Below are 57,060 nucleotides of genomic sequence, written 5' to 3' on the forward strand. Positions count from 1 at the left end.
TTCGATGATGAGCCGCATCGAGGAGCGCTGGCAGCGCCGCCGCGACGAGCGCGGCGACTAGCGCCTGGGCCTGCCGCGCGCCGGTTGCCTCTCCCACCCACCCGCCCTTTCCCCCTCGGCACGGCCGCGCGTCCCCGCAGGGCCTGCGCGCGGCACCTTCGGACTTCCCTTGAGACCCTCGGCACGAGCCGGGGGTCTCGCCGCGCCGCGCGCCCGGCGTCGGCCGCCCCCGGACGGCTACGCGCTCTGCCGGCCCCGGCGGCGGAGGAGGCGGGCGAGGGCGACGGTCAGGCGCTGGGTCAGGCGGACGCGGCGTTCGGTGAGGGTGTGCATCACCCGCATGCCGGAACGGGGCAGCAGCAGCGCGCGCAGGCGGGCGGCGCGGCCCGCGGTGGCGTGGAGGCCGGCGCTGGCGAGGCGTACATCCGCGACGATCCGGTCGCCGCCGCCGCGCCGCAGCGCCTGCGGGGCGTACAGCTCCTGCTCGACCGCCTCCGCGACCCGGTGGACGGCCGCGCTCGCCTCCGCGTCCAGCTCGGCGACCCGCACGATGCGGCTCGCCGCCTGCCGCGGCGTCTCGGTCGCCAGCGGCGCGACGCCGTAGTCCCAGGCGGTGTCGTTCAGCTCACGCCACGCCCGCAGCGCCCGCGAGTCGGCCGGGGCCCCGGCCGGGGCGGGCAGACCCGGCGGCGCCACGGGTCCCGGCGAGAGCCTGCGGACGCGGACCCGGCGGCGCCACAGCAGCGGGCTCGCCAGCAGACCGGCCAGCAGCAGGCCGCCGCCGCCGAAGGCCACCGGCCAGACGGGCAGCGCGAACGAGTCGTCCCCGTCGCTCTCCGGCGTCTGCTGCTCCGGGCCGTCGCAGGCGCCCGGCTGCCGCCCCGCGTCGCACTCCTCGGGCCCGGTCGGCGTCTGCGTCGGCGCCGGCGTGGGCGAGGGGCTCGCGTCCGGCGAGCCGGTCTCCTCGGGCGCCGGCTGCGCCGGCTCGGTCTCGTCATCCTCGGGCAGGGTGTAGGCGGGCGGCGTCCCCTGCCCCGGGGTGGGCTCGAAGCGGACCCAGCCCGCGCCCTCGAAGTACAGCTCGGGCCAGGCGTGCGCGTTGTGGATGCCCACGTCGTGAACGCCGTCGAGGCCCGCGTCGCCGGGGGTGAAGCCGACCGCGACCTGGGCCGGGATGTCGAGGGTGCGGGCCATGGCCGCCATGGTGAAGGCGAAGTGGACGCAGAAGCCCTCGCGCTGCTCGAGGAAGCGGACGATCGCGTCGCTGCCGCTGCCGGAGGCCACCGACGTGTCGTAGCGGAAGCCGCCGCTCTGGGTGAACCACTCCTGCAACGCCAGCGCGCGCTCGTAGTCGTTGGCGGCCGACTGGGTGACCGCGAGGGCGGTCGAGCGCACCTCGGGCGCCAGGTCGTCCGGCACTCGGGTGTAGTACTCCCGCAACTCCGGGTCGGGGTCGGGGGCGGCGGCGAGCTGGTCGGCCGTGGGCCGCACCAGCAGGTGCCGCACCTCGTAGCTCAGGCCCTCGGTGACCGACTCGCCGTCCTCCGAGACGAGCGTCTGGGAGCCGCGGTCGTAGCGGTAGTCGCCGGGGGCCTCGATGTCGATCGCCGGGTACGGCACGGGCAGCGAGGTCTGGGCGTAGGCCTCCGACGCGATGATGGCGGTCGTGACCTCGGTCGCGGCCACCTCGGACGACAGGCCGGGCACGGGCCAGGGCGGGTTGGGCGGGTCGGACTCGTGCCAGCGCGAGGAGCGCCACTCCTCGCCGTCGAACTCGTCCAGCGCGACCAGCCGCAGGTACATGTCGGAGTCCGCCGGGGAGTCGCTCTGGTAGGACAGCACCGTGCGGTCGGCGGGCTGGTTGAGCTGGTCCTGCAGGTCGACGACCGGGTTCACGGACACGATGTCGCCGGGGCCGCCGCCGGCGCCGCCGCCCTCCTTGTCCAGGCCCAGCAGGCCGTCGCCCAGGGAGGGCATGGCCAGCGGCACCAGCGCGGCCACGCCGAGCGTGAGCGCCCCGATGCGCCGCCCCGTGCGCAGCCGGGGCGCGGCGGGCGCGGGCGGCCGCGGTGGCGCGGGCGGCGGCGGCGCGCCGGGGGCGTAGGCGTACGCCGGGGGCGCCATGGCCGGCGGCGCCAGCGCGGGCCCGGCGAAGAAGCGGCCCCACCTGCCGAGCCGTTCCCGCCCCTCGGCCAGCAGCAGCACCAGGTACCCGGCGGCGGCGCTCAGGAAGTAGGGCCAGCTCGACTGGTCCTGGCTGACGCCCGCCGCCACCGAGTACAGGGCCAGCAGCGGCAGCCCGGAGGCGGCGGCGCTGCGCAGCGTGACGGCCAGCAGGTCGACCAGCAGGCCGACGAGCAGCACGCCGCCGAGCAGCATCAGGCGTATGCCGTCGGTGACCGGGGCGGGCGCCACGTACCGGCTGACGTCGTCCGCGCCCGTGGACAGCAGGTCGCCGAACCGCTCGAACGCCGCGGGGCCGGGGAGCAGCCCGGCCGTGGCGTAGTCGGGGGCGGTCACCACGGTCAGCAGCACGAGGGAGACCAGCGCCTGGGCGGCGACGGTGAGGACGACGTGCACCCCGCGCCAGCGGATCAGCGCGCCCGTCGCGGTCTGGGCGGCGAGCAGCAGGCCCGCCTGCGCCACCCACTCGGCGCCGTCGACCAGCGGCATCAGCGCGGCGGCCGCCGCCATCGTGGCGCACCAGGCGGCCAGCGCCACCCGGATCCTGCCGTCCACCACGGGGGCCACGCCCCCGCCCCCGCCGGCGCCCGGCTCCGCGCCCATGCCCATGCCCGCGCCCGGGCCGAAGCCGCCCGCGCCCCCGTACGCCCCGTACGTCCCGTACGCCCCTGCGCTCACCGCACGTCCCCCGGGACCGTCTGCGCAGCCGCGGCCTGCTGCCACAGCCGCGCCAGCGGAACGCCGGGCTGGTGCGCGAGCGCGGTCCACCCCACCGCCCGCAGCCGCCCCAGACGCGCCGACTCCAGCGCGGGGTCCACCTGCCCGCTCGCCACGAAGCCGACCCCGCCCGAGGCACGCTGCCGCAGCCGCCCCAGCAGCGCGACCTGCTCGCGGTCGATCGCGCCGAGGAAGGCGATCAGCAGCCCGCACTCGGCCCCGCGCACCGCCGTCAGGGCGTCCTCCAGGTTGGTGTTGGCGGAGTGGTCGACCACCGCCAGGGTGTCCATGATCAGCCCGGTGATCTCGGCCGGGTCGCCGGTGCCGGTGCCGGTGCCGGTGTCGGTGTGGGTGTCGGGGCCGGGCAGCAGCATGCCGGTGTCGGTCACCAGCCGCACCGTGTACCCCCGCTCCACCAGGTGCGAGACGGCGGAGGCGGCACCGGAGACGGCCCGCTCGAACGGCGCCTCGGGCCCGGACCCGGCGTACCCGACGCGCCGGGTGTCCAGCAGCACGGTGCAGCGGGCCCGCAGCGGCTGCTCCTCGCGGCGCACCATGAGCGAGCCCCGGTGCGCGGTGGAGCGCCAGTGCACCCGGCGCAGGTCGTCGCCGTGCCGGTAGTCGCGGGGGATGATGTCGTCCTCCCCGGCCAGCGCTATGGTGCGGTGCCGGCCGTCGCCGTGGCCGCTGGTGTCGCCGCCGAGCGGCACCGCCGGCAGCGCCTCGATCCTCGGCAGGACCGTCATCGTGTCGTAGGCGTTGAAGGAGCGGCTGAGCTCGACCATGCCGAAGGGGTCGGCCAGCCTCAGCTGCAGCGGGCCCAGCGGGTAGCGGCCCCGCAGGTCCGAGCGCACCCGGTAGGACACCTCGCGCCGCCCGCCCGGCTCGATGCGGTCCAGCACGAACCGCGGCCGGGGCCCGAGCACGTACGGCACCCGGTCCTGGAGCATCAGCAGCCCGCTGGGGATGCGGGAGATGTTCTCCACCCGCAGGTGCACCCGCGACTCCGAGCCCGCCGAGACGCGCGCGGGCGCGAGCCGCCGCGCGGCGGCCACGTGGCTGCGGGTGAAGTACAGCACCAGCACGCACAGCACGGGCAGCGCCACCAGCAGCGCGCCCACGCGCAGCAGGTCCGGCTGGCCGAGCAGGTACGCGCAGGTGGCGGCGGCGCATCCGGCGGCCACGAACGAACGCCCGCGCGTGGTCAGCCCGCTGAACGCCGCGCGCAGCGGCCCCCGGTCGTCCGCGCCGTCGCTGCTCAGGCCGGGTCCGCCCATCAGTACCCCCGCATGCGTTGCGCGGCGTAGGGGTCGGGCACCGAGGTGCGGCGCACGATGTCGGCGACGAAGTGCTCGGTGGTGTGCCGGTTGAGCTGGGCCTGCGCGGTCGGCAGCAGCCGGTGGGCGAGCACCGGCACCGCGAGCTGCTGGAGGTCGTCGGGCAGCACGAAGCCGCGCCCGGCCAGCGCCGCCCAGGCCTTGGCGGCGCGCAGCAGCTGGAGCGAGGCGCGCGGCGAGGCCCCGAGCCGCAGCTCCGGGTGGCTGCGGGTGGCGTTGGTCAGGTCCACGGCGTAACGCCGCACCGCGTCGGAGACGTGGACCTCGCGCACCGCCTCGATCAGCTTCACGATCTCCTGCGCGTCGGCCGCCGGCCGCAGCACGTCCAGCGGCGAGAACTCGCCGTGGGACTCCAGCATCCGCAGCTCGGCCTCGGGGCTGGGGTACCCGATGGAGATGCGGGCCATGAAGCGGTCGCGCTGCGCCTCGGGCAGCGGGTAGGTGCCCTCCATCTCGATGGGGTTCTGCGTGGCGATCACCATGAACGGGCTCGGCAGCGGGTAGGTGCGGCCGTCCGCGGTGACCTGGCGTTCCTCCATCGACTCCAGCAGCGCCGACTGCGTCTTGGGCGAGGCGCGGTTGATCTCGTCCCCGATCACGATCTGTGCGAAGACCGCGCCCGGCTTGAACTCGAACTCGCCGCGCTGCTGGTCGTAGACGCTCACGCCGGTGATGTCCGAGGGCAGCAGGTCGGGCGTGAACTGGATGCGCTGCACCGTGCCGTCGATCGACTTCGCCAGCGCCTTGGCCAGCATGGTCTTGCCCACACCGGGCACGTCCTCGAGCAGCAGGTGCCCTCCGGCGAGCAGCACCGTCAGGGAGAGCCGCACAACCTCTGGCTTGCCCTCGATCACGCTCTCCACCGCGCGGCGCACCTGATCCGCGGTGGCGGTCAGATCGGTGAGGTTGGTGTGATCCTCATAGGTCGTCACCCGGCCCTCCTCGGCCCTTCTCCCGCGCCCGGCCGCGCCCTACGCGGCCGGGGTCCCGATAGTCCCGACATCTCATGCCTGCCGGGTGGTTGCTGCACCTCAAGCATTCTTCACACAACCGGCCTCGCCCGTCATGGCGAGGGCGTGCCGGCCGGGTCGACCTCGCGGAGCAGACCGGTCGTCACGTCGAAAACGAATCCGCGGACATCATCAGTGTGCGGGAGAAACGGGGAAGTGCGCACGCGCGCCATGGACTGGCGTACGTCCTGGTCCAGGTCGGTGAAGGACTCCACCGCCCAGCTCGGCTTCTGGCCGACCTCGCGCTCCAGCTCGGTGCGGAAGTCCTCGGTGAGGTGGAGGAGGCCGCAGCCGGTGTGATGGATCAGGACGACGGACCGGGTGCCGAGCGCGCGCTGACTTATGGTCAGCGAGCGGATGATGTCGTCGGTGACGACACCCCCGGCGTTGCGGATCGTGTGGCAGTCGCCCAGCTCAAGGCCGAGCGCGGCGTGCAGGTCGAGGCGGGCGTCCATGCAGGCGACGATGGCGACGCGGCGCACCGGCCGCGCGTCCATGCCGGGATCGGTGAAGGAGGAGGCGTACCGCTCATTGGCGCTGACCAGCTCATCGATGACCGTTTGAGGCATATCGGTGACCGTAGTACGAACGCCTTGCGCCCGGCTGGCGTGGCCACGCTGAGAGATCCGGCATACCCCGGCAAGCCTCCGCCCGGCGCAGCCAGAAGTGACGCGAATCACATCCTCGCGCGGACGCGCCGCCACACGACCGGGCTCAGTCGTTGACCCCAAGAGCGCGTGGGCTAGGGTCTTGTCGCAAGTGAGAGGCGGGGGGCTGCCATCGACGCTCCACGTCACCTGTCTCACACCTCCCTCGGATGACCCATGACCACCAGCGACGACCGGCCCCCGGGCACCCGGCACCGCCCCGTCATGCTCCGGCGCTGCCTGGAGCTGCTGGGGCCGGCGCTGCGCGGGCGCGGCGAAGTCGACGGCGACGGGGGCGGGGGCGCGCGCGGCGAACCGGGGGAGACGACCGTCGTCGACTGCACGCTGGGCCTCGGCGGCCACGCCGAGGCGCTGCTCGACGCCTTCCCCGCGACCCGGCTGATCGGCCTGGACCGCGACCGCGAGGCGCTGAGGCTCGCCGGCGAACGGCTGGCCCGCCACGGCCGGCGCGCCACCCTCGTCCACGCCGTCTACGACGAACTGCCCGACGTGCTGGCCCGGCTCGGCACCCCCCGCGTCGCCGGGATCCTCTTCGACCTCGGCGTCTCCTCCCTCCAGCTCGACGAGGCCGCACGCGGCTTCGCCTACGCCCAGGACGCGCCGCTCGACATGCGGATGGACCCCACCACCGGGCCGAGCGCCGCCGACGTCCTCAACACCTACGCCCCCGGCGAGCTGGTCCGCGTGCTGCGCGCCTACGGCGAGGAACGATTCGCCACCCGCATCGTCGAGGCCGTCGTCGCCGAGCGCGCCAGGCGGCCCATCACCAGCAGCGCCCGCCTCGTCGAGCTGATCCGCGAGGCCCTGCCGCAGGCGGCGATGCGCACCGGCGGCAACCCCGCCAAGCGCACCTTCCAGGCGTTGCGCATCGAGGTCAACACCGAACTCGCCGCGCTCGAACGCGCCCTGCCCGCCGCCGTCGCCGCGCTCGCCCTCGGCGGCCGGATCGCCGTGCTCGCCTACCACTCCCTGGAGGACCGCATGGTCAAGCGGGTGCTGGCCGAGGGGGCCACGAGCACCGCGCCGCCCGGCCTGCCGGTCGTGCCCGAGCGCTACCAGCCCCGGCTGCGGCTGCTGACCCGCGGCGCCGAACGCCCCACCGAGGCCGAGATCGCCGACAACAGCCGCGCCGCCCCCGCCCGGCTCCGCGCCGCCGAACGCATCCGGGAGGACGACGCCCGATGACCCCCCCGCCCGAACGCCGCGCGCCCGACCCCCGCCGCCTCGACCGGCTGGCCCGCCTCGCCTCGCCGCACCGCCCCAACGCCGCCGCCCGCACGCCGTTCGTGCTGCTCGTCGTCGCGCTGCTCGCCAGCGGCATGCTCGGGCTGCTCTTCCTCAACGCCTCCCTCAACGAGGGCTCCTTCGAGCTGAGCGAGCTGCGGCGCGAGACCCAGGAGCTCACGGACGAGGAGCAGGAGCTGCAGGCCGAGGTGGACGCCTACTCCGCCCCCGACGCCCTGGCCGAACGCGCCCGCGAGCTCGGCATGGTCCCCGGCGGCCCGCCCGCCTTCCTCCGCCCGGACGGCTCCGTCCTGGGCGAGCCGACCCCCGCGGAGCCGCCTCCGGCGGAGGAGAGCCAGGAGCAGGAGGGGGACCGGTGAGGGCGGCACGACGAGCGGGACAGGCCGGGCGGAGCTCGGCGGCGGCCGTGAGCGCCGGACAGGCCGGAGTGGCCTGGGAGCCACGGCGAACCGGCGAACCGGCGAGCCTGCGCGCGGACCGTGCGGACCGCCCCGGCGGGGCCCGCCGCGCCGGAGGCGCCGGGAGGCGGACAGGCCGCCGCGCAGCGGGACCGGACGCGCGCCGCCTCGACGGCATCGGGTGCCGGCGGCCGGGAGGTCACCGCACCGGAGGCGGCCGAGCCGCCCCACGCCGCGGCGGCGTTGGCTACGCGCTCGCGGCGGCCGGGCCGCGGGCGACCAGGCGGCTCGCCGGTGGCCACGCGGGCGGCGGCGGTATCGATCGCCGCTGCCACGGCGCGGCGGACGGGGAGACACGGTGAGCGACGCACGCGCCCCCGGGCGCTCCCACCGTGAGCCGCGCGCCGGCGCGGCGCGCGGCGGGCTGCGGCTGGCCAGCCCCCGGCCCCGGCTGCGGCTGGTCGGGCTCGGCCTGACCCTGGTGATGATCGCCTTCACCGCCCGCCTCGTCCAGGTCCAGGCCGTGGACGCCGCCTCCTACGCCGAGCGCGCCGCCGTCAACCGCCTCGTCGAGGTGCCGCTCGCCGCCGACCGCGGCGACATCACCGACCGCAACGGCACGGCGATGGCCACCTCCGTCGACGCCTACGACATCACCGCCGATCCCTACCTCTTCACCCGGAAGCAGACCGGCGTCCGCGACGCCCCCGCCCAGGCCGCCGCGCTGCTCGCGCCCGTCCTCGGCGCGGAGGAGACCGAGCTGGCCCAGCTCCTGCGCACCCCCGAATCCCGCTACGTCGTGCTGGCCCGCAAGCAGACCCCCCAGACGTGGCGGCAGATCCAGGACCTGAAGACCAACCTCGCCGAGCAGGCGGCGGCGGGCACCGGAGACAACGTGCTCGCCGGCGTCTTCGCCGAGGAGACCAGCCAGCGCGTCTACCCGGGCGGCGACCTCGCCGCCGGCGTGCTCGGCTTCGTCAACGGCGAGGGCGAGGGCGGCGGCGGCCTGGAGGCCCAGCTCGACGCCGAGCTGACCGGCGAGGACGGCACCATCACCTACGCCCAGTCCGGTGGCCGCCGCGTCCCCACCGCGGGCGAGCGCGAGGACCCGCCCGTGCCCGGCACCGACATAGAGCTCACCATCGACCGCGACATCCAGTGGGCGGCGCAGGACGCCATCACCGAACAGGTCGAGGCCTCCGGTGCCGACGGCGGCTACGTCGTGGTCCAGGACACCGCCACCGGCGAGCTGCTGGCCGTCGCCAACGCCCCCGGCTACGACCCCAGCGACATCGGCGCCACCGACCCCGGGCAGCTCGGCAACCCGGCGCTGGAGGACGCCTTCGAGCCCGGCTCCACCAGCAAGGTCATCACCATGGCCGCCGTCCTGGAGGAGCGGGCCGCCACCACCGGGACCCACGTCACCGTGCCCAACCGGCTGCCGCGCGCCGACCGCAACTTCGCCGACGACCACAACCACGGGACGTACTACCTCACGCTCGCCGGCGTCCTCGCCAAGTCCAGCAACATCGGCACCATCCTGGCCGCCGAGGAGCTGGGCGACACCCAGGCGGAGGCCAACGAGGTGCTGCACTCCTACCTCGGCGACTTCGGCCTCGGCCACCCCACCGGCCTCGGCTTCCCCGGCGAGACCTCCGGCATCCTCGCCGACCCCGAGGACTGGAACGCCTCCCAGCAGTACACGATCCCCTTCGGCCAGGGCCTGTCCATCAACGCCGTCCAGGCCGCCTCGGTCTACTCGGCCATCGCCAACGGCGGCGTGCGCGTCGAGCCCAGCCTGGTGCGCGGCACCACGGGCCCCGACGGCCGCTACCAGCCCGCCCCCGGGCCCGAAAGGGACCGGGTGGTGAGCGAGGCCACCGCCACCGAGCTCACCCGGATGCTGGAGACCGCCGTCACCAACCCGGAGGGCACCGCGAACGTCGGCCAGATCCCCGGCTACCGAGTGGCGGCCAAGACCGGCACCGCCAACCGGGTGGATCCCGAGTCCGGCGGCTACCAGGGCTACACCTCCTCCTTCGCCGGCTTCGCCCCCGCCGACAACCCCCGGATCACGGTCTACTGCGCCGTGCAGAACCCCACCGTGGGCAGCTACTACGGCAGCGACGTCTGCGGCCCGGTCTTCAACGAGGTCATGGAGTTCTCCCTGAAGGCCCTCCACGTGCCCCCCACCGGCGAGGAGTTCGAGGGCCTGCCGGTCACCTTCGACCCGGAGAGGTGACGAGGCACGACCCGGCACCGCCACCCCATCCCCCGTACCAGACACAGACGAGTGGAGCGACACAGCACGTGACACGGCCCGTGAGAACCATCACCGACGCGGAGCACGCCCGCCCGGCCGCCGTCGACCGGCCGGACACCTCGTTTCGCCCCACCCCCGGCACGCCCGGTACGCTCACCGCCGTGCGCCCCCTTGATCAAGGAGTCGATCAGCCCGCAGCGGCACCGCCCCGCCCCCAGCGGGTGCGGCCCGTGCCGCTCGCGGAGCTGGCCCGGCTGCTGGGCGTACCCGAGCCGAAGCCGAACGCCGACACCGATCCCGCCGCCGATGCCGCCGACGGTGCCCCCGCCGACGGCCCCCCGGCCGCCCCCGCCCCCCGGCCCGTGACCGGTATCACCCACGACTCGCGCGCCGTGAGGCCCGGCGACCTCTACGCCGCGCTGCCCGGCGCCCGCTTCCACGGCGCCGACTTCGCCGCCCAGGCCGCGAGCCTGGGAGCCGTCGCCGTCCTCACCGACCCCGCCGGCGCCGAGCGCGCCGCAGCCACCGGCCTGCCCGTGCTCTCCGTGCCCGACCCGCGCCGCCGCATCGGCGCCCTGGCCGCCGCCGTCTACGGCGACCCCGGCAGCGAGCTGCTCCAGATCGGCGTCACCGGCACCTCCGGCAAGACCACCAGCGCCTACCTCATCGAAGGCGGCCTGCGCGCCGCCCGGGGCGAGGGCGCGACCGGCCTCATCGGCACCGTCGAGACCCGCATCGGCGCCGAGCGCGTCGGCTCCGAGCGCACCACCCCGGAGGCCACCGAGCTCCAGGCGCTCTTCGCCGTGATGCGCGAGCGCGGCGTGCGCGCCGTCGCCATGGAGGTCTCCAGCCACGCCCTGGTGCTGGGCCGCGTCGACGGCTGCGTCTTCGACGTCGCCGTCTTCACCAACCTCAGCCCGGAGCACCTGGACTTCCACCCGGACATGGACGACTACTACCGGGCCAAGGCACAGCTGTTCACCCCGGCCCGCTCCCGCTCCGGCGTCGTCAACCTCGACGACGAGTACGGCCGGCGGCTCGCCGCCGAGGCCGCCGTGGCCGGGATCCCGGTCACCACCTACTCCGCCGAGGGCCACCCCGACGCCGACTGGCGCGCCGACGGCGTCGAGGTCGGCCCGCTCGGCTCCACCTTCACCGCGCTCGGCCCCGAGGGCCTCAGGATCCCCGCCACCGCCCCGCTGCCCGGCCCCTTCAACGTCGCCAACGCCCTGGCCGCCATCGCCGCCCTCGCCGTGGCCGGCATCGACCCGGCCACCGCCGCCCGCGGCGTCGCCGCCGTCCCCGGCGTACCCGGCCGCCTGGAGCGCGTCGACGCCGGGCAGCCCTACCTCGCCGTCGTCGACTACGCCCACAAGCCCGACGCCGTCGAGTCCGTGCTGCACGCGCTGCGCAAGGTCACCGAGGGCCGCCTCCACGCCGTCCTCGGCTGCGGCGGCGACCGCGACCCGAACAAGCGGCCCGCCATGGGCGCCGCGCTCGCCCGCCTCGCCGACACCGCCGTCCTCACCTCCGACAACCCGCGCTCCGAGGACCCCCTCGCCATCCTCGCCGCCATGCTCGCCGGCGCCGCCGAGGTGCCCGCCCACGAGCGCGGCACCGTCCTCGTCGAGGAGGACCGGCACGCGGCCATCGCCGCCGCCGTGGCCCGCGCCGAGCCCGGCGACACCGTGCTGGTGGCGGGCAAGGGCCACGAGCGCGGCCAGGACATCGCCGGCGTGATCCGGCCCTTCGACGACCGCGAGGAGCTGCGCGCCGCCATCGAACGCGCCGGCTCCCCCTGCCACACGCACCCACGAACGCCCCCCGCACCCCCCACGTCCCCCCTCTCAACCGAGCAAGCATCCGACGCCAGGCGAGGCCCGCTGCAGTGATCCCCCTTCCCCTAGCTGAGCTCGTCACGGTCGTGCGGGGAGAGCCGCACGACATACCTCAGCCGCCACCCCGCATCACCGGGCCCGTCGTCATCGACTCACGCCAGGCCCGCCCCGGCGCGCTCTTCGCGGCGCTGCCGGGCGAGCGCGTGGACGGCCACGACTACGCCGCCGCCGCGGTCGCGGCCGGCGCCGTCGCCGTGCTCGCCGCCCGCCCGGTCGGCGTACCCGCCGTCGTCGTCGAGGACGTCACGGCCGCGCTCGGCGCGCTCGCCCGGCACACCGTGGGCCTCCTGAAGGACACCACCGTCGTCGGGCTCACCGGCTCGGCGGGCAAGACCAGCACCAAGGACCTGATCGCCCAGCTCCTCACGCGCACCGCGCCCACGGTCTTCACCCCCGACTCGCTCAACAACGAGATCGGCCTGCCGCTGACCGCGCTGCGCGCCGAGGAGTCCACCCGGTACCTGGTGCTGGAGATGGGCGCCCGCGGCGTGGGCCACATCCGGTACCTCACCACGCTCACGCCCCCCCGCATCGGCCTGGTGCTCAACGTCGGCACCGCCCACATCGGGGAGTTCGGCAGCCGCGAGGCCATCGCCGCCGCCAAGGGCGAGCTGGTCGAGGCGCTGCCCCCCGCCGACGAGGGCGGCGTGGCCGTGCTCAACGCCGACGACCCGCTGGTGCGCGCCATGTCCGCCCGCACCCGGGCCCGCACCCTGCTCTTCGGCGAGGCCCCCGACGCGGCGATCCGCGCCGACGCCGTCCGCCTGACCGAGGATGGTCACCCAGCGTTCCGCCTCCACACCCCCACCGGTTCCGCCGAGGCGACGATGCGACTGTACGGTGAACACCATGTGCCCAACGCGCTTGCCGCGGCCGCTGTTGCGCATGAGGCGGGCATGGCGGCCGCCGAGATCGCCGACGGCCTCGCCTCGGCCGGCCCGCTCTCCAAGTGGCGCATGGAGGTCACCAGGCGGCCGGACGGCGTGACGATCGTCAACGACGCCTACAACGCCAACCCCGAGTCCATGCGGGCGGCGCTCCGCGCGCTGGCCGCCATGGGCGGGGCCGCCCACGGCGAACGGCCCGGCCGCACCTGGGCGGTGCTCGGCGAGATGGCCGAGCTCGGCGACCAGGCGCGCGCCGAGCACGACGCCATCGGACGGCTGGCCGTCCGGCTGAACGTCAGCAGGCTCGTGTCGGTCGGCGGCCAGGAGGCCGCCTGGCTCGACGCGGGCGCCAAGAACGAGGGTTCGTGGGGTGAGGAGTCGGTGCACGTGTCCGACGCGTCCGCGGCGGTGACGCTGCTGCGCGAAGAGCTGCGGCCGGGAGACGTGGTGCTGGTCAAGGCGTCCCGGGCGGTCGGCCTGGAACAGGTCGCCCTCCAGCTCGCCGAGCACGGCGCGGACGGCGCGCACGGCGCGGCGGCCGGTGCCCACGGCGTTGATGGTGAGGTCGCCGCCCCATGAGGCAGATCCTGTTCTCCGGTGCCATCGGGCTCTTCCTCACACTCATCGGCACCCCGCTGCTGATCAAGCTGCTCGCCCGCCGCGGGTACGGCCAGTACATCCGCGACGACGGCCCCCGCGACCACCACAGCAAGCGCGGCACGCCCACCATGGGCGGCATCGCTTTCATCCTGGCCACGTTCGTCGCGTACGCCGTGACCAAGGTCATCACCAGCGAGCAGCCCACCATCTCCGGGGTGCTGGTGCTCTTCCTCATGGGCGGCATGGGCCTGGTCGGCTTCCTCGACGACTACATCAAGATCGTCCGGCGCCGCAGCCTGGGCCTGAGGGCGGGCGCGAAGATGCTCGGCCAGTTCACCGTCGGCATCACCTTCGCGATCCTCTCCCTCAACTTCGCCGACAAGCGGGACCTCACCCCCGCCTCCACCCACCTGTCCTTCACCACGGACTTCTCCTGGACCATCGGCCCCGTGCTCTTCGTGCTCTGGGCGCTGTTCATGATCCTGGCGATGTCCAACGGCGTGAACCTCACCGACGGCCTCGACGGCCTGGCCACCGGTGCCTCCGTCATGGTCTTCGGCGCGTACGTCTTCATCGGCGTGTGGCAGTACGGCCAGACCTGCGCCGAGGAGTTCACCGGCGGCCCCGCCTGCTACGAGGTGCGGGATCCGCTCGACGGCGCCGTCGTCGCCGCCGCGCTGATGGGCGCGCTCTTCGGCTTCCTGTGGTGGAACACCTCGCCCGCGAAGATCTTCATGGGCGACACCGGCTCCCTCGCCCTCGGCGGCGCGCTGGCGGGCCTGGCCATCATCTCCCGCACCGAACTGCTGCTCGCCCTCCTCGGCGGCCTGTTCGTGCTGATCACCATGTCCGTGGTGATCCAGGTCGGCTCCTTCCGGCTCACCGGCAGGCGCGTGTTCAAGATGGCGCCGCTCCAGCACCACTTCGAACTCAAGGGCTGGAGCGAGGTCCTGGTCGTGGTCCGCTTCTGGATCATCCAGGGCATGTGCACGATCATCGGCATCGGCCTCTTCTACGCCGCCTGGCTGGCAGAATCGTGAGCATGCGGGAGCTCAAGGGGCGGCGGGTCGCCGTCGCCGGGATCGGCGTCAGCGGCGTCAGCGCGGCCCGCGCCCTCGCCAGCCTCGGCGCCCGCGTCACCGTCGTGGACGGCGCCGACGGCGAGCCGCAGCGTGCCCGCGCCGCCGAGCTGGCCGCCGACGGCGTCGCCGCCCGCCTCGGCGACGCCACGGCCGCCGCCCTGCCCGAGGGCACCGAGCTGGTCGTCACCTCGCCCGGCTGGCGGCCGGACAGTCCGCTCTTCGCCGCCGCCGGGGCGGCGGGCGCCGAGGTCATCGGCGACGTCGAGCTCGCCTGGCGGCTGCGCGGCCCCGGCGCCGCGCCCTGGCTCGCGGTGACCGGCACCAACGGCAAGACCACCACCGTGCGGATGCTCGCCGCCATCCTCGCCGCCGCCGGCCTGCGCACGGCGGCGGTCGGCAACATCGGCACGCCGCTGATCGACGTGGTCCTCGGCGAGCCGCTCGACGTGCTCGCCGTCGAACTCTCCAGCTACCAGCTCCACTACGCCCCCTCCCTCCGCGCCCACTCCGCCGCCGTCCTCAACCTCGCCCCCGACCACCTCGACTGGCACGGCTCCATGGAGGCGTACGCCGCCGACAAGGGCCGCATCTACGAGGGCAACCGGGCCGCCTGCGTCTACAACGCCGCCGACCCCGCCACCGAGACGCTGGTCCGCAAGGCCGACGTGGCCGAGGGATGCCGCGCCGTCGGCTTCACCCTCGCCGCCCCCCGCCCCGGCGAACTCGGCGTCGTCGAGGGCCTCCTGGTCGACCGCGCCTTCACCGCCGACCCCCACCGGGAGGCAGCGGAACTGGCGGCGGTCGCCGACATCGCCCCCCCGGCCCCCCACATCATCGCCAACGCCCTGGCCGCCGCCGCCCTGGCCCGCGCGTACGGCGTGGAGCCCGCCGCCGTCCGCGACGGCCTGCGCGCCTTCCGCCCCGACCCCCACCGCATCGCGCACGTCGCCGAGGCCGGCGGCGTGGCGTACGTCGACGACTCCAAGGCCACCAACCCGCACGCCGCCCTCGCCTCGCTGACGGCGTACGACCCGGTCGTGTGGATCGCGGGGGGCCTGGCCAAGGGCGCCGACTTCGACGAGCTCGTCGCCGCCTCGGCCGGGCGGCTGCGCGCCGCCGTGCTGCTGGGCGCCGACCGTGCCCTCATCGCCGGGGCGCTGGCGCGACACGCGCCGGATGTGCCCGTCGTGGAGCTGGAGCGGACCGACACTGGGGCGATGGCGGCGGCGGTCCGCGAGGCCGCCCGGCTGGCCCGCCCCGGCGACACCGTCCTGATGGCTCCGGCCTGCGCCTCGTGGGATATGTTCGCCCATTACGGCGAGCGGGGCGACCTGTTCGCCGCCGCCGTACGCGACCTCGCCGCCGGGCAGTAGCCGCCGGCGGCCCGCGAACGCCACCCGCCCACCCGCCGGCGCGGGCCGAAGGAGGGGCCGACGATGAATCGCGATCACTGGCCACAGCCGACCGTGCGCGACGCGATGTTGCCTCCGGCGGGCGTCCGGGAGCCGAGCGTCGGGCCGGAACGCGCCGCGCGGCACGGCGACGGCGCCGACGACGGCTCCCCGCTGCCGCCCGCCGCCACGCGGCGGGGTGAGTCGGTGCGTGCGGGGGAGGGCGATGTGGCTGATGGGCGCTTGCCTGCGCCGGGCGTGGGTGTTCGGGGCGGTGGGGTGCGCGGTGATCGGGTGGTCCCTGCCGTGTGTGACGGTGGTTCGTCCGCGTCGCGTGCGGGTGTCGTGCGGGACGGGGCCGAGCGTCCTGAGGACGCGGGATCAGCCGACGCCCGCTCGGCTGCGCCGCCCGGCGGCGCGCGGGGCGGTGGTGTGTCCGCGGGGCGGTTCGACCGTGCCGGGCACGACGGCCGGACCGGCGGCGGTTCGTCGGCGCCGCCCGGCGGCGGCCCGCGGCGGGGCGAGCCTGCACGTCGGGCGGAAGGCGAAGCCGCTGACGGCGGCGCGGCCGCGTCGTGCGTGGCTCCCCTGCGGGGCCCGTCCGAGCGTCCGGCGGACACGGAAGGGGGGGACTGCGGCCCGCCCGCGCCCCCCGAGAGCCCCCGGCGCGGTGGAGACGCCGCACGGCCGTTCTACGCGCGGGGCTCGCTGCGCGGGGGAGCCGCTGGCCTGTCCGGGCGGGTGGCTGCCGGGTGGCGGCGGCTGGCCGGGGGCGTGGCCGTCGGCTGGTGGGCCGCGCCGGCGCCGGCGCCGGCGTTCGCGCTCGCCGGGGGCGGTGGCACGCGCCGCCAGGCGCGCCCCGCGCCTGCGCTCGCCCCGGCCGGAGGCAGCGGCAGCGGCAGCGGCGAGCCGCTCGCGCGCCGTGAAGGCCGGCCGGGGCCGGACCCGGGGGTCGGGCTCGGCGCGCAGCGCCGCCCGCCGCGCCGCCCCGTGCCCGCCGCGCGGGTGCCCGCGCCGGCCGCGCCGAGGCCCCCGCGGCCGCCCCGCATCTCGCGCTTCGTCGTGCGCGCCCGGCGGGCGTGGGACCGGCCGCTCACGGCGTACTACCTCCTCATGGGCACCGGCCTGCTCATCACCCTCCTCGGCCTGATGATGGTCTTCTCCGCCTCCCAGATCCAGGCCCTGCGCTACGAGCTGCCCGCCACCTTCTACTTCCGCAAGCAGCTCGTCGCCGCCGCCATCGGCACCGTCCTCCTCCTCATCGCCTCCCGCATGCCGCTGAGGCTGCTGCGCGCCCTGACCTACCCCTTCCTCGCGGTCTCCGTCGTGCTGCTCGTCCTCGTCCAGGTGCCGGGCATCGGCGTCGAGGTCAACGGCAGCACCAACTGGATCTCCGTCGCGGGCCCCTTCCAGCTCCAGCCCAGCGAGTTCGGCAAGCTCGCGCTCGTGCTCTGGGGCGCGGACCTGCTGGCCCGCAAGGGCGAGCGGCGGCTGCTCACGCAGTGGCGGCACCTCCTCATCCCCCTCGTCCCGGGCGCCCTCCTGGTCTGCGGCCTCGTGATGGTCGGCGGCGACATGGGCACGGTGATGATCCTGGTGGCCATCCTCTTCGGCCTGCTCTGGCTCGCCGGCGCCCCCACCCGGCTCTTCACCGCCGCGCTGGCCGCCGCCGCCGCGCTCGGGGCGTTCTTCATCGCCACCAGCCCCCACCGCATGGACCGCCTCGCCTGCCTCGGTGCCACCGAGCCGGGCACCGACGACCGCTGCTGGCAGGCCGTGCACGGGATCTACGCCCTCGCCTCGGGCGGCTGGTTCGGCTCCGGACTCGGCGCCAGCGTGGAGAAATGGGGCGAACTGCCCGAGCCCCACACGGACTTCATCTTCGCCATCACGGGGGAGGAGCTCGGCCTGGCGGGGACGCTGTCCGTCCTCGGTCTCTTCGCGGCTCTAGGCTATGCGGGTATCCGCGTGGCCGGACGCACGGAGGACCCCTTCGTGAGGTACGCCGCGGGCGGGGTGACGGCCTGGATCGTGACCCAGACCGTGATCAACATCGGCGCGGTGCTGGGCCTGCTGCCCATCGCCGGTGTGCCCCTCCCGCTGTTCTCCTACGGAGGCTCCGCCCTGCTGCCGACCATGTTCGCCATCGGGCTGCTCATCGCCTTCGCCCGCAGCGACCCGGCGGCCAGGGTCGCCCTGGCCACGCGGCGGCCCGCCGCCCGGCGGCTGGCCGGACTGCGGCGGAGCACGCGACGCAGGACACCCGAAGACCTGGAAACCTGAGACCGGAAGAGCCGAAGACCCGAAGACCCGAAGACCAGAAGACCCGGGACCCGAAGACCCGGGAAACGAAGACGCACAAGAGCAAGAAGACGCACGACACGAGACGACGACGAGACGGCGCGCCGAGGCGACGCCGTCCGGAGAGCGGTGAACATTCGGTGCATGTTGTCCTCGCCGGCGGAGGAACCGCCGGCCACATCGAGCCCGCGCTCGCGCTCGCGGACGCCCTGCGCAGACAGGATCCGACCGTGGGCATCACGGCCCTGGGCACGGAACGCGGCCTGGAGACCCGCCTGGTGCCCGAGCGCGGCTACGAGCTCGCGCTGATCCCGGCCGTGCCGCTGCCGCGCAAGCCGACCCCGCAGCTGCTGACCGTCCCCGGGCGGCTGCGCGGCACGATCAAGGCGGCCGAGGAGGTCCTCGAGCGCACCAAGGCGGACTGCGTGGTCGGCTTCGGCGGCTACGTGGCGCTGCCGGGGTACCTGGCCGCCAAGCGCCAGGGCGTGCCGATCGTGGTGCACGAGGCCAACGCCCGGCCCGGTCTCGCCAACCGGATCGGCGCCCGCTACACCCGCTTCGTCGCCGTCTCCACCCCCGACAGCAAGCTGCGCAACGCCCGCTACGTCGGCATCCCGCTGCGCCGCTCCATCGCCACGCTCGACCGCGCCGCCGTGCGCGCCGAGGCGCGGGCGTTCTTCGGCCTCGACGCGGGCCTGCCCACGCTGCTGGTCACCGGCGGCTCCCAGGGCGCGCGGCGCCTGAACGAGGTCGTCACCGCCATCGCGCCGGCGCTCCAGCGCTCCGGCGTGCAGATCCTCCACGCGGTCGGCCCCAAGAACGAGCTGCCCCAGCTCGACATGATGCCCGGAATGCCGCCGTACATCCCGGTACCGTATGTGGACCGCATGGACCTCGCCTACGCCGCGGCCGACATGATGCTCTGCCGCGCCGGCGCGATGACCGTCGCCGAGCTGTCCGCCGTCGGGCTGCCGGCCGCCTACGTCCCGCTGCCGATCGGCAACGGCGAACAGCGGCTCAACGCCCAGCCGGTGGTCAGGGCGGGCGGCGGGCTGATCGTCGACGACGCCGAGCTGACGCCGGAGTGGGTGCGTGGCACCGTGCTGCCGGTGCTGACCGATCCCGCGCGGCTGTCCGCCATGTCGCGGGCGGCCGCCGAGTTCGGGCGCCGGGACGCCGACGAGCTGCTGCTCGGCATGGTGCGCGAGGCGATCGCCTCGCGCCGGGCGTAAGCAGGACGCGGCAGGAAGACGAGCCTGGGAGAGAGCGTGGCCGGAGCGACGACCGCGGAGCGCGGCGAGGAGCGCAGCGGGACGGACGGCTCCGGCCCGCCGCCGCCCCCGCGCCGCCGCCCTCGGCCGCGGCTCCGGCTGCCCCGCTCGCCGCGCCGCCGCGGCCTGGCGCTCCTCCTCGCGCTGCTGCTGGCTCTGGGCGGCTTCGGCACCTGGGCGCTGTACGGCTCGGACTGGCTGCGCATCGAGCGGGTCTCCGTCAGCTGGCACGACGGAAGCCCGCGCGAGCTGACGGAGGATCAGATTCTTTCGGCGGCACGTGTCCCGGTGGGCTCGCCCATGGCGTCCCTCGACCGGGGAGCGGTGCGCGAGCGGCTGCTGGACGCGCTGCCCCGACTGAACTCGGTCGACGTGGTGCGGGCCTGGCCGGACGGCGTCTCCCTGAAGGTGACGGAACGTGAGGCGGAGGTGCTGATGCGGAGCGCGGACGGTTACACCGAGGTGGACGAGGGCGGCGTGCCCTTCGCCGAGGTCGCCCGGGCGCTCCCGGGCGTGCCGCTGCTCGAACTCGACCTGGCGGACACCGCCGGCCTGCGGCGTTTCGGCGAGGACCGCATCCGCCGGGAGGCCGTCGCGGTGGCGGCGGCGCTGCCGGACGCGGTACGCCGCGAGACCCGGTTCATCCGCGTCACCTCATACGACGCCATCACGCTTGAGCTTTCGGGCGGGCGCACGGTGCGCTGGGGCAGCGCGGAGGACTCCGCGGCGAAGGCGGACACACTCGTGCTGGTGATGAAGGCGGCCGAAGACGCTACGCACTTCGACGTCAGCGTGCCCAGCGCACCGGCGGTCTCGGGGAGTTGATCGGGGGTGAGGGCCGGCACCCTGGTTGACTGGCACCGAGGCCGATCACATAGGGTGAAAAGAAAAACGGGAGGTTCGGCGTGTTCGTTGAACGCGTACCACTTGCGGCTTAGTGTCCGTTCCGAGGAATCCAGGGAACAGCAACCACAGGTAACCCTAAACTGAGGCGTTAGGGTTCGGGGCGGCATTACGACCGTCCCATCGGCATCAGTCGGCGCACTGCGGCTCACGCGCAGTGGCCGACACGTAAATCGAGGCGAGAGGCCTTCGACGTGGCAGCACCGCAGAACTACCTCGCAGTCATCAAGGTCGTCGGTATCGGCGGCGGTGGCGTCAACGCCATCAACCGGATGATCGAGGTCGGTCTCAAGGGCGTCGAGTTCATCGCGATCAACACCGATGCGCAGGCGCTGCTGATGAGCGACGCCGACGTCAAGCTCGACGTCGGCCGGGAACTCACCCGGGGACTCGGCGCGGGCGCCAACCCCGAGGTGGGGCGCAAGGCTGCCGAGGACCACCGCGAGGAGATCGAGGAGGTCCTCAAGGGGGCCGACATGGTCTTCGTCACCGCGGGCGAGGGCGGCGGCACCGGCACCGGCGGCGCGCCGGTGGTGGCCAACATCTCCCGCACTCTCGGGGCGCTGACCATCGGCGTGGTCACCCGCCCGTTCACCTTCGAGGGCCGGCGCCGGGCCAACCAGGCGGAGGACGGCATCGCGGCGCTGCGGGACGAGGTCGACACGCTCATCGTCATCCCCAACGACCGGCTGCTGTCCATCTCGGACCGCCAGGTCAGCGTGCTGGACGCGTTCAAGTCCGCCGACCAGGTGCTGCTCTCCGGTGTCCAGGGCATCACCGACCTCATCACCACCCCCGGCCTGATCAACCTCGACTTCGCGGACGTCAAGTCCGTCATGTCCGAGGCCGGCTCGGCGCTGATGGGCATCGGCTCGGCGCGCGGCGACGACCGCGCGGTGGCCGCGGCCGAGATGGCGATCTCCTCCCCGCTGCTGGAGGCGTCCATCGACGGCGCACGCGGCGTCCTGCTGTCCATCTCCGGCGGCTCCGACCTCGGCCTGTTCGAGATCAACGAGGCCGCGCAGCTCGTCAGCGAGGCCGCCCACCCCGAGGCGAACATCATCTTCGGCGCCGTGATCGACGACGCCCTCGGCGACGAGGTCCGGGTCACGGTGATCGCCGCCGGGTTCGACGGCGGCCAGCCGCCCTCCCGCACCCGCGAGAAGATGCTCGGCGGGTACGGCCCGAAGGAGGAGACGACCAGCTCGCCGTCCTCGCTGGGCCAGACCCACGTGCCGCCGGCCGAGGTGGGCGAGAGCGAGCGGCCCTCGTTCGGGAGCCTCGGCACGCTGCCCCCGCGTGACACCGGCGACTTCGCCGCCGACCGCGACGCCTCGCCGGGCGCGGCGCAGCCCGCCGCCGAGCCGGTCGCCGAGCCCAAGCCGAGCGCGCCGCAGGTCCCCTCGGCCCGCCCGTACGACGGCGGCCAGGTCGAGGAGCTGGACGTTCCGGACTTCCTGAAGTGACCGCGGCCTCGCAGCCCGCGTGACAGAGACGTGATAGACGGACAGGAGACCGTGGGCGGCGCCCACTTCGCCTTCACCGACCGGTGGGGTGGGGTGAGCGCCGCTCCGTATGACACGCTCAACCTCGGCGGCGCCGTCGGCGACCGGCCGGAGGATGTCCAGGCCAACCGCGAGCTGGCGGCCACGTCCCTGGGCGTGGCCGCGGGCGAGGTGTGCTGGCTCACGCAGGTGCACGGCCGGGAGGTCGCCGTCGCCGAGGGCCCGTGGCCCGGCGGCGACCCGCCCGCGGCGGACGGGGTGGTCACGGCCGTGCGCGGACTCGCGCTCGCCGTGCTCACCGCGGACTGCACGCCGGTGCTGCTCGCCGACCCCGTGGCCGGGGTGGCGGGTGCTGCGCACGCCGGGCGTCCGGGCCTGCTGGCGGGGGTGGTGCCCGCGACGGTCGAGGCCATGCGCCGGCTCGGCGCCGACCCGGCCCGCGTCGCCGCCCGCACCGGGCCCGCGATCTGCGGCCGGTGCTACGAGGTGCCGGAGGCGATGCGGCAGGAGGCCGAGCGCGCGGTGCCGGGCTCGGCGGCCACCACGAGCCGGGGCACCCCGGCGATCGACATCCCGCGCGGCGTGGGCGCGCAGTTGGCCGCGTGCGGTGTCCGCGATGTCGCGCTCTCCCCGGTCTGCACCCTGGAGTCGAGCCGTCACTTCTCCTACCGCCGCCGGCGCACCACGGGCCGGCAGGCGAGCTACGTCTGGGTGGCGCCGTGAGCGAGGGGCCGAACGCCGCGGAGCGGCGGGCCGAGCTGGCCGCGGGGCTCGCCCGGGTGGAGGAGCGCATCACCCGCGCTTGTGACGCGGCGGGGCGCGAACGCCGCGAGGTCACGCTGATCGTCGTCACCAAGACGTATCCGGCGAGCGACGTCCGGCTGCTCGCGGACCTCGGGGTGCGCCACGTCGCCGAGAACCGCGACCAGGAGGCCGCCCGGAAGGCGGCGGAGTGCGGCGATCTTCGCCTCGACTGGCACTTTGTGGGCCAGTTGCAGTCGAACAAGGTTCGTTCCGTGCTGAGTTACGCCGACTATGTGCACTCCGTTGACAGGCTGCGGCTGGTCACCGCCCTGGACGCCGCCGCCCGGCGGCGCGGGCGCGGGCCGGTGAACTGCCTCGTCCAGGTGGCGCTGGAGAAGGAGGAGGCGGGCGAGGGCCCGCCGGGCGAGGGCGGCGGCCGGGGCGGCGTCGCGCCCGGCGGCGTGCCGGAGTTGGCCGGGGCGATCGCCGCCTGCCAGGCGTTGCGGCTGGCCGGCGTCATGACGGTCGCGCCCCTCTCCGGGGCGTACGCCGGGCGGCCGGGCGTAGCCTTTGAGCGGCTGATGGAAATCTCAAGGGGCCTGCGCCAGGCTCATCCTGCTGCGAACATGGTGTCGGCAGGCATGAGCACGGACCTGGAGCAGGCGATCGCGGCGGGAGCGACACACGTGCGCGTCGGTAGCGCGGTGCTCGGAGTCCGCGAGTCCCTCGGGTAACGTCGCCACGCGAGGGATCACAACCGAAAATATGGTCATTTCCGACATTCGTGGATGCAGTGGATGCACGGCCCCGGCAGGCGGAGCCGTTCCACCACAGAGCGGAGGACGCAGTCAGATGGCTGGCGCGATGCGCAAGATGGCGGTCTACCTCGGCCTCGTGGAGGACGACGGCTATGACCGTCCGGGGTATGGCCCCGACGACGAGTTCGAGCCGGAGCCGGAGCCCGAGCGAGCCCGGCGTCAGCCGGCTCACGAGCCTGTGGAACGCGAGCGCACCGAGGAGCCGGTGCGCGTGGTTCACCCTCCGGCGCAGCGGGAGACGGAGCCAACTCCGGCCGCACTGCTGTCCGAAAGCAGACGCTCAGGGAGGATCGCTCCCGTGTCTTCCATCACATCCGACCGCCAGAACGTGGAGAAGAGCGCACCGGTGATCATGCCCAAGGTCGTGTCCGAGCGGGAGCCCTACCGGATCACCACGCTGCACCCCCGGACCTACAACGAGGCCCGTACCATCGGGGAACACTTCCGCGAGGGGACCCCGGTGATCATGAACCTGACCGAGATGGACGACACGGATGCGAAGCGACTTGTCGACTTTGCGGCTGGTCTCGTCTTCGGTCTGCATGGCAGCATCGAGCGCGTGACACAGAAGGTCTTCCTCCTGTCTCCTGCTAACGTCGATGTAACGGCGGAGGACAAGGCCCGCATCGCTGAGGGCGGGTTCTTCAACCAGAGCTGACGGAAGCAGGCGACGACGGAAGAGACGCACGGCCCTCCCGGTCCACCCGGCTGGGGGAGACAAACAACCACAAACGACCACAGAGAACCGATGACAGGGGAGAGGGACAGGCAGGATGGGCATCGTTCAGCAGGTGATCCTGATTGCCTTGTACTGCCTACTCGGACTGTTGCTCTTCCGGCTGGTGATGGACTATGTGTTCATGTTCGCGCGTTCCTGGCAGCCCGGCAAGGCGATGGTTGTTGCCCTGGAAGCCACCTACACTGTCACCGATCCGCCACTGAAGGCGCTGCGCAAGGTGATCCCTCCGCTGCGCTTCGGGGGTGTGGCGCTTGATCTGTCCTTCTTCGTACTCATGATCATCGTCTACATCCTGATCAGCGTCGTGGCCGGGCTGTGAACGGTTACGGTCTTGCCGATATGCCGACGAATTACGTTGAGGTGAAGAGATGCCGCTGACTCCCGAGGACGTGCGGAACAAGCAGTTCACGACCGTCCGCCTCCGAGAGGGCTACGACGAGGACGAGGTCGATGCCTTCCTCGACGAGGTGGAGGCGGAACTGACCCGGCTGCTCCGGGAGAACGAGGACCTGCGCGCCAAGCTGGCCGCGGCCACCCGAGCCGCCGCACAAAACCAGCAGAACATGCGCAAACCCGAGCCGCAGGAGCAGCGGCCCGGTGGTCCCGTCCCCGCTGCCATATCCGGACCGCAACAGCAGCCGATGGGCGGTCCTCCGCAGCTCCCCGCCGGACCCGGCGGCCCGCAGGGTCACCAAGGTCACCAGCCTCACCAGGGGCAGCACCAGGGGCAGCACCAGGGACACCCCGGCCCGATGGGCCCGGGCGGTCCGGGAGGACACAGCCCCATGGGCCCCGGCGGCCTCGGGCCGCAGGGGCACCCCGGAGCCCCCATGCAGATGGGTGGCCCCGGCCCCGCCCCCGCCCCGCACATGCCGGGCGGCGGCAACGAATCGGCCGCTCGCGTGCTGTCGCTGGCCCAGCAGACCGCCGACCAGGCGATCGCCGAGGCCCGTTCCGAGGCCAACAAGATCGTCGGTGAGGCCCGCAGCCGCGCCGAGGGCCTGGAGCGGGACGCCCGCGCCAAGGCCGACGCGCTGGAGCGCGACGCGCAGGAGAAGCACCGCGTCGCCATGGGCTCCCTGGAGTCCGCCCGCGCCACGCTGGAGCGCAAGGTCGAGGACCTGCGCGGGTTCGAGCGCGAGTACCGCACCCGCCTGAAGTCGTACCTGGAGAGCCAGCTGCGCCAGCTGGAGAGCCAGTCCGACGACTCCCTCGCCCCGCCGCGCACTCCCTCGCCGGCCGCGCCGCTGCCGCCCTCGCCCCAGCCCTCGCTCGCCTCGGCGGGCGCCCCGGCCGGGCCCGGCGGCACCATGGGCGGGCACCACTCCATGGGGGGCAACTCCACCATGGGCGGCACCTCCATGGGCGGTGGCTCGATGGGCGGCAACCAGCAGATGGGCGGCCCGGCCCCGGGCGGTCCGCAGCCGTCCTACGGCGGGCAGCAGCAGATGTCCCCGGCGATGACCCAGCCCATGGCGCCCGTCCGGCCGCAGGGACCGCAGCCCGTCCAGCACCAGGCGCCGTCCCCGATGCGCGGCTTCCTCATCGACGAGGACGACAGCTGACGCCTGGCTGACTCACCACCGCTGGCGTCCAGCCAGCCTCATCGCGCCGGGGCCCGGATCGCAGAGCCGATCCGGGCCCCGGCGCGTGTCACGGGGCGTCACCCCCGGTGGTTACGCCCGCCGCAGCCGGAAGCTCAGGCCCAGCGCCGCGTCCTCGAACGGCTCGCCGTACGCCTCGTCCCCGTCGCCCTCGGCGAAGTCCGTGGCCAGCACCTCCGTCGAGATCAGCGCCTGGTGGTCGGCGATCGCCCGCGCCAGCTCCGGGTCCTGGGTGCGCCAGCGCACCACGATGCGGTCGGACACGTCCAGGCCGCTGTTCTTGCGCGACTCCTGGATCAGCCGGATCACGTCCCGCGCCAGCCCGGCCCGCCGCAGCTCCGGCGTGACCTCCAGGTCCAGCGCCACCGTGGCACCGGTGTCGGAGGCCACCGACCAGCCCTCGCGCGGCGTTTCGGTGATGATGACCTCCTCGGGAGCGAGCGTCACCTGCTCCCCGTCCACCTCCACCGACGCCGTCCCCGCGCGCAGCGCGTCCGACAGCGCCGGCGCGTCCGCCGCGGCGATCGCGTTCGCCACCGCCTGCGTCCGCTTGCCGAACCGGCGGCCGAGGGCCCGGAAGTTCGCCTTCGCCGAGGTGTCCACCAGCGAGCCGCCCATCTCGGAGAGCGAGGCGAGGGCCGTGACGTTCAGCTCCTCGGCGATCTGCTCGCGCAGCTCGTCGCCGAGCAGCTCGAAGCCCTGGGCCGCGACCAGCGCCCGCGACAGCGGCTGCCGCGTCTTCACCCCGGACTCCGCCCGCGTCGCCCGGCCCAGCTCGACCAGACGCCGCACCAGCAGCATGTCCCGGGACAGGTCGGGGTCGATCATCTCCATGTCCGCCTCGGGCCAGTCGGCGAGGTGCACCGAGTCCGGCGCGTCCGGCGTCACCGGCACCACCAGGTCCTGCCACACCCGCTCGGTGATGAACGGCACCAGCGGCGCCATCAGCCGCGTCACCGTCTCCAGCGCCTCGTGCAGCGTGCGCAGCGCGGCCGGGTCGCCCTGCCAGAAGCGGCGGCGGGAGCGGCGCACGTACCAGTTCGACATGTCGTCGACGAAGGTGGACAGCAGCTTCCCGGTGCGCTGCGTGTCGAAGCTCTCCATCGCCTGCGTGACCATGTCGGTCAGCGCGCCCAGCTCGCTCAGCAGCCAGCGGTCCAGCAGCGGCCGTTCGCGCGGCGCCGGGTCCTCCGCGCTGGGCGACCAGCCGCTGGTGCGGGCGTACAGCGCCTGGAAGGCGACCGTGTTCCAGTAGGTCAGCAGCGTCTTGCGGACGACCTCCTGGATCGCGCCGTGCCCCACCCGGCGCGCCGCCCACGGCGAGCCGCCGGCCGCCATGAACCAGCGCACCGCGTCCGCGCCGTGCCGCTCCATCAGCGGGATCGGCTCCAGGATGTTGCCCAGGTGCTTGGACATCTTCCGGCCGTCCTCGGCGAGGATGTGGCCCAGGCACACGACCGTCTCGTACGACGACCGGTCGAAGACCAGGGTGCCGACGGCCATCAGCGTGTAGAACCAGCCCCTGGTCTGGTCGATGGCCTCGCAGATGTACTGCGCCGGGTACCGCTTGGCGAACTCCTCGCGGCCCCGGTGCGGGTACCCCCACTGCGCGAACGGCATGGAGCCCGAGTCGTACCACCCGTCGATCACCTCGGGGACCCGGCGCGCGGTGTGCGAGCAGCCCTGGGACGGGCAGGGGAAGGTGACCTCGTCGATGTACGGGCGGTGCGGGTCGAGGCCCGACTGGTCGGCGCCGGTCAGCTCGCTCAGCTCGGCGAGCGAGCCGACGCAGGTCAGGTGGTCGTCCGGGCAGCGCCAGATGGGCAGCGGAGTGCCCCAGTACCGGTTGCGCGACAGCGCCCAGTCCACGTTGTTGTTCAGCCAGTCGCCGTACCGCCCGTGCTTGACGGACTCCGGGTACCAGGTGGTCGCCGCGTTCTCCCGGAGCAGGGCGTCCTTGACGCGGGTGGTGCGGATGTACCACGAGGGCTGGGCGTAGTAGAGCAGCGGGGTGTGGCAACGCCAGCAGTGCGGGTAGCTGTGCTCGTACGTCTCGTGCCGGAAGAGCAGGCCGCGCTCGCGCAGGTCGGCCACCAGCCGCTCGTCGGCCTTCTTGAAGAACTCGCCGCCCACCAGCCGCAGCCCCTCCTCGAAGGTGCCGTTCGGCCGGACGGGGTTCACCACCGGCAGCCCGTACGCCCGGCAGGTGGCGAGGTCGTCCTCGCCGAACGCCGGGGCCAGGTGCACCAGGCCGGTGCCGTCCTCCGTCGTGACGTACTCCGCGGTGACGACGAAGTGCGCCTCGGCCCCGCCGAAGTCGACCAGGTCGAACGGCCGCCGGTACGCCCACCGCTCCATCTCGGCGCCGGTGAACGACTGGCCCGTGGCCGTCCAGCCCTCGCCCGCCGCCTTCTCGAACAGCTCCCGCATCGCCACCACGCGGCCCTGGCTCTCGTGGGCGAAGACGTCGTAGACCACCTCGGGGTGGACCGCGACCGCCGTGTTGGAGACCAGGGTCCACGGCGTGGTCGTCCACACCAGCAGGTCGGCCTCGCCCGCCAGCGGGCCGGAGGTGAGGGGGAAGCGGGCGTACACCGACGGGTCGGCGACCGTCTCGTACCCCTGCGCCAGCTCGTGGTCGGACAGGCCGGTCTCGCAGCGGGGACACCACGGCGCCACGCGGTGGTCCTGGGCCAGCAGCCCCTTGCCGAAGATCTCCTTCAGCGACCACCACACGGACTCGATGTACTCCGGGTCCATCGTGCGGTACGCCTCGTCGAGGTCGACCCAGTACCCCATGCGGGTCGTGAGCTGGGCGAAGGCGTCAGTGTGGCGCGTCACCGACTCGCGGCACCTGGCGTTGAACTCGGCGATGCCGTACGCCTCGATGTCCTGCTTGCCGGTGAAGCCCAGCTCCTTCTCCACCGCGAGCTCCACGGGCAGGCCGTGGCAGTCCCAGCCCGCCTTGCGGTGCACGTGGAACCCGCGCATGGTCTTGAAGCGGGGAAAGACGTCCTTGAAGACCCGCGCCTCGATGTGGTGGGCGCCGGGCGTGCCGTTCGCCGTCGGCGGGCCCTCGTAGAACACCCACTCCGGGCGGCCCTGCGAGCGCTCCAGGCTCCGGGCGAAGGTCCTGCGCTCCCGCCAGAGCTCAAGCACCTCGTGTTCGAGCGCGGGCAGGTCGACCTGGGCTGGCACGGGCCGGTACTGGGTCATCGATCGTCCTCCGGCGGACACACGCTGCGATTCCGTCGGAGGGACGAGAGCCGGGGGCTCCCGCGGTACCACCCTCCTTGGCCGGGGCGGCGCCCGGCCCGCTCATTGGGCCGCGATGCCGGGTCTACTCGCCCGCGCGGCGGGCTTTCTTCCGGCGGCTCCGGGGTGATCTTCGCGTCGCGCTCGCCCCCGGGCTCGCACCGTCCCCGGGTCGCTCACGGCTGCTGGACGACGCTACTCGTCCCCATCAACGCCTCTCGCTGCCCACCAGTGTACGGGCCGCTGCCGACGGGGAACGACCGGTTACCCGAGCGGTTATGCGAAGGGCCGCGCGGGGCACAACGCAGGCAGACCGGCGCGCCCTCGTTGCCGCACGCTCGCGGTCGATTTATCGTTCCGGTCACGATTCGCGAGCAAGATCACAATATGTGAAGGGGCCGCCGCCATGGTGGCGAGCAAGACCGCCGTGAACAAGCCGGCAGCGAACAGAGCGACACAGAAAGCGACGGCAGCGAGCAGGGCGAAGAAGGAGAAGGCGGCCTCGGCGGCCGGCACGGCCGCCCGGCGGGGCAAGAAGGCGGCCGAACCACAGGGCGCGGCGAAGCCGGGTGCGAAGAAGGCGGCGAAGACAACGAAGACGACGGCGAAGACGGCGAAGACGGCGAAGACGGCCAAGAGCGCGACGACGAAGGCGGCGGCGAGGCCGAGGACGAAGCAGACGGCCAAGAGCACGAGCCCCGCCCCGGCCAAGCCGGGCACGAAGAGGAAGACCCCGGCGAAGAAGCCCGCCGCCGAGGAGAGCGGCGCCGGGCGGCAGGTGGCGCAGGGAGAGGGCGCCCGGGAGGAGGCCGCCGCGAAGCGGGCGGCGAGGAAGACGCCCACGGCGAAGAAGGCGGCCACGGGCCGGGCGGCGCCCGAGAAGCGGGCCGCCGCAAGAGCGGCCCCTGCGGAGGAGGACGCCGCGCAGCGGGCCGCGGAGGAGACGGCGGCGGCGCCCGCCGCCGCGACCGCCGGCGCGGCCGGGAAGAAGGCGGCGAAGAAGGCTGTGAAGACGACGAAGCAAGCGGCCAGGAAGAGCACGGCCCGGAAGACAGGAGCCAAGAAGGTGGCTGCGAAGAAGAGCACGGCGGACAGGTCGGCCGCGGCGGTACCACCGGCCCGTACGGCGGCTCCCGCCGCCCCCGGCGACCTGGCCGTGCGGTCCGGCGAGGAACCGTGGACCGAGGAGGAGGTGGCCGAGGCCCGCGCCGGGCTGCACGGCGAGGCCGAGCGGCTGCGCGCCGAGATCTCCGCGTCCGAGAAGGCGCTGAGCGGGCTGATGCGCGACTCCGGCGACGGGGCCGGCGACGACCAGGCCGACACCGGCACCAAGAACGTGACCCGCGAGCACGAGATGGCCCTGGCCACGAACGCCCGCGAGGTGCTCTACCAGACGGAACGCGCCCTGCAGCGCCTGGAGGCCGGCACCTACGGCCTCTGCGAGAGCTGCGGAAACGCCATCGGCAAGGCCAGGATGCAGGCGTTCCCCCGGGCCACGCTCTGCGTCGACTGCAAGCAGAGGCAGGAACGCCGTTTCTAAGGGATTTCCGGTGATCGCACTGCTGTGTCGTACTCTCATCCCGTGAGCAGCGAGGCGGAGCCGACCATCGAGTCCCCCGACGAGTCACCCGGAGAGTCCCCCGAGGACCAGGACGTGCCCGAGGCGGCCGGCCGGGCGCGCAGGATCCCCGTGCTGGTCGGCGTCGCCGCACTGGCGTACGTCCTCGACCTCGTCACCAAGATCATGGTGGTCGAGTGGCTGGAGCACCGCGAGCCGGTCGACGTGATCGGCCAGTGGCTGCGCTTCGAGGCCGTGCGCAACGGCGGGGCCGCCTTCGGCGTGGGCGAGGCGTTGACCATCGTCTTCACCTGCATCGCCGCCATCGTGATCGTCGTGATCATCCGGCTGGCGCGCAAGCTGTACAGCACGCCGTGGGCCATCGCGCTCGGGCTGCTGCTCGGCGGCGCCCTGGGCAACCTCACCGACAGGCTGCTGCGCGCCCCCGGCTTCCTGGAGGGGCACGTCGTCGACTTCATCGCGCCCCGCTACTTCGCGGTCTTCAACCTCGCCGACTCCGCCATCGTCTGCGGCGGCATCCTGATCGTGCTGCTCTCCTTCCGCGGCCTGGACCCCGACGGCTCGGTCCACCGCGACTGACCCCTCACTCCCAGCTGACATACTCATACGGGTGAGCACGCTTCCCGAGACCCGCACGCTGCCCGTACCGGAAGGACTCGAAGGCGAGCGCGTCGACGCCGCTCTCGCCCGGATGCTCGGCTTCTCCCGCACCAAGGCCGCCGAGCTGGCCTCCGCCGGGAAGGTCCGGCTGGACGGCGCCGCCGTCGGCAAGTCCGAGCGCGTGACCGGCGGCGCCTGGCTGGAGGTGGAGATGCCGCCGCCGCCCGCGCCCGTCCAGGTCGTGGCCAAGCCCGTGGAGGGCATGGAGATCGTCCACGACGACGAGGACCTCGTGGTCGTCGACAAGCCCGTCGGGGTCGCCGCGCACCCCAGCCCCGGCTGGAACGGCCCCACCGTCATCGGCGGCCTGGCAGCGGCCGGTTACCGCATCGCCACCTCCGGCGCGGCCGAGCGGCAGGGCATCGTGCACCGCCTGGACGTGGGCACCTCGGGCCTGATGGTGGTCGCCAAGTCCGAGCCGGGATACGCCCGGCTGAAGCAGCAGTTCCGCGAGCGGACCGTGGAGAAGCGGTACCACGCGCTGGTGCAGGGCCATCCCGACCCGCTCCGGGGCACCATCGACGCACCCGTCGGCCGCCACCCGCACCACGACTACAAGTGGGCCGTCACCGCCGACGGCAAGCCCGCCGTCACGCACTACGACCTGATCGAGGCGTTCCGCGCCGCCAGCCTGCTCGACATCAGGCTGGAGACCGGCCGCACCCACCAGATCCGTGTCCACATGGCCGCCCACCGCCACCCGTGCGTCGGCGACCTCACCTACGGCGCCGACCCGGTGCTCGCCGGGCGGCTGGGGCTCACGCGGCAGTGGCTGCACGCGGTGCGGCTCGGCTTCGCCCACCCCGCCGACGGCCGCTGGGCCACCTTCGGCAGCGACTACCCGGCGGACCTGAGCGCCGCGCTCATGGCGTTGCGCGACGCGAGTTCCTGAGCGCCTCCTCCGCCGGCGGCCCCGGCTCCTTCCCCGGCCCGGGCTCGGGCTCGTGCCGCACGGCGGCAGGGGAGGTCGGCACGCGCGGCAGGGCGTACGGGTGGTGGTCGCGCAGCCAGGCGATCAGCTCCTCCCGGACCGTGCAGCGCAGCGTCCACACGTCGTCGGCGTTGCGCGAGGACATCGCGGCGCGCACCTCGATCGTCGACGCCGTGGTGTCGGTGACGTCCAGGCCCCAGTGACGGCCGTCCCACTCCCTCCGGCTCCGCAGGAGCTCGTGCAGCTTCTCCCGCATCTCGGGCACCGGCGTGGCGTGGTCGAGGTAGAAGAAGACCGTGCCGGTGATCTGGTGCCCGCCGCGCGACCAGTTCTCGTACGGCTTGCTGTTGAAGTAGGAGACGGGCATGGTCAGCCGCCGGTCGTCCCATATGCGCACGGTGAGGAACGCCAGGGACATCTCCTCCACCGTGCCCCACTCGCCGTCGACCACCACCGTGTCGCCGATCCGCACCGAGTCGCCGAACGCCACCTGGAGCCCGGCGAAGAGGTTGCCGAGCATCGACTGGGCGGCGACGCCGGCGATGATGCCGATGACGCCCGCGGAGGCGAGCAGGGAGGTGCCCAGCGTCCGCAGGTCGGGGAAGACGATCAGGATGGCCACGGCGGCGGCGACCACCGCGAGCACGGTCGTCACCACGCGCCGGATCATGACGAGCTGGGTGCGGAACTGCCGCACCCGGGCCTGGTCGGTGGTGCGGGACTCGTAGCGGCCCAGGGTGCTCTCGGCGACCGCGCCCGCCACCCGTATCGCCAGCCACACGGCCGCGGTGAGGGTGACGGTGGCCAGCACATTCTTGATGACGTCGTCCTCGCGCAGGTCGACGTTGAACGCCGCGTAGCTGATCCGCACGGCCGAGGAGGCCAGCAGCACCTGGAGCGGGAGCTGGCAGCGGCGCAGCAGACCCCACAGCTCGGTGTCGGGGCGCCGCCGGTCGGCGGCGCACAGCGCCCGGTCGATCAGCCAGCCGATCATCACGGTGAGGGATATCGTGCCGCCGATCACCGCGGCCGGCTGAAGGACGTCGTCCATGGGTCTCTCACTCCTCGCTCGCGCGACACCGGGCGGAACCCACCCTGGCAGGATGATGCCTACCACTGGCTATCACCTGAAGGCGATTCCGTGCCGTGACCGATGTCATGCTCTTTCATTCCGTGTACGGACCGACCGCGGGCGTTCATGACGCCGCCGGGCGGATGCGCGCGGCCGGGCACCGTGTCATCGTGCCCGACCTGTACGGCGGGAGAACGGCCCGGAGCGTCGAGGAGGGCAGGGAGATCAAGGACGAGATCGGCCGGGACGAGCTGCTGCGCCGGGCCGTGGCCGCCAGCGCGCCCCACTCGGACGCCGGCCTGGTCTACGCCGGCTTCTCACTCGGCGCGGCGCTCGCCCAGACGATCGCGCTCGGCGACGAGCGGGCCCGCGGGCTGCTGCTGGTCGGCGGCACCTCGGACCTCGCGGACGACGCCAGCGCGGACGGCCTGCCGGTGCAGCTCCACGTGGCCGACCCCGATCCCTTCGAGACGCACGACTGGCTGAGCGCCTGGTACCTGCGGATGCGCAAGGCGGGCGCGGACGTCGAGGTGTTCCGCTACCCGGGCGCCGGGCACCTGTACACGCACGCCGAGCTGCCGGATCACGACGCGGAGGCGGCGGAGCGGACCTGGTCCATCGCGCTCGACTTCCTCGCCGAGATCGACTCCGCCGCCGCCTCGCCTGGCTGACGGGCTGCCTGGCCGTCGGCTACCTGGTGTTCTCCTCGACCATCGCGTCGAACGCCTTGGCGGACTGCGGGGTGTCGACGACCTCGCCGTCCCACTTCAGCGCCGGCGTGGCGGTGACCTCCGGGTCGTTGTCGAACGTGTCCGACATCCGCAGCGCCCAGTACGCGAAGGTGCTGTTCATGACGTCGTCCTCGAACTTCTGGTTGTCGCGGAGCTCGGGGACCTCCTGCGCGATCTCGATCAGCCGCTCGTCGTCGCCGAACGCGTCGTCGGACTCGCTGGGGTGGTTCTCCAGCGAGTACAGCGCGTCGTGGTAGTCGAGGAACGCCTCGGTGCTGACGTCGAGCGCCGCGCCCAGGGCGTTCAGCGCGTTCTTGGAGCCGGTGCCCGGGACGTTGCTGTCGATGAAGGTGCCGAAGACGTACTCGACCTGGTAGGTGCCGTCCTCGATGCCCTGCCGCACGTTCTCGCCCATGGTCTGCTCGAAGGAGGCGCAGGCCGGGCAGCGCGGGTCCTCGAAGAGGGTGAGGGTGTGGTCGGCGTCCTCGTCGCCGACGCGGATGGTCAGGCCGTCCTCGCCGCTGGTGTTGGCCGGTGGCTTTGTCGGGAACGCGTCGGCGTTGGTGCCGTCGGCGCCGGCGGCGTCCACCTGGTCGCGCACGGCGGTCCAGTCGGTGGCGTCGTCGCCTCCGTCGTCGCCCATGCCCGCCAGGGCGACGCCGATGCCGCCGACGATGGCGAGGATCGCCAGCACGGTGCCGCCGACGATCGCCTGGCGGCGGATCTTCTCGCGCCGGACGCGGCTCTCGCGCTCGGCGCGCAGCCGCTCGCGGGCGGCTCTCTTGGCCTCCTGGGAGTTGCGCTTGCTCATGGCTGTGGGGTGTCTCCGTTCGTGGTCCGTGCGTCGTGGTGGTGGGGGTGGTGCGGTGCCGGTCGCGCTCAGCGCTCAGGAAGCGAGCGCGGGGCGCGTCGGCGGACCGCGACGCACGACGGAGTGGAACAGCAGCGGCAGCGCGGGCCCCGGCCGGCGTTCGGACGCCCGGCGCGCGCGGCCGGGCACGGTGACGGCGGTGGCCGCGGCGTTGGGGCGCAGCGCGGCGACGGCGACCAGCAGCGGCCGGAAGGCGGTGGCCACGGCCGCGCGTATCAGCCGGGCCAGCGCCGCCTCGCCGCAGGCCAGCCAGGCGGCGGCGAGGAGGCCGGCCACGAGGTGGGCGGCGAGCAGCAGCCAGGGCGCGGCGGGGTGCTGGAGCGACTCCGTCAGGGGTGAGCCGAGGTCGCCGCCGGAGCACATCAGGTCGACGCCCATGATCCGCAGCGGCCCGGTCACCGGGCCGCCGCCCGGCCCGTAGCAGGAGGACTGCCCGGTGGTGAAGACCGTGTCGGCGGCCAGGTGCAGCGGCACCAGGACCGCCGCGATGTGCGCGAAGCGTCGCGGGCCGTGCCCCGCCAGGGCCAGGGCGAGGAGGAAGACGGCGACGCCGACGACCGCCACGGTGGCGAACGGCAGCGGGGCGCCGGAGAGCAGCACCTGGGCGCCCGCGGAGAGCGTGACGCAGAGCGCGGCGAAGACCGCCGCACGCGCCACGCGCATCCCCGTCACGACTGACCTTCCTCTCGCGCCTATCGGGCCGAGTGTGCCATGCCCCCCGTCAAGGAGGCATAAGAGGCAGAAGAGGTGGGCCGTACGGCGCGCCTGTCCCGTGCCTTCCGCAGGGCCGCGCGTGCGCGTCGTGCCGATCCGCCGCCCGGCCGGCACCCGGACGTCGCCGGACGTCGCCGGGCGGGACGGCGTCCTCGGCGAGGCCAGGCGCCCGGCGGCCGACTCGCGTTGCCGGTGCTTCGCCCGGATCACGCCGGGGCAGCACGGGGCCGAGCCCCGCGCTGCCCCGGAATCCGGGAGGCGTGCCGCGGGCCCGCCGCAGGCGGTACGCGTTACGCCGCGATCCCGGCCCAGGCGGCCTGGCCGAAGCTGCCCTTGATGTCGGAGGCGATGTTCTCCGGATTGACCAGGAAGCCCAGCTCGTACACGGTCGTCTTCTCCCGGCCCTCCACCTTCAGCCGCACCGGCGAGTCGCCCGGGTGCGCGCGCAGCGTGCGCTTCAGCTCGCCCACGACCGCCTCCGTGATGCGGTGCTCGGGCAGCACCAGCACGACCGGCGGCCGGCCGCCGTGCTCGGCCGCGGAGATGTCCAGCGCGGCCAGCTCCTGGCCGAAGACGCTGATGGCACCGTCGCGCTCGTTGAGCCGCCCCCGGACGGAGATCACGTTGTCGTCGATCAGCTCGTGCTGCACCAGGGCGTAGGACTTGGGGAAGAACAGCACCTCCAGGCTGGCGTCGCGGTCGGCGAGGGAGACGATCGCCCACGGGTCGCCCTGCTTGTTGATGCGCCGGTCGATGCCGGTGATCAGCCCGGCGAGCTTCACCTCGCCCTCGGTGCGGCCGGAGGCGAGCAGCTCGGCGATGGAGGTGTCGCGGCTGCGGGCCAGGATGTGCTCGGCGCCGTCGAGGGGGTGGGAGGAGACGTACAGGCCGAGCATCTCGCGCTCCAGGGAGAGCTTGGCCTTGCGGTTCCACTCCTGCTCGCTGATCTCGAAGTCGAGCCCGATGCCGGAGCCGTTGTCGTCCTCCCCGCCGCCGCCGAGCGAGCCGAAGAGGTCGTCCTGGCCGATGGCCTGCTGCTTCTTGACGGGCAGCACGGAGTCGATCGCGGTCTCGTGGACGTCGCAGAGCCCCTTGCGGGTGTGGCCGAGGGAGTCGAAGGCGCCGGCCTTGATGAGGGAGTCGATGGTGCGCTTGTTGCAGACCGCGATCTCGGCCTTGTCGAGGAAGTCCGAGAAGGAGGTGTACTTGCCCTTGGCCTTGCGGGTCTTGACCAGGGCGTCGATGACGTTGGCGCCGACGTTGCGGACGGACTGGAGGCCGAAGCGGACGTCGTCGCCGACGGCGGAGAAGTCGGCGACCGACTCGTTGATGTCGGGGGACAGCACGCGCACGCCCATCTTCCGGGCCTCGGCCAGGTAGATCGCGGTCTTGTCCTTGTCGTTGTCGGTGGAGGTCAGCAGCGCGGCCATGAACTCGGCCGGGTAGTTCGCCTTCAGGTACGCCGTCCAGTACGCCACCATGCCGTACGCCACCGTGTGCGACTTGTTGAAGGCGTACCCCGAGAAGGGCACCAGCACGTCCCACACCGCCTGGATCGCCTCGTCCGAGTATCCGCGCTCCCGGCAGCCCTTCTGGAAGGGCACGAACTCCTTCGCCAGCACCTCGGGCTTCTTCTTGCCCATGGCCCGCCGCAGCAGGTCGGCCTGTCCCAGCGAGTACCCGGCGAGAATCTGCGCGGCCTTCTGCACCTGCTCCTGGTAGACGATCAGGCCGTAGGTGGGCTCCAGCACCTCGCGCAGCGGCTCCTCCAGCTGCGGGTGGATCGGCTCGATCTCCTGCTGGCCGATCTTGCGCAGCGCGTAGTTGGTGTGGGAGTTGACGCCCATGGGGCCCGGCCGGTACAGCGCGAGGACGGCGGAGATGTCGTCGAACCGGTCGGGCTGCATGAGCCGCAGCAGGGCCCGCATGGGGCCGCCGTCGAGCTGGAACACGCCGAGGGTGTCGCCGCGCGCCAGCAGGTCGAAGGTCTTCTTGTCGTCCAGCGGGATCTCACCGGTGTCGATGTCGATGCCCCGGTTGCCCTTCACCAGCTGGATCGCGTGATCGATGACGCCCAGGTTCCGCAGACCCAGGAAGTCCATCTTGATCAGGCCCATCTCCTCGCACTGCGGGTACGAGAAGCCGGTGATGATCACGCCGTCCCTGTCCCGCCGGTGCATCGGGACCAGGTCGAGCAGCGGCGTCCGGGAGAGGATGACGGCGGCGGCGTGCACGCCGGTGCCGCGCGTGAGGCCCTCGATGCCGCGCGCGGTGTCGAGGACCTTCTTCACGTCCGGCTCGTTCTCGTACATCTGCCGGACCTCGGCCGCCTCGCTGTAGCGCGGGTGCTCGGGGTCGAAGATGCCGGACAGCGGGATGCCCTTGCCCATCACGTCCGGCGGCATCGCCTTGGTGATGCGGTCGGACATGGAGAAGGGGAAGCCGAGGATGCGGGCGGCGTCCTTGACGGCGGCCTTGGCCTTGATGGTGCCGAAGGTGTTGACCTGGGCGGTGTACTCGGTGCCGTACTTCTCGCTCAGGTAGCGGACCATGACGTCGCGCTGGCGGTCGTCGAAGTCGATGTCGACGTCCGGGGGGTTGACGCGCTCGGGGTTGAGGAACCGCTCGAAGAGCAGGCCGTGCTGGAGGGGGTCGACGTCGGTGATGCGGGTCAGGTACGCCACCAGCGAGCCGGCCGCCGAGCCGCGGCCGGGCCCGACGGGGACGCCGTTCTCGCGGGCGTACTTGCAGATGTCGGAGACGACGAGGAAGTAGGAGTCGAAGCCCATCGGGGTGATGACGTTGAGCTCGGTCTCCAGCCGATCCAGCACCTCGGGTGCGGGATCGTCGCCGTAGCGCTCCTTCAGCCCCTTCTCGCACTCCCTCCTCAGCCAGCTGGCCTGCGTCTCGCCCTCCGGCACGTCGAACTGCGGCATCTGGTCGACGAACGTGAAGACGTCCTCGTAGGACTCGACCATCTCCATGACCCGCAGCGTGTTGTCGCACGCCTCGGGCAGCTCGCGGAACAGCTCCCGCATCTGCTCGGAGGTCTTGATGTAGTAGCCCGAGCCGTTGAACTTGAAGCGGTTGGGGTCGGCCTTGGTCTTGCCCACGCCGACGCACAGCAGGCTGTCGTGGGCGTCGGCCTGGTCCTCCGTCACGTAGTGGGAGTCGTTGGTGGCCAGCAGCGGGATGCCCAGCTGCCGGGCGATGCGCAGCAGGCCCTCGCGGACGTCCCGCTCGATGTCGAGGCCGTGGTCCATCAGCTCCAGGAAGTAGTTCTCCTTCCCGAAGATGTCCTGGTAGGCGGCGGCGGCCTTCACCGCCTCGTCGTACTGGTCGAGGCGGAGGCGGGTCTGCACCTCGCCCGAGGGGCAGCCGGTGGTGGCGATGATTCCGTCGGCGTGCTGCGAGATCAGCTCGCGGTCCATGCGGGGCTTGCCGTAGTACCCCTCGAAGGAGGCGAGGGAGGAGAGCCGGAAGAGGTTGCGCAGGCCCTGAGCGTTCTTCGCCCACATCGTCATGTGGGTGAACCGGCCGCCGCCGGAGACGTCCTTGCTGCCCTCGCCGTCGTCGGACACGGCCCGCTTGCCGCCCGGCCCCCAGAAGACGGGCTTCTTGGTGTAGCGGGACTCGGGCGCGACGTACGCCTCGATGCCGATGATGGGCTTGACCCCGGTCTTCTTGGAGGTGTCGTAGAACTCGTAGGCCCCGAACATGTTTCCGTGGTCGCTCATGGCGACGGCGGGCATGCCCTGGCGTTCCACCTCGGCGAACAGCTTGCTGTTCTTCGCAGCACCGTCGAGCATCGAGTACTCGGTGTGAACGTGCAGGTGAACGAAGCTGTCAGCCATGTGGCGCGGCTCCTCGCGGGTGGCGGGTGGGGAGGATGAGGGCTCCACCCTAACGCCGTGCCCGGGCTCCGAAGATCGGGCTCGAAGCCCCGTCAGGCCGCCGGACTACGGGCCTTTCCGGCCAGGATGCGGGCGGTGGCTCGACGTAGTGGTGAGTGATCTGCGTCACACGTCCGGGCGTTGGTCGGCGTCGCTCAGGCCAGGCCCGCGTCGTGGGCGAGAGCGCGATCTGGGTGCGGTTGTCCAGGCCGAGCTTGGTGAGAATGCTGGAGACGTGGGCCTTGACCGTCGTGAGGCCCATGGCGAGTTCGGCGGCGATGTCGGCGTTCGCCCGGCCCCGGGCGACCGCGAGGGCCACCTCGTGTTCGCGAGGGGTGAGGGCGGCCAGCGCGGCGCGGGCCCGCTCGTAGGCGCCGGCCTGCGTGGCGGTGCGGTCCATGAGCCGCCGGGTGACCCGTGGCGACGGGATGGGATCCCCCGCGGCGACCCGGCCGACCGCCTCGACGAGCCGCGGGGGCGGGGTGTCCTTGAGCAGGAACCCGCTGGCTCGGGCGCGCAGCGCGTGGAGGACGTTCTCGTCGGTGTCGAAGGTGGTCAGCACGATCACCTCCGGCGGGCGCGGGCGCGGGCGCGCGCCCGGCGGGTGGCGGTGATGCCGTCCACGCGCGGCATGTGCGGGTCCATCAGGACGACGTCGGGGGCGTGGGCGTCGGCGGCGGTGATGGCCTCCCGGCCGTCGGCCGCCTCGCCGACCACCGTGATCCCGGCGGCCCCGTCCAGCATCATCGACAGGCCGGCGCGCACCATGGGGTCGTCGTCGACCAGCAGCACGCGGATCACGCGGGCCATGGTAGCCAGGCCCGGAGCCGGACCTGCCCGCCGGCGACCTGGTGGTTCAGCTCCCCGCCGGCCAGGCGTACCCGTTCGGTGAGGCCGACCAGGCCGAGGCCGCCGCCCGGCGCGATCGGGTCCTGCTCCGCGGCGGGCAGCGGGTTGCGGATGTCGATCAGCAGGCGGGTGCCCGGAGCGCCGTGCAGCACGACCTCGACCGGCTGGCCGGGGGCGTGCTTGCGCGCGTTCGTCAGCGCTTCCTGGGCGACGCCGTACGCGGTCGGGGCGGCGGCCGCCGGGAGGGCGGCGGCATCGGTGGCGGTGACGTCGTCGCGCAGCCGCACCGGCTGGCCCGCCTGGCGCGCCTCGGCGATCAGGCGGGGCAGGTCGGCCAGCGCGGGCCGAGGCGCCGTCCGTTCCCTCTCGTCGTACGCGCGGTCCGCCTCTCTCTCCCCCTCTTCCTGGTGGAGCAGGCCGATGACCTGGCGCAGCTCCTCCAGGGCCTGGTGCACCCCGGCGCGGACCACCCCGGCGGCCCGGGCGATCTGGTCCGGTGAGGAGTCCGGGCGGTACTCCAGCGCTCCGGCGTGGGTGGCCACCAGGGTCAGCCGGTGGGCGAGCACGTCGTGCATCTCCCGGGCGAGCGTGTGCCGTTCGGCCATGCGGGCCTCGGCGATCCGCCTGCCCTGCTCGGCTTCGGCGCGCAGGGCGCGTTCGTGCAGCGAGATGAGCAGGGCGCGGCGGGAGCGTGCCAGCGCGCCCCAGCCGAGCAGCGCGCCGTACGCGGCGCGGATCAGCAGCAGCCACCAGCCCAGGGAGATGCCGGGGTTGGGCCGCCACAGTCCCTGGACCACGTGGGCCGCGACGCCCGCCGCCGCCACGGCCGCCGCGACGGGGAAGCGCCTGCGCCGGGCCACCTGCAACGCCCCCAGTGTCGCCGCCGGCGTGGCCACCGGGGAGGGCACGGCGAGGAGAGCGGCGGCGAGCGCGCGGCGGTGATCGGCCTGGGCGGCTACTACGGCCCCTGCGACGGAACGGACCCGCGGACCTCGCCCCTCGCCCATGTACGGCCGGACGCGCCGCCGTTCTTCCTCGCCCACGGGGACCGCGACACCGTCGTCCCGGTCGAGAGCGCCCGGCTCCTCGCCGAACGCCTGCGCGGCGTGTCGACGCGGCCGGTCGTCTACGCCGAACTGCCGGGCGGGCAGCGCGCCTTCGACCTGTTCCACTCGCTGCGCTTCGAAGCCGTCGTCAACGCCATCGAGGCCTTCGCCGCTCGGGTTCTGTCGCCCGGTGGCCCGGCCGGCGTCGGGCAGGAGAAGGGAGGGAGGAGCACGGAGTGAGTGCTCACTCGCTATTGACGGAGTGAGTGCTCACTCCGTATGGTCACCGGCATGAGCGACGAACGAAAGACCCGACGCCGGGCGCCGGGGATGAGCCCGGAGCAGCGCCGGGAGATGATCATCAAGGCGGCGATCCCCCTGATCGGGGAGTACGGGGCGGCCGTGACGACGAGCAAGGTCGCGCGGGCCGCCGGGATCGGGGAGGCCACGATCTTCCGGGTCTTCGCCGACAAGGAGGAACTGCTGGACGCATGCGTCGCCGAGGCGCTGCGCCCCGACCACGTGATGCGCGAGCTGGGCGACATCCCGCTCGACCAGCCGCTGGCCGACCGCCTGACCGAGGCGTTCGAGGCCCTTCAGGCCCACATGGCCAGGATCGGCGCGGTGGTGGGATCGCTGCACACCTCCGGCTACCGGCGCCGAGAGGGCGCGGCGGACGGGGAGGCCCGCGGCGTGGGCCGGGAGGAGTCGATGGCCCGCATCCGCGCCGCCCTGGCCGAGCTGCTGGAGCCCGACGGGGACCGCCTGCGGCTGCCCGCGGAACAGGTCGCGGCCCTCTTCCTCGGGATGCTCTTCACCCGGCCACGCCAGGGCGACACCCCGGAGCTCACGCCCAGGGAGCTGGTGGACGTCTTCCTTCACGGGGCGAGCGCGTGACGGGCCTACGCCGCCGGCGACTCGCCGTCGTCCTCGGCGCCGCGCTCGCCGCCGCGCTGGTCTGGGCGATCGCCGACCCGCTCCTCGGGGAGCGGCTGCGGATCACCGACGAGGCGGCGGACCGGACGCTGGCGATCGGGCCGGTCCCGGTCGTCGCCGTGGCCCTGCTCTCCGGGCTGGCCGGTTGGGGCCTGCTCGCCGTGCTGGAGCGGTTCGCGCGGCGCGCGGCGCACGGGGTGTGGCTCGCCGCCGCGCTCGCCGTCCTCGCCCTCTCCTTCCTGCCGCTGACCGGCTCGGGCATGTCGGGCGGCACCCGCGCGTCGCTGGCGGCGATGCACCTGGCCGTCGCGGCGGTGCTGGTGCCGGGCCTGGGCCGTCACCCCGGCGCGGTCGGGACGCGGTCGGCCGGTCTCGCCGGGCGGACGTAGTGGCTCAAGGCGTCCCGGGCCCGGGCAGCGTCTGCGCGCACCAGATCGTCTTGCCGTGGGGGGTGTGCCGGGTGCCCCAGCCCTCGGTGAGCTGGGCGACGAGCAGCAGGCCGCGGCCGCCCTCGTCGAAGGCGCGCGCCCGCCGCAGGTGCGGGGCGGTGTCGCTGGCGTCCGAGACCTCGCAGATCAGGGAGGTGTCGCGGATCAGCCGCAGCCTGATCGGCGGCTCGCCGTACCTGATGGCGTTGGTGACCAGCTCGCTGACGACCAGCTCGGTCACGAACGCCGTCTCCTCCAGGCCCCAGGCGTCGACCCGTTCGAGGGCAAGCCGCCTAGCGTGCGTCACCTGCGCCGGGTCGGGCGCGATGGCCCAGTCGGCGACGTGGTCGGGCGCCAGGGCGTGCGTGCGGGCGAGCAGCAGGGCGGCGTCGTCGGTCCGGCGGTCGGGGAGCATGGCGTCCATCACCGTGTCGCAGAGGGCCCCCAGCGAGGCGGCCGGCTGGTTCAGGACCCGGAGGAGCTCGGCGGTTCCCTGGTCGACGTCGCGCTCGCGGCTCTCCACGAGCCCGTCGGTGTAGAGCGCGAGCAGGCTGCCCTCGGGCAGCTCGACCTCGGTCGCCTCGAACGGCAGTCCGCCGATGCCGAGCGGCGGTCCCGGCTGCGCGGCGACGGGGATCCCGGTGCCGTCCGGCGAGATGACCAGCGGCAGCGGATGGCCGGCGCTCGCCAGCGCGCAGCGGCGGGAGACCGGGTCGTAGACCGCGTACAGGCAGGTGGCACCGGATTCGCCGCTCGTCCGGCCGGCTCCGGCGGCCTGGAGGTCGCTGGCGAGGTGGATGATCAGGTCGTCGAGGTGGGTGAGCAGCTCGTCCGGCGGCAGGTCCACGTCGGCGAGGGTGCGCACGGCCGTGCGCAGCCGGCCCATGCTGGCCGAGGCGTGCAGGCCGTGGCCGACGACGTCCCCGACGACCAGGGCGACCCGGGCGCCGGACAGCGGAATGACGTCGAACCAGTCGCCGCCCACCCCCGCGCCGGTCCCGGCGGGCAGGTAGCGGGAGGCCACCTCGACCGCCTCCGGGCTCGGCAGCCGCTGCGGCAGCAGGGTGCGTTGCAGTGTCAGCGCGGTGGTGCGCTCGCGCGAGTACCTGCGGGCGTTGTCGATGGCGACGGCGGCCTTGGCGCTCAGCTCCTGGGCGAGGAGCAGGTCGTCGGCGGTGAAGGTCTCGGGCCGGCCGCCGCGGGCGAACGCGACGACGCCGAGCAGCGCGTCGCGGGCCCGGAGCGGCACGGTGATCCGGCCGGTCAGCCCCTCGGCGGCGAGGGACTCGTCGATCAGCGGGTTGCCGGGCGGCCAGTGGGCCGGGTCGGCGGCGAGCCCGGGGCCGAAGCCCCACTCGCCGCCCTGGCCGGGTTCGGCGGCCAGTTGCACCGTGGGCCTGCCGGTGGCCAGGCAGCGGACGGCGGTGGAACCGGGGGAGTGGGTCACCGTCACCGGGGCGGCGGGCTCCGGGGGCGGGCCGGGGGCCTGGTCCGCGCCGTCCACGGCCGCGCCGTCCACGGCCGCGCCGTGCCGGGCGGCGCGGGTCAGCGTGATGGCGCCCTCGCGGGTGAACGCCGGTGGGGAGGGCGGTTCCTCCCCGCCCAGCACCTCGTCGAAGAGATCGACGGTGACGAGGTCGGCGAACCCCGGCACGGGGGTCCTGGCCAGCTCCTGGGCGGTGCCGATCACGTCGAGTGTCCGGCCGATGCCCCCGCTGGCCTCGTTGAGGAGGACCAGGCGCCGCCGGGCCCAGTACTCGGCGCTCATGTCGAACCCCCAGTTGGCGACCGCGCGGACGCGCCCCTCGGCGTCCTTCACGGGCCACATGCTGGTGGCCCAGGCGTGGGCGTGGGTGTCGCCGAGCGGACGGATGTAGGTGATCAGACGCGCGGGCTCGCCCGTCCTCGCCACCTCGGCGAGCCCGTCGGTGTACTCCACGTCGTCCAGCCCGGGGAAGCGCTCGCGGTAGTTGTGACCGAGCACCTGCTCCTCGGAGTGCGCCATCACCCGGCACGCGGCGGCGTTGACCCACAGGAACCGCACCTCGGGGTCGTAGATGCCCAGAGCGAAGGGGCACTGCTCGAAGGCCCGGTCGGCGACCACCGGGCGACGCCCCCAGGGCTGGGCGGTCATCACATGACCCACCACGCGGCCGGTGGCGTCGCGCAGGGGGTGCGCCGTCACCACGGCGTCCAGCGTGGAACCGTTCCGGTGGCGCAGGGGGATGGACCCCGAGGGGTCCAGGCCGGCGCCGTAGTTCTCGGGGAAGCCGGGCGGCGGATCGACCAGCAGGTCGGTCACGGGCCGTCCGGTGATCTCCTCCGCCGTCCAGCCCAGCAGCAGGGTGCCACCCTCGCTCCAGCCGCTCACCCTGCCGTCCGGGTCCACGACGACCGCGGCAGTGGCGGCGTCCTGCTTGCCGGCCATCTCCACGCGCCCACCCTCCGTCCGGACAGCGGTGCCCACCGGGCTGGTGTCCGGCGGCTGCTTCCAGCCTAGATCCGCACTCGGGAGCTTTCGCTCGATAAGCCGCTGATCAGCGTATGCGCCGCATAGGCCGCATACGCGCATGTGTCAGGCCGGCACGCTCACCCCTCCGCGAACCCAGCCGCGCCGGATCGTGGTCAGGTGGCGGAAGCCGAGGGTGGGCAGCAGGGCCAGCTCGTCGGCGTCGTCCTCGGGGATGGCGTACGCCAGGAGCCGGTCGACGCGCGCCAGGCGCAGCCAGTCGGCGGCGTGGGCGAGGAGCGCGGTGGCGACCGGCTCGAAGGGATCGGCCTCGAGGTTGCCGATGTCGGCCCAGCCGGCGTGCGGGGTGAAGCGGCCGGTGTCGTGGATCGTCGTGTCGATCTCGATGTACCCGGCCTCGGCGCCCTTCGAGGTCAGCGCGGTGAACCGGGTGCCGTTGACGCCGAGGACGCGGCGGATCTCCAGGCCGCAGGCGTCGGCGGCGGGTCGCGGCAACTCGGCGACGTCGGCGATGAGGACCTGCTCGGTGTTGCCCTCCTGGCGGAAGCCGGACTCCTGGAAGAGCGCGGCGATGTGCGGCCACTGCTCCGTGACGCCGTACGCCGCCGGCGCGGGCAGCTCGGCGTCGGCCCAGCGTGCGGCGACGCCCCAGCGGTCGAACAGGGCCAGGCAGGCGGCCATCAGCCCCTGCGCGGCGGGAGCGGCGTCCGCGTCCCCGGCCGAGGCCATCGGCCAGTACAGCAGCCACTGGATCTCACCGGCGTTGCGGTAGGCACGGGCCACCTCCGGCCCCGCGCCGTAGCGGCGGACGTGGGCCGCGGCGACGACCCGCGCCCGCTGCTCTGCGACGAGGGTGACCCGCTCGGCGACCCACGGGTCGACGAGCGGCTCGTCGGGCTCGCGATCGAGCCTGCTGAGCACGGCGTTGACCGAGACCGACAGGCCGGGGACGGCGGCGGCGATGTGGGCGTTGACCAGGGCCGTGAGCTGCTCGCGGTCGTCGCGGCGGAACGGCCGGATGGTGAAGGGCATGGCGTGGCCTCCGGGAACTTCCGGGAAATGTCCGGGAATGGGGTGCGTCAGAGGAGGCCGCTGCCTGTGCGGTATGCAAAGCAGCATAACGCCGCGTCGCGTCGGCGCGGAGGGGGCGCGGAAGGGGAGCCCGCCGGAGACATCTCCCAGCTCACGCGGGGGAGTTGGTGAGGTCAGAGGGTTCCTTAGCCCGATGATGAACGGCGCTTTACCAAAGCGGGGCAAACGCGGCGCTACCTTCAGTGAAGAGCACAACGCCGTTTTGAGGGTGGGATGCCATGGATGCCCTGATGGTCGCCAAGGCCGTTTTTCTGGTGCGCGAGGCGCACGCGTCGCGGCAGGACGCCGTGCACGCGCTCGCGGAGTACTTTCCCGGTGCCGCGTTCGAGGACCGGCTGCGCTGCGTACTGGAGGCATGGGACATTGCCCACGCGGGGGCGCCGGCGGGAGAGATGGTGTCGTCCGAAATGGCCGATGCCCGGTACTTCGCGGCGGCGCATGAGCGGCACGGATTCACCGACTGACCGGACCGACTGGCCAACGACCACGAGGGCGCACCCCCAGGCTGCGGGGTGCGCCCTCGTCCCGTGTCGCGTCGGCGTCCGCCGCGGGTCAGTTGTGGCCGAACCGGCGCTGCTGGCGTTTGCGCGGCATGTCGGCCGGGGTCGGTGCCCCCTGCGGCGGCTCGGGTCGCGACGGCTGCCGGTCGGTGGTGGACTGGCGTGACGGGGACTGCTGTCGGTCGCGGTTCTTGTTCTTGGCCATGATCGCCTCCTCGGCAACCAGGCTGCCACGTCCCGGCATAGTTCGCATTCCGGGCAAGTCGGACGGCTGATTCGCCACGCCGAAGATCGAGTTGGGACAGATAAGAATGGCCCCGTCGGGCAGACTCAAGAAGACGTTCCGGACGCGTCACGAAAACGTATCTGCGCAACGCCCGCGAAAACAACGAATATCCGGCGAATGACCGGCGATTGAGAGGTGCAACATGGACCGCTGCGTCGTTCTGGTGGACGCCGGGTACCTCCTGGGCGCCGCGGCCAGCCTGCTCGCCGGGGAGCCCTCCCGTCCGCGCATCACCGTCGATCACGCCGCCCTCATCCGCGCGTTGCGCGATCGCGCCGAGGCCGACACCGGGTGCGACCTGCTGCGGATCTACTGGTTCGACGGCGCGCCCGACCGGGTGCCCCAGCCCGAGCACCGGCGGCTGCGCGTCATGCCCAGGGTGACCGTCCGGCTCGGCGCCCTCACCCGAAGCGACGGCCGCTGGGCACAGAAGGGCGTGGACGCCGCCATGCACGCCGAGCTGACCGAGCTCGCCCGCAACCGCGCCTGCGCCGACATCGTGCTGGTCACCGGCGACGGCGACCTGCTGCCGGGCCTGATGTCCGCCAAGGAGCACGGCGTCGCCGTCCACCTGTGGGCCGTCCAGGCCGCCGACGGCGACTACAACCAGTCCGAGGACCTCGTCGCCGAGGCCGACGAACGCCGCGTGCTGGACCGCGCCTGGATCACCCAGGCCGTGCGGCTCACCGAAACGCCCGGCAGCGGCGCCCCCCACGCAACGCCGCGTCCCGAGATCGCCGCCATCCTCTCCGCCCCGCTGTCGGAGACGCCGGTGAACCCGGCCGCCGCCTCCCAGCGGCAGGAGACCGCCGCTCCGCACGACCACCCCGCGGCGACGAAGAACGGCACCCACCGCGGCGGCGCCGAGCCCGACTGCGCGCCCGGCGCCGCCAAGGACGCGGCCGGCGCGGCCGGCCGGGCCGTGCCCACGCCCAAGGACCTGGCCACCCTCGGCAGCCGCGCCGCCGCCCCCGAGCCGACCGCGACGCTGCGCTGGTCCTCCGACAAGGGCTGGGTGGACCGCGGATCCCCCGCCGAGCCGCCGGCGATCGCGGCGCTGCCGATGCTCGCCCATCTCACCACCGCCGAGCAGCGCTGGGCCGACCGCGAGGAGGACATCACCGCCGTCAGCGGCGACCCCTTCGAGGTCGGCCAGGTCTTCGCCCGCCGCTGGGCGGAGCGGCTCCCCGCCGGCGAGCAGATTTTCCAGCTCTCGGGTGAGTACCCCCGCATCCCCCACCGCATCGACGGCGAACTGCTGCGGTACGCCGCCCGGTTCGGGCTGCTGGCACACAAGGACGACCAGATCGACGAGCGGGACCGGTACGCCATCCGGGCGGGCTTCTGGCGCGAGGTGGACGCCAGGACGGGAGCCGAGCGCGCGTCCTGACGCCTTCGGAGTCCTCGGCGTCCGAGGCCTCCTCGGCGTCCGAGGCGTCCTCGGCGTCCGCGCCGCCAGGGACCCGGCGTCCGGGCCGGTCCGCGCCCCGCGTAGGCTCCATGACCGTGGCCACCTCCATCGCGCGGGCCGAGCCGAAGGCCGCCCCCCAGCGCAGCCCGGCGCGCGGCGCCCCCGCCGAGGCGGCCCTGAGCGTGCGGGATCTGGTCAAGAGGTACCCCGCCCCGCGCGGGCGCGGGCGGGCCACCGGGCCCACCCTGGCCAGCGACGGCATCAGCCTCCGCGTCGCGCGCGGCGAGATCTTCGGCCTCCTCGGCCCGAACGGCGCGGGCAAGACCACCCTCGTCCGGCAGGTCACCGGCCTGCTGCGCCCCGACGCCGGCAGCGTCACGCTGCTCGGCCACGACCTCGTACGCCACCCCCGGCACGCGGCGCGGCTGCTGGCGTACCTCGGCCAGGAATCCACGGCCCTGGACGACCTGACCGTCGCCCTCGCCACCGAGACCACCGCCCGGCTGCGGGGCCTCGACGCCCCCGCCGCCCGCCGCGAGCGCGACGCGCTGCTGGAGGAGCTGGGCCTGACCGCGCTCGCCGGGCGCCCGCTGAAGCGGCTCTCCGGCGGGCAGCGCCGGCTGGCCTGCGTCGCCGCCGCCCTCGCCGGCCGGCGGCCCGTGCTCGTGCTGGACGAGCCCACCGCAGGGATGGACCCCGTGGCGCGGCGCGCGGTGTGGGCCGCGCTCGACCGGCGCCGGGCCGAGGAGGGCACCACGGTGCTCCTCGTCACCCACAACGTCAGCGAGGCCGAGACCGTGCTCGACCGCGTCGCCGTGTTCGACGCGGGCCGGGTGATCGCCTGCGACACCCCGGGCGGCCTGAAGGAGCTCGTCGGCGCGGCCGTGCGGCTCGAACTGGTCTGGCGCGAGGACGCGGTGCCCGCCCTGCCACCCCTGGCCGAGCCCGCGCTCCGCGCGCTCCGCGCCCGCGCCGAGGTGGCCGGCAGGCGCTGGACGCTGCGCCTGCCGCCGGAGGAGGCGCGCGCCGCCGTGGCCGCCGTCACCCAGGGCCCGGCCTTCGCGGCGCTGGAGGACTTCTCGCTCGCCACCCCCAGCCTGGAGGACGTCTACCTCGCCCTCGGCGGGCGCGGCGGAGGGCTCACCCGGTGAGCGGCGGGCGCGCGGCTGCCGGGCCGCGCCTGAGGGCGATGGCCGCCGGCCGCCGCGCGGCCGGGAGAGCGCGTGAGTGCGGCGGGACGGGCGCCGCCGCCTCGGCAGGCGACGAGGGCGCGGCGTTCGCCGGGAGCGAGGGGAGCACCGGGAGCCAAGGGAACGCCGGGAGCGAGGGGAACGCCGGGAGTTCCGCCGCCGCCGAGCCGCTCGCGCCCCGCGTGGCGCTGTGGCCCGCGCTCGGCACCGTCTACCGCGCCCAGCTCTCGCGGGCCCGGGTGGCGCGGATCCCGCTGCTGTTCGTCGCCACCTTCCAGTCGATCGGGATCATGATCCTGATGCGCGGCGTCGTCGACAGCGGCGACGGCGCCGAGGCGCGGGCCGTCGTCGCCGGCTCGGCCGTGCTCGTCGTGGCGTTCGTCGCCCTCAACCTCCTCGCCCAGCACTTCGGACAGCTCCGCGCGGGCGGCGGCCTCGACCACTACGCCACCCTCCCGGTGCCCGCCGCCGCCGTGGCGCTGGGCACGGCGGCGGCGTACGCCTCCTTCACCGTGCCCGGCGTCGTCGTCACGGCCGTGGCGGGCGGCCTGCTCTACCAGCTGCCGCTCGGCGGGCTGTGGGTGCTGCTGGCCGTCGTGCCGCTCGCCGGGGCGGCGCTCGCCGGACTCGGCGCGGCGCTCGGGCTGCTCGCCCCGCGCCCCGAGCTGGCCACGCTCTGCGGGCAGCTCGGCATGTCGGCGGCGCTGCTGCTTGGGGTGCTGCCCGCCGAGCGGCTGCCGGAGCCCGCCCGCTGGCTGCGCGAGCCGCTGCCCTCGACCTACGGCGTCGACGCCCTGGCCGGGGCGCTGCGCCCCAGCCCCGACTGGGGCGCGGTCGCCGCGAACCTCGCCGTCTGCGCCGCCGTGGGCGCGGCGGCGCTTGCCCTCGCCACGTGGGCGTACCGCCGGGCGGCGCTGCGCTGAGGCACGCGCGCCGGGCCGCGCTGACCTGGGCCTTCGCCGCCCGCCCCGCCCGAACGGATGTCCCAGGGATCGAACGACCGCCCGCACCTGGCAGGATGACCGAGTGACCGCACCTCAGCCTTCACCGGACCACGACACGGACCGCCACGCGCACCGCGCGCCCTCCGAGAACCCCGGGGATCCCGGGGCGAGCGGCCGGCACGACCCGTGGGCCGCGCCGTCGCCCCTCGCCGCGGCCGCGGACCCGCCCCCGCGCGGGCAGGTGGCGGGTCGGATAGCCGAGGGCGTGCTGGTGGCCTTGCCCGTCGCCCTGGTGACCGGCGTCGCGCTCGGGCTGCTGTGGCTGTGGCTGGCGCCCCAGGTCCCGCTCGTCGCTCAGGGCAACGTGGTGCTGCTGGCGAACTCCGAGGCCGAGCAGGCCATAGCCGCCGACGGCACCTTCCTGCTCCTCGGCCTCGCCGTCGGCGCGGCCGCCGGGCTCGCGGTCTTCCTGCTGCGCCGCGAGGGCGGCGTCGCCGTCGTCCTCGGCCTGGCCGCCGGCGCGCTGGGCGGCGCGCTGCTGGCGTGGGGAATGGGGGACTGGTTCGGCCCGACCGACGACATCGTCGCCCACGCCCGTGAGGCCGGGGAGGGCGTGGTCTTCGACGGGCCGCTGGAGCTGAGCGCGAAGGGCGTGCTGATGGGCCTCCCCTTCGCCGCCATCGGCGTTCACCTGCTGTGTGTGGCGATCTGGGGCCCGCGCGAGGAGCAGAAGCCGCCCGCGGAGTACCCGAACTGGCGCGCCGACGGCTAGCGCCACCCGCCCACCCACCCGCGGCAGGCCGCGGCCCGCACGGTGCGCTGCGGAGCCCCCGGTTTCGTCAGCCCTTGGCGATCGGCGCCACGCGCGCGCCCGTCAGCGCCACCAGATCCGCCGGCGCCAGCTCGATCTCCAGGCCCCGGCGCCCCGCCGAGACGAAGACCGTGGCGTGGCCCGCCGCCGAGGCGTCCACCACCGTCGGCAGCCGCCTGCGCTGGCCCAGCGGCGAGATGCCGCCACGCACGTAGCCCGTGGTGCGCTCGGCGTCCGACGGGTCGGCCATCGCGGCCCGCTTGCCGCCCACGGCGGCGGCCAGCGCCTTCATGCCGAGCGAGGCGGTCACCGGCACCACGGCCACCGTCAGGGCCCCGTCCACCTCGGCCACCAGGGTCTTCAGCACCCGGCCCGGGTCCGCCCCCAGCGCCCGCGCCGCCTCCTCGCCGTACGAGGCGACGGCCGGGTCGTGCGCGTAGGAGTGCAGCGTGAACGCCACGCCCGCACGGGCGGCCGCCACCGTGGCCGGCGTTCCGCCCTCGCCCCTGGAACGCTGCTTCTTCCCCACGCCCCTCCTCCACCTCCGCGTCAGTTGAGGCTGGTCGGCCGGAGCGTGAGGTCCGCCCCCGGAACCGTCGGGAGCCTACGGATCAGCGCCGTCTCCTGGCGAAGGATTTTCAGCTCCTCCGCCAGCCGCGTCGCCGTGTCCCTGGCCTGGAGGAGCCGCTGCTTGTCGCCCGCGTACAGCTGCGTCGCCGCCGCCACCAGGTACGACACCACGCCCGGGTCCTCCGGCAGCTCCTGGTTCGGCCCCAGCGAGCGGTCGCTCGCGCCCGCCAGCGCCCGCTGGTAGGCGCGAAACGCCCGCAGCACGCCGGCGGCCAGCGCCCCCGCGCCCTCCCCGGTCACCTCCGGCAGCGCCTCCACCTCCGCCACCAGGTACTCCCCGCTCGCGTCCACCGACCTCAGCCGGAACCGCGTGGTGCCCGTGGCCAGCACCTCGTACCCGTCGGCCGCGCCGGCGTCCGGCCGGGGCCGGATCGTGGCCGCGTCCGCCACGCAGCCAACCGGGTGGAAGGACTCCATCGGGTCCGCCGCGAAACCGTCGCCCGGCCCCGCCTCCCGCCGTTCGGCGGGGTCCGGCAGCCCGGTCGCGGTCGGCGCCACCTCGTACCCGTCCCGGATCGCGACCACCCCGAACGGCCGGGGCCCGTCCTCCGGCAGTTTCAGCAGGTCGCGCACGAGCGCGCGGTAGCGCGCCTCGAACACGTTCAGCGGCAGCACGAGCCCGGGGAACAACACGGTGCTGAGCGGGAAGAGCGGCAGGCGCGTGGTCGTCACAGCCAGTGAGCCTAGCGGCTGAGCCAGTGGCGCGGCCCACATCGTGAAATGAGGTGATCGCCTGTCGTAGCGGTCTGCGAGACTGGGCGGGTGCCTGAAACCGTTCCCGAATCCGGTCCGCGCGCGCTGACCGGTCTGAGCCGAATCGATCTGCGGGACGCCCCGCCCACGCCGGGCGGGATCGACCGTGGCCTGCTGCCCCGCGCCGAGCTCGACGTCGAGGCCGCCCTGGAAAAGGTGCGGCCCATCTGCGAGGACGTACGCCATCGCGGCACCGCGGCGCTGATCGACTACGCGGAGCGGTTCGACGGCGTGCGGATCGAGCGGGTCCGCGTCCCGGCCGAGGCGATCGACGGCGCGCTGGCCGGGCTCGACCCGGCGGTGCGCGCGGCCCTGGAGGAGTCCATCCGCCGCGCCCGCCTCGTCCACCGCGCGCAGCGGCGTTCCGACGCCGAGGTGCGCGTCGTGCCCGGCGGCACGGTCACCGAGCGCTGGGTCCCCGTCGAGCGCGTCGGGCTGTACGTGCCGGGCGGCCGTGCCGTCTACCCCTCCTCCGTGGTGATGAACGTGGTGCCCGCCCAGGAGGCCGGCGTCGGCTCCCTCGCCCTCGCCTCCCCGCCGCAGCGCGAGCACGGCGGGCTGCCTCACCCGGCCATCCTCGCCGCCTGCGCCCTCCTCGGCGTCGACGAGGTGTACGCCGCGGGCGGCGCCCAGGCCGTCGCCATGTTCGCGTACGGCACCGAGGAGTGCCGCCCCGTCAGCCTCGTCACCGGCCCGGGGAACGTGTATGTCGCCGCCGCCAAACGCCTGCTGCGCGGCGTCGTCGGCATCGACGCCGAGGCGGGGCCGACCGAGATCGCCATCCTCGCCGACGCCACCGCCGACCCGCGCGTCGTCGCCGCCGACCTCATCAGCCAGGCCGAGCACGACGTCGTCGCCGCCGCCGTGCTGGTCACCGACGCGCCCGGGCTCGCCGACGCCGTCGACGCGGAGCTGCGCGCCCAGGTCGCCACCACCAAGCACGCCCAGCGCATCACCGAGGCGCTGACCGGGCCGCAGTCGGGCACCGTTCTCGTCCGCGACCTCGACCACGGCCTCGCGGTGGTCAACGCCTACGCCGCCGAGCACCTGGAGATCATCACCGCCGACCCCGCCGCGCTCGCCGCCCGGGTGCGGAACGCCGGCGCCGTCTTCCTCGGCCCCCACGCCCCCGTCTCCCTCGGGGACTACTGCGCGGGCTCCAACCACGTGCTGCCGACCGGCGGCTGCGCCTGCCACTCCTCGGGCCTGTCCGTGCAGTCCTTCCTGCGCGGCATCCACGTCGTGGACTACGACCGCGACGCCCTCGCCGAGGTGGCCCACCACGTGGTCACCCTCGCCGAGGCCGAGGACCTGCCCGCCCACGGCGCGGCGGTCAGGGCGAGGTTCGACTGGAAGGTGCCCGGCGAGCAGTGACCGAAGCGACCACAGTGACCGAGGCGACCGAAGTGACCGCAGTGACCAGCATCGACGAGCTGCCCATCCGGGAGGAGCTGCGCGGCAAGCGCCCCTACGGCGCGCCCCAGCTCGACGTCCCGGTGCGGCTCAACACCAACGAGAACCCCTACCCCGTGCCCGAGGCCCTGGTGCGGCGCATCGCCGAGCGCGTCTCCGACGCCGCCCGCACCCTCAACCGGTACCCGGACCGCGACGCGGTGGTGCTGCGCACCCAGCTCGCGGCGTACCTCACCCGCACCAGCGGCCACGAGGTCGGCCCCACCCAGGTCTGGGCCGCCAACGGCTCCAACGAGGTCATCCAGCAGCTGCTGCAGGCCTTCGGCGGCCCCGGCCGCGCCGCGCTCGGCTTCGACCCGACGTACTCGATGCACGCCCTCATCTCCCGGGGCACCGGCACCCGCTGGATCTCCGGCCCCCGCACCGAGGACTTCACCGTCGACACCGACGCCGCCGTCGCCGCCATCCACGAGCACCGGCCCGAGGTGCTGTTCATCTGCTCGCCCAACAACCCCACCGGCACCGCCGTGGCGCCCGAGACCGTGCTGGCGCTGTACGAGGCGGCCCAGGCGGCGAAGGGCGGGCGGGGCGCGCTCGTGGTGGTCGACGAGGCGTACGCCGAGTTCAGCCACCGGCCCTCGCTGCTTCCGCTGATCGAGGGCCGCCCCACGCTGGTGATCACTCGCACCATGTCGAAGGCGTTCGGCGCCGCCGGCCTGCGCCTTGGGTACCTGGCCGCCGACCCGGCCGTCGTCGGCGCCGTGCAGCTCGTGCGCCTGCCGTACCACCTCTCCGCCGTCACCCAGGCCACCGCCCACGCCGCGCTGGAGTTCACCGAGCCGCTGCTGGCGTACGTCGCGGAGCTCAAGGCGGAGCGGGACCGGCTCGTCACCGAGCTGCGGGCGATCGGCTGCGAGGTCACCGACTCGGACGCGAACTTCGTGCAGTTCGGCCGCTTCGAGGACGCCCAGGCCGCCTGGCGGCGGCTCCTCGACCACGGCGTCCTCGTCCGCGACAACGGCGTCCCCGGCAGGCTGCGGGTCTCGACCGGCACCCGCTCGGAGAACGACGCGTTCCTCGACGCGATCCGGGCCGTGTGGAAGGAAACGAAGGAGATCAGCCAATGACGCGCGTGGGCCGGGTGGAACGCACCACCAAGGAGACCTCGGTCACCGTCGAGATCGGCCTCGACGGCACCGGCCGGGTCGACGTGTCGACCGGGGTCGGCTTCTTCGACCACATGCTCGACCAGCTCGGGCGGCACGGGCTGTTCGACCTCGCGGTCAAGACCGAGGGCGACCTGCACATCGACAGCCACCACACCATCGAGGACACCGCCCTCGCGCTGGGCGCGGCGTTCCGCCAGGCCCTCGGCGACAAGCACGGCATCCGCCGCTTCGCCGACGCCGCCGTGCCGCTGGACGAGTCCCTCGCCCAGGTCACCATCGACCTCTCCGGCCGCCCGTACCTGGTGCACCGCGAGCCGGAGGGCATGGCGCCCATGATCGGTTCCTACGACACGACCATGACCCGCCACATCCTGGAGTCGTTCGTCGCCCAGGCCCAGATCGCGCTCCACGTCCACGTGCCCTACGGGCGCAACGCCCACCACATCGTCGAGTGCCAGTTCAAGGCCCTGGCCAGGGCGCTGCGCGCCGCCAGCGAGATCGACCCCCGGCAGACCGGCATCCCCTCGACCAAGGGCGCGCTGTGAACGGGCTCTCCACGCTGCTGATCGTCGTCGGCCTCTTCCTCCTCGGCGGGGTCTACAGCTTCCGCAAGCAGGGGATGCCCCGGGGAGTCGTGACCCTGCTCGGGATAGGAAGCGGGATGTGCCTGCTGGCCGGCGTGCTGAGACTGGAGGTGTGACGAGGATGACGGCAGCCAAGAGCACCGCGGGCGCCAAGCGCGTGGTCGTCTTCGACTACGGCTTCGGCAACGTCCGCTCCGCCGAGCGGGCCGTGGCGCGCGCCGGGGCCCGGGTCGAGATCACCCGCGACTACGACGCGGCGATGAACGCCGACGGCCTGCTCGTGCCCGGCGTCGGCGCCTTCGCCGCCTGCATGCGCGGCCTCACCGAGGCCCGCGGCCACTGGGTGGTGGAACGCCGCCTGGCCGGCGGCCGGCCCGTCCTCGGCATCTGCGTCGGCATGCAGATCCTCTTCGCCCGCGGCATCGAGCACGGCGTGGAGACCGAGGGGCTCGACGAGTGGCCCGGCACCGTCGGCCCGCTCCAGGCCGACGTCGTGCCCCACATGGGGTGGAACACCGTGCGGGCCCCCGCCGACTCCCGCCTCTTCGCGGGCCTGTCCGGCGACGCCCGGTTCTACTTCGTCCACTCCTACGCGGTGCGCGGCTGGGAGCTGCCGGACGACGCGGGCACCGGCGCCATCGCCCCGCCCAAGGTCACCTGGTCCACCCACGGCGAGCCCTTCGTCGCCGCGGTCGAGAACGGCCCGCTGTGGGCCACCCAGTTCCACCCCGAGAAGTCCGGCGACGCCGGCGCCCAACTCCTCACCAACTGGATCGAGACCCTCTGATGCCGACTCTCGAACTGCTCCCCGCCGTCGACGTGCGCGACGGCCAGGCCGTACGCCTCGTCCACGGCGAGTCCGGCACCGAGACCGCGTACGGGGACCCGCTCGCCGCCGCCCTCACCTGGCAGCGCGCGGGCGCCACCTGGCTGCACCTGGTGGACCTCGACGCCGCCTTCGGCACCGGGGACAACCGCGAGCAGATCGCCGACGTGGCCCGCGCCGTGTCCGCCTCGGGCATGCGCGTCGAGCTCTCCGGCGGCATCCGCGACGACGACTCCCTCGCCGCCGCGCTGGCCACCGGCTGCACCCGGGTCAACCTCGGCACCGCCGCCCTGGAGACCCCCGAGTGGGTCGCCAAGGTCATCGCCCAGCACGGCGAGCGCATCGCGGTCGGCCTCGACGTGCGGGGCACCACCCTGCGCGGCCGCGGCTGGACCCGGGACGGCGGCGACCTCTTCGAGACCCTCGACCGGCTCAACGCCGAGGGCTGCGC

50 protein-coding genes and 1 pseudogene (1 of these 51 only partly in view) are annotated in these 57,060 nt (G+C 74.0%); 34 read left to right on the forward strand and 17 right to left on the reverse strand.

The window, feature by feature from the left end; all coding sequences use genetic code 11:
* Positions 1–237 precede the first annotated feature (237 nt).
* From ACTWQH_RS23225 to ACTWQH_RS23240, 4 genes are all read right to left on the reverse strand, one after another.
* Entirely contained in the window at positions 238–2,862 is a 2,625-nt protein-coding gene (locus tag ACTWQH_RS23225; RefSeq protein WP_443288639.1) for a transglutaminase family protein, read from the reverse strand.
* Positions 2,859–4,178 carry a DUF58 domain-containing protein gene (locus ACTWQH_RS23230; RefSeq protein ID WP_443288641.1) on the reverse strand — a complete coding sequence of 440 codons (1,320 nt, stop codon included), beginning with the start codon at positions 4,176–4,178 and terminating at the stop codon, positions 2,859–2,861. Before ACTWQH_RS23230 ends, ACTWQH_RS23225 begins: the two co-directional genes overlap by 4 nt.
* Entirely contained in the window at positions 4,178–5,170 is a 993-nt protein-coding gene (locus ACTWQH_RS23235; protein ID WP_443288642.1) for an AAA family ATPase, read from the reverse strand. Before ACTWQH_RS23235 ends, ACTWQH_RS23230 begins: the two co-directional genes overlap by 1 nt.
* 131 nt (positions 5,171–5,301) lie before the next feature.
* Positions 5,302–5,817 carry a beta-class carbonic anhydrase gene (locus tag ACTWQH_RS23240; protein WP_443288643.1) on the reverse strand — a complete coding sequence of 172 codons (516 nt, stop codon included), beginning with the start codon at positions 5,815–5,817 and terminating at the stop codon, positions 5,302–5,304.
* Positions 5,818–6,072: 255 nt separating this feature from the next.
* On the opposite strand from ACTWQH_RS23240, the gene rsmH reads away from it, so the two are divergent.
* The 16 genes from rsmH (at position 6,073) to ACTWQH_RS23320 (ending at position 25,526) form a co-directional block, all read left to right on the forward strand.
* Positions 6,073–7,101: a 16S rRNA (cytosine(1402)-N(4))-methyltransferase RsmH gene (gene rsmH, locus ACTWQH_RS23245; RefSeq protein ID WP_443288644.1), complete on the forward strand. Its 1,029-nt coding sequence runs from the start codon at positions 6,073–6,075 to the stop codon at positions 7,099–7,101.
* Entirely contained in the window at positions 7,098–7,520 is a 423-nt protein-coding gene (locus ACTWQH_RS23250) for a septum formation initiator family protein (RefSeq protein WP_443288645.1), read from the forward strand. Before rsmH ends, ACTWQH_RS23250 begins: the two co-directional genes overlap by 4 nt.
* Before the next feature lie 397 nt (positions 7,521–7,917).
* A complete protein-coding gene (locus ACTWQH_RS23255) occupies positions 7,918–9,801 on the forward strand; it encodes a peptidoglycan D,D-transpeptidase FtsI family protein (protein WP_443288646.1) in 1,884 nt (627 codons plus the stop codon).
* Positions 9,802–9,881: 80 nt separating this feature from the next.
* Positions 9,882–11,714 carry a UDP-N-acetylmuramoyl-L-alanyl-D-glutamate--2,6-diaminopimelate ligase gene (locus ACTWQH_RS23260; protein WP_443288647.1) on the forward strand — a complete coding sequence of 611 codons (1,833 nt, stop codon included), beginning with the start codon at positions 9,882–9,884 and terminating at the stop codon, positions 11,712–11,714.
* Entirely contained in the window at positions 11,711–13,186 is a 1,476-nt protein-coding gene (locus ACTWQH_RS23265) for a UDP-N-acetylmuramoyl-tripeptide--D-alanyl-D-alanine ligase (protein WP_443288648.1), read from the forward strand. Before ACTWQH_RS23260 ends, ACTWQH_RS23265 begins: the two co-directional genes overlap by 4 nt.
* Entirely contained in the window at positions 13,183–14,247 is a 1,065-nt protein-coding gene (mraY, locus tag ACTWQH_RS23270) for a phospho-N-acetylmuramoyl-pentapeptide-transferase (protein WP_443288649.1), read from the forward strand. The genes ACTWQH_RS23265 and mraY overlap by 4 nt, the downstream gene beginning before the upstream one ends.
* 2 nt (positions 14,248–14,249) lie before the next feature.
* Positions 14,250–15,662: a UDP-N-acetylmuramoyl-L-alanine--D-glutamate ligase gene (gene murD / locus ACTWQH_RS23275; RefSeq protein ID WP_443288650.1), complete on the forward strand. Its 1,413-nt coding sequence runs from the start codon at positions 14,250–14,252 to the stop codon at positions 15,660–15,662.
* A gap of 759 nt (positions 15,663–16,421) precedes the next feature.
* Positions 16,422–17,963, forward strand: a complete 1,542-nt coding sequence (gene ftsW, locus ACTWQH_RS23280; RefSeq protein ID WP_443288651.1) for a putative lipid II flippase FtsW — start codon at positions 16,422–16,424, stop codon at positions 17,961–17,963.
* A gap of 158 nt (positions 17,964–18,121) precedes the next feature.
* The gene (gene murG / locus ACTWQH_RS23285; protein ID WP_443288652.1) at positions 18,122–19,213 is read left to right on the forward strand and encodes an undecaprenyldiphospho-muramoylpentapeptide beta-N-acetylglucosaminyltransferase; all 1,092 of its coding nucleotides are present in this window, start codon (positions 18,122–18,124) and stop codon (positions 19,211–19,213) included.
* Positions 19,214–19,249: 36 nt separating this feature from the next.
* Positions 19,250–20,077, forward strand: coding sequence for a cell division protein FtsQ/DivIB (locus tag ACTWQH_RS23290; protein WP_443288653.1), 828 nt, complete (start codon positions 19,250–19,252; stop codon positions 20,075–20,077).
* A gap of 272 nt (positions 20,078–20,349) precedes the next feature.
* On the forward strand, positions 20,350–21,621 hold the full coding sequence (ftsZ, locus tag ACTWQH_RS23295; protein ID WP_443288654.1) for a cell division protein FtsZ: 1,272 nt from the start codon (positions 20,350–20,352) through the stop codon (positions 21,619–21,621).
* 30 nt (positions 21,622–21,651) lie between these two features.
* A complete protein-coding gene (gene pgeF, locus ACTWQH_RS23300; RefSeq protein ID WP_443288655.1) occupies positions 21,652–22,383 on the forward strand; it encodes a peptidoglycan editing factor PgeF in 732 nt (243 codons plus the stop codon).
* Positions 22,380–23,138 carry a YggS family pyridoxal phosphate-dependent enzyme gene (locus ACTWQH_RS23305; RefSeq protein WP_443288656.1) on the forward strand — a complete coding sequence of 253 codons (759 nt, stop codon included), beginning with the start codon at positions 22,380–22,382 and terminating at the stop codon, positions 23,136–23,138. The genes pgeF and ACTWQH_RS23305 overlap by 4 nt, the downstream gene beginning before the upstream one ends.
* A 118-nt stretch (positions 23,139–23,256) precedes the next feature.
* Positions 23,257–23,880 carry a cell division protein SepF gene (locus ACTWQH_RS23310; RefSeq protein WP_443288657.1) on the forward strand — a complete coding sequence of 208 codons (624 nt, stop codon included), beginning with the start codon at positions 23,257–23,259 and terminating at the stop codon, positions 23,878–23,880.
* Positions 23,881–23,995: 115 nt separating this feature from the next.
* Positions 23,996–24,280, forward strand: coding sequence for a YggT family protein (locus ACTWQH_RS23315; RefSeq protein WP_443288658.1), 285 nt, complete (start codon positions 23,996–23,998; stop codon positions 24,278–24,280).
* Between the two features lie 49 nt (positions 24,281–24,329).
* A complete protein-coding gene (locus ACTWQH_RS23320; protein ID WP_443288659.1) occupies positions 24,330–25,526 on the forward strand; it encodes a DivIVA domain-containing protein in 1,197 nt (398 codons plus the stop codon).
* A 111-nt stretch (positions 25,527–25,637) separates the two neighbouring features.
* Here ACTWQH_RS23320 and ileS read toward each other — a convergent pair whose 3' ends face one another.
* Together ileS and ACTWQH_RS23330 are read right to left on the reverse strand one after the other, a co-directional pair.
* Positions 25,638–28,781, reverse strand: coding sequence for an isoleucine--tRNA ligase (gene ileS / locus ACTWQH_RS23325; protein WP_443288660.1), 3,144 nt, complete (start codon positions 28,779–28,781; stop codon positions 25,638–25,640).
* Between the two features lie 315 nt (positions 28,782–29,096).
* Complete coding sequence (locus ACTWQH_RS23330) at positions 29,097–29,906, reverse strand: hypothetical protein (RefSeq protein ID WP_443288661.1); 810 nt, start codon at positions 29,904–29,906, stop codon at positions 29,097–29,099.
* Here ACTWQH_RS23330 and ACTWQH_RS23335 point away from each other — a divergent pair.
* From ACTWQH_RS23335 to ACTWQH_RS23345, 3 genes are read left to right on the forward strand one after another with little or no spacing between them, the layout of a single operon-like run.
* Positions 29,887–30,360, forward strand: coding sequence for a TraR/DksA family transcriptional regulator (locus ACTWQH_RS23335; protein ID WP_443288662.1), 474 nt, complete (start codon positions 29,887–29,889; stop codon positions 30,358–30,360). The two genes, ACTWQH_RS23330 and ACTWQH_RS23335, sit on opposite strands and share 20 nt — an antisense overlap.
* A gap of 42 nt (positions 30,361–30,402) precedes the next feature.
* Positions 30,403–30,978, forward strand: a complete 576-nt coding sequence (gene lspA / locus ACTWQH_RS23340) for a signal peptidase II (protein WP_443288663.1) — start codon at positions 30,403–30,405, stop codon at positions 30,976–30,978.
* Positions 30,979–31,009: 31 nt separating this feature from the next.
* Positions 31,010–31,951, forward strand: a complete 942-nt coding sequence (locus ACTWQH_RS23345; protein WP_443288664.1) for an RluA family pseudouridine synthase — start codon at positions 31,010–31,012, stop codon at positions 31,949–31,951.
* Here the strand turns inward: ACTWQH_RS23345 and ACTWQH_RS23350 are convergent.
* Positions 31,923–33,041, reverse strand: coding sequence for a mechanosensitive ion channel family protein (locus tag ACTWQH_RS23350; protein WP_443288665.1), 1,119 nt, complete (start codon positions 33,039–33,041; stop codon positions 31,923–31,925). The two genes, ACTWQH_RS23345 and ACTWQH_RS23350, sit on opposite strands and share 29 nt — an antisense overlap.
* A gap of 107 nt (positions 33,042–33,148) precedes the next feature.
* Here ACTWQH_RS23350 and ACTWQH_RS23355 point away from each other — a divergent pair, with 107 nt between their 5' ends.
* Complete coding sequence (locus tag ACTWQH_RS23355; protein WP_443288690.1) at positions 33,149–33,733, forward strand: dienelactone hydrolase family protein; 585 nt, start codon at positions 33,149–33,151, stop codon at positions 33,731–33,733.
* 19 nt (positions 33,734–33,752) lie between these two features.
* Here the strand turns inward: ACTWQH_RS23355 and ACTWQH_RS23360 are convergent, their stop codons facing one another.
* From ACTWQH_RS23360 to ACTWQH_RS23380, 5 genes and pseudogenes are all read right to left on the reverse strand, one after another.
* Positions 33,753–34,604 (reverse strand): thioredoxin domain-containing protein, encoded by an 852-nt coding sequence (locus ACTWQH_RS23360; protein ID WP_443288666.1) that lies wholly within the window; start codon positions 34,602–34,604, stop codon positions 33,753–33,755.
* Positions 34,605–34,679: 75 nt separating this feature from the next.
* A complete protein-coding gene (locus ACTWQH_RS23365) occupies positions 34,680–35,327 on the reverse strand; it encodes a hypothetical protein (RefSeq protein ID WP_443288691.1) in 648 nt (215 codons plus the stop codon).
* 341 nt (positions 35,328–35,668) lie between these two features.
* Positions 35,669–39,232, reverse strand: coding sequence for a DNA polymerase III subunit alpha (gene dnaE / locus ACTWQH_RS23370; protein WP_443288667.1), 3,564 nt, complete (start codon positions 39,230–39,232; stop codon positions 35,669–35,671).
* Between the two features lie 194 nt (positions 39,233–39,426).
* Positions 39,427–40,081 (reverse strand): annotated as a pseudogene (locus tag ACTWQH_RS23375) (response regulator).
* Positions 40,069–41,028 (reverse strand): sensor histidine kinase, encoded by a 960-nt coding sequence (locus ACTWQH_RS23380; protein WP_443288668.1) that lies wholly within the window; start codon positions 41,026–41,028, stop codon positions 40,069–40,071. The pseudogene ACTWQH_RS23375 and the gene ACTWQH_RS23380 overlap by 13 nt, the downstream one beginning before the upstream one ends.
* 30 nt (positions 41,029–41,058) lie before the next feature.
* Between ACTWQH_RS23380 and ACTWQH_RS23385 the strand changes: the two genes are divergently transcribed.
* From ACTWQH_RS23385 to ACTWQH_RS23395, 3 genes are all read left to right on the forward strand, one after another.
* The gene (locus ACTWQH_RS23385; protein ID WP_443288669.1) at positions 41,059–41,406 is read left to right on the forward strand and encodes an alpha/beta hydrolase; all 348 of its coding nucleotides are present in this window, start codon (positions 41,059–41,061) and stop codon (positions 41,404–41,406) included.
* A gap of 114 nt (positions 41,407–41,520) precedes the next feature.
* On the forward strand, positions 41,521–42,063 hold the full coding sequence (locus tag ACTWQH_RS23390; protein WP_443288692.1) for a TetR/AcrR family transcriptional regulator: 543 nt from the start codon (positions 41,521–41,523) through the stop codon (positions 42,061–42,063).
* Positions 42,060–42,491, forward strand: coding sequence for a DUF6069 family protein (locus ACTWQH_RS23395; protein WP_443288670.1), 432 nt, complete (start codon positions 42,060–42,062; stop codon positions 42,489–42,491). Before ACTWQH_RS23390 ends, ACTWQH_RS23395 begins: the two co-directional genes overlap by 4 nt.
* Positions 42,492–42,495: 4 nt before the next feature.
* Here ACTWQH_RS23395 and ACTWQH_RS23400 read toward each other — a convergent pair whose 3' ends face one another.
* Positions 42,496–44,958, reverse strand: a complete 2,463-nt coding sequence (locus ACTWQH_RS23400) for a SpoIIE family protein phosphatase (protein ID WP_443288672.1) — start codon at positions 44,956–44,958, stop codon at positions 42,496–42,498.
* 147 nt (positions 44,959–45,105) lie between these two features.
* Complete coding sequence (locus ACTWQH_RS23405; RefSeq protein ID WP_443288673.1) at positions 45,106–46,032, reverse strand: N-acetyltransferase; 927 nt, start codon at positions 46,030–46,032, stop codon at positions 45,106–45,108.
* A 278-nt stretch (positions 46,033–46,310) separates the two neighbouring features.
* Between ACTWQH_RS23405 and ACTWQH_RS23410 the strand changes: the two genes are divergently transcribed.
* Entirely contained in the window at positions 46,311–46,556 is a 246-nt protein-coding gene (locus ACTWQH_RS23410; protein WP_443288674.1) for a hypothetical protein, read from the forward strand.
* Positions 46,557–46,644: 88 nt separating this feature from the next.
* On the opposite strand, the gene ACTWQH_RS23415 is transcribed toward ACTWQH_RS23410, so the two are convergent.
* Positions 46,645–46,797: a hypothetical protein gene (locus tag ACTWQH_RS23415; protein WP_443288675.1), complete on the reverse strand. Its 153-nt coding sequence runs from the start codon at positions 46,795–46,797 to the stop codon at positions 46,645–46,647.
* A gap of 223 nt (positions 46,798–47,020) precedes the next feature.
* Between ACTWQH_RS23415 and ACTWQH_RS23420 the strand changes: the two genes are divergently transcribed.
* From ACTWQH_RS23420 to ACTWQH_RS23435, 4 genes are all read left to right on the forward strand, one after another.
* Positions 47,021–48,268: an NYN domain-containing protein gene (locus ACTWQH_RS23420; RefSeq protein ID WP_443288676.1), complete on the forward strand. Its 1,248-nt coding sequence runs from the start codon at positions 47,021–47,023 to the stop codon at positions 48,266–48,268.
* Between the two features lie 203 nt (positions 48,269–48,471).
* On the forward strand, positions 48,472–49,440 hold the full coding sequence (locus ACTWQH_RS23425) for an ABC transporter ATP-binding protein (RefSeq protein ID WP_443288693.1): 969 nt from the start codon (positions 48,472–48,474) through the stop codon (positions 49,438–49,440).
* Positions 49,441–49,478: 38 nt separating this feature from the next.
* A complete protein-coding gene (locus ACTWQH_RS23430) occupies positions 49,479–50,402 on the forward strand; it encodes an ABC transporter permease (RefSeq protein WP_443288694.1) in 924 nt (307 codons plus the stop codon).
* A 103-nt stretch (positions 50,403–50,505) separates the two neighbouring features.
* Positions 50,506–51,195, forward strand: coding sequence for an ABC transporter permease (locus tag ACTWQH_RS23435; RefSeq protein ID WP_443288677.1), 690 nt, complete (start codon positions 50,506–50,508; stop codon positions 51,193–51,195).
* A 67-nt stretch (positions 51,196–51,262) separates the two neighbouring features.
* On the opposite strand, the gene ybaK is transcribed toward ACTWQH_RS23435, so the two are convergent.
* The gene (gene ybaK / locus ACTWQH_RS23440; protein WP_443288678.1) at positions 51,263–51,763 is read right to left on the reverse strand and encodes a Cys-tRNA(Pro) deacylase; all 501 of its coding nucleotides are present in this window, start codon (positions 51,761–51,763) and stop codon (positions 51,263–51,265) included.
* A gap of 20 nt (positions 51,764–51,783) precedes the next feature.
* Positions 51,784–52,536 (reverse strand): LON peptidase substrate-binding domain-containing protein, encoded by a 753-nt coding sequence (locus ACTWQH_RS23445; RefSeq protein ID WP_443288679.1) that lies wholly within the window; start codon positions 52,534–52,536, stop codon positions 51,784–51,786.
* Between the two features lie 90 nt (positions 52,537–52,626).
* Between ACTWQH_RS23445 and hisD the strand changes: the two genes are divergently transcribed.
* The 6 genes in view from hisD to priA are tightly spaced (at most 41 nt apart) and all read left to right on the forward strand, a layout consistent with a single transcriptional unit that may run on beyond the window.
* Positions 52,627–53,991, forward strand: coding sequence for a histidinol dehydrogenase (hisD, locus tag ACTWQH_RS23450; RefSeq protein ID WP_443288680.1), 1,365 nt, complete (start codon positions 52,627–52,629; stop codon positions 53,989–53,991).
* Between the two features lie 41 nt (positions 53,992–54,032).
* The gene (locus ACTWQH_RS23455) at positions 54,033–55,157 is read left to right on the forward strand and encodes a histidinol-phosphate transaminase (RefSeq protein WP_443288695.1); all 1,125 of its coding nucleotides are present in this window, start codon (positions 54,033–54,035) and stop codon (positions 55,155–55,157) included.
* Positions 55,154–55,744 (forward strand): imidazoleglycerol-phosphate dehydratase HisB, encoded by a 591-nt coding sequence (hisB, locus tag ACTWQH_RS23460; protein ID WP_443288681.1) that lies wholly within the window; start codon positions 55,154–55,156, stop codon positions 55,742–55,744. The genes ACTWQH_RS23455 and hisB overlap by 4 nt, the downstream gene beginning before the upstream one ends.
* Positions 55,741–55,899, forward strand: coding sequence for a hypothetical protein (locus ACTWQH_RS23465; RefSeq protein WP_443288682.1), 159 nt, complete (start codon positions 55,741–55,743; stop codon positions 55,897–55,899). Before hisB ends, ACTWQH_RS23465 begins: the two co-directional genes overlap by 4 nt.
* A 5-nt stretch (positions 55,900–55,904) precedes the next feature.
* Positions 55,905–56,570 carry an imidazole glycerol phosphate synthase subunit HisH gene (gene hisH / locus ACTWQH_RS23470; protein WP_443288683.1) on the forward strand — a complete coding sequence of 222 codons (666 nt, stop codon included), beginning with the start codon at positions 55,905–55,907 and terminating at the stop codon, positions 56,568–56,570.
* On the forward strand, positions 56,570–57,060 hold the 5' portion of the coding sequence (priA, locus tag ACTWQH_RS23475; RefSeq protein WP_443288684.1) for a bifunctional 1-(5-phosphoribosyl)-5-((5-phosphoribosylamino)methylideneamino)imidazole-4-carboxamide isomerase/phosphoribosylanthranilate isomerase PriA. It continues 244 nt past the right edge of the window; the window shows 491 of its 735 coding nt (coding positions 1–491); its start codon is at positions 56,570–56,572; its stop codon lies off the right edge, out of view. The genes hisH and priA overlap by 1 nt, the downstream gene beginning before the upstream one ends.

The sequence above is a fragment of the Streptomyces sp. 6N223 genome, assembly GCF_052246635.1.
In the GTDB taxonomy this organism is placed as follows: domain Bacteria; phylum Actinomycetota; class Actinomycetes; order Streptomycetales; family Streptomycetaceae; genus Streptomyces.

What these genes read in the sequence shown, in the direction of transcription:
- ACTWQH_RS23360 (WP_443288666.1), bottom strand. Translation starts at nt 34,604, where the DNA reads ATGAGCAAGCGCAACTCCCAGGAGGCCAAGAGAGCCGCCCGCGAGCGG.
- ACTWQH_RS23250 (WP_443288645.1), top strand. Translation starts at nt 7,098, where the DNA reads ATGACCCCCCCGCCCGAACGCCGCGCGCCCGACCCCCGCCGCCTCGAC.
- ACTWQH_RS23350 (WP_443288665.1), bottom strand. Translation starts at nt 33,041, where the DNA reads ATGGACGACGTCCTTCAGCCGGCCGCGGTGATCGGCGGCACGATATCC.
- dnaE (WP_443288667.1), bottom strand. Translation starts at nt 39,232, where the DNA reads ATGGCTGACAGCTTCGTTCACCTGCACGTTCACACCGAGTACTCGATG.
- ACTWQH_RS23430 (WP_443288694.1), top strand. Translation starts at nt 49,479, where the DNA reads ATGGCCGCCGGCCGCCGCGCGGCCGGGAGAGCGCGTGAGTGCGGCGGG.
- ACTWQH_RS23410 (WP_443288674.1), top strand. Translation starts at nt 46,311, where the DNA reads ATGGATGCCCTGATGGTCGCCAAGGCCGTTTTTCTGGTGCGCGAGGCG.
- ACTWQH_RS23230 (WP_443288641.1), bottom strand. Translation starts at nt 4,178, where the DNA reads ATGGGCGGACCCGGCCTGAGCAGCGACGGCGCGGACGACCGGGGGCCG.
- ACTWQH_RS23320 (WP_443288659.1), top strand. Translation starts at nt 24,330, where the DNA reads ATGCCGCTGACTCCCGAGGACGTGCGGAACAAGCAGTTCACGACCGTC.
- ACTWQH_RS23420 (WP_443288676.1), top strand. Translation starts at nt 47,021, where the DNA reads ATGGACCGCTGCGTCGTTCTGGTGGACGCCGGGTACCTCCTGGGCGCC.
- ACTWQH_RS23390 (WP_443288692.1), top strand. Translation starts at nt 41,521, where the DNA reads ATGATCATCAAGGCGGCGATCCCCCTGATCGGGGAGTACGGGGCGGCC.
- hisH (WP_443288683.1), top strand. Translation starts at nt 55,905, where the DNA reads ATGACGGCAGCCAAGAGCACCGCGGGCGCCAAGCGCGTGGTCGTCTTC.
- ACTWQH_RS23400 (WP_443288672.1), bottom strand. Translation starts at nt 44,958, where the DNA reads ATGGCCGGCAAGCAGGACGCCGCCACTGCCGCGGTCGTCGTGGACCCG.
- ACTWQH_RS23310 (WP_443288657.1), top strand. Translation starts at nt 23,257, where the DNA reads ATGGCTGGCGCGATGCGCAAGATGGCGGTCTACCTCGGCCTCGTGGAG.
- murD (WP_443288650.1), top strand. Translation starts at nt 14,250, where the DNA reads ATGCGGGAGCTCAAGGGGCGGCGGGTCGCCGTCGCCGGGATCGGCGTC.
- ACTWQH_RS23415 (WP_443288675.1), bottom strand. Translation starts at nt 46,797, where the DNA reads ATGGCCAAGAACAAGAACCGCGACCGACAGCAGTCCCCGTCACGCCAG.
- ACTWQH_RS23405 (WP_443288673.1), bottom strand. Translation starts at nt 46,032, where the DNA reads ATGCCCTTCACCATCCGGCCGTTCCGCCGCGACGACCGCGAGCAGCTC.
- ileS (WP_443288660.1), bottom strand. Translation starts at nt 28,781, where the DNA reads ATGACCCAGTACCGGCCCGTGCCAGCCCAGGTCGACCTGCCCGCGCTC.
- mraY (WP_443288649.1), top strand. Translation starts at nt 13,183, where the DNA reads ATGAGGCAGATCCTGTTCTCCGGTGCCATCGGGCTCTTCCTCACACTC.
- ACTWQH_RS23315 (WP_443288658.1), top strand. Translation starts at nt 23,996, where the DNA reads ATGGGCATCGTTCAGCAGGTGATCCTGATTGCCTTGTACTGCCTACTC.
- ACTWQH_RS23355 (WP_443288690.1), top strand. Translation starts at nt 33,149, where the DNA reads ATGCTCTTTCATTCCGTGTACGGACCGACCGCGGGCGTTCATGACGCC.
- rsmH (WP_443288644.1), top strand. Translation starts at nt 6,073, where the DNA reads ATGACCACCAGCGACGACCGGCCCCCGGGCACCCGGCACCGCCCCGTC.
- ACTWQH_RS23240 (WP_443288643.1), bottom strand. Translation starts at nt 5,817, where the DNA reads ATGCCTCAAACGGTCATCGATGAGCTGGTCAGCGCCAATGAGCGGTAC.
- hisB (WP_443288681.1), top strand. Translation starts at nt 55,154, where the DNA reads ATGACGCGCGTGGGCCGGGTGGAACGCACCACCAAGGAGACCTCGGTC.
- ACTWQH_RS23365 (WP_443288691.1), bottom strand. Translation starts at nt 35,327, where the DNA reads ATGCGCGTGGCGCGTGCGGCGGTCTTCGCCGCGCTCTGCGTCACGCTC.